Raw genomic sequence first — 55,884 nt, 5'->3', positions numbered from 1 at the left:
ACGCCCATGGAGTGGCCGATCACCACGCAGGAGGACACCCCCATCTGATCCAGGAGACCCCCGATGAAGTCCGCCTTCGCCGCGTTCGTCATGCCGTCTGCCGGTTTCCTGGTCCACCCGTAACCGGGCAGGTCGAGCATGATGACCCGCCCGTGGGCGGCGAGCTGGTTGCCGAGGCGCTGGAAGTAGCGGTGGGACATGCCGATGCCGTGAATGAGCACGAACACCTGCACGACCTGCGTCTCGGCCTGTCTCGACGCTGGGGCTTCCGTCCCGGCGTGCCGGTGCGGGATCAGGTGGGCGCGGGCCTGCCGGTCTCCGGTCGTGAAACTGACCTGCCCGCGCGTATGCGCGGGCAGTGGACCCAGCTGCGGCGCATACCGCTCAACGGGGGTGCCCCCCGCAGCCCCGAGGGCACTGAACAGCTCTTTGGGGCCCGGATGCGCTGTTGCTTCGGGGGTGGGCGGGTGTTCATCGATGAACCGGGTGATGGCCGCGCCGACGGCGGCGGCGCCTGCCCGGTGTGCGGCGTGAGCCTGTCCGGGAATTTCCACGAGGTGTCCCTGCCGGGAGGTGCCGGCGAGCCGGGCGCACCAGTCCCGGCGGGCGATGGGGTCCCGGGCGCCGCGGATGATCAGGACGGGCCGGGTCACCAGGGGCAGCCTCTGATCCAGACGGTATGTGAGCATGACGGGCAGTTCCGTGAAGTACCACGGCAGCCCGCAGCGCGCGTAGGCGCCGGCGGCCAGCACCGTGGTGAGCGGGTGTTCCATCACCGTGTCCAGGCCCAGGGACAGGGTGTGGGAAAAGGCAGATGCGTGCGAGGAATCGGTGACGGGGCCGATCAGGACCACCCGGGCGACCAGGTCGGGGCGCTGCAGGGCCAGTTCGGTGACGAACTGGGCTCCCATGGAATGTCCGATCAGGGTGCAGGAACGAAGCTGCGCCGCGTCCAGGGTCCGGGCGATGGCTGCCGCGTAATCCCCGACGCTGAGCGGGCGGCCGGGCTTCGGTGTTCCCCCGAAACCGGGAAGATCGAGCACGTGGGTTTCCGCCGAGGCGCCAAGTTCCTCCTGAAGCCTGCCGAAATAGCGGTGGGACATGCCCAGGCCGTGCACCATGACGAATACCGGCGCCCCACCGGTCACGCCTGCCGGCCGGAAGGAATGAAGACGGCACACCGGTGCGGCGTCGTCCCCGCCGGGCGGGACCTGGACGGTGCCAACCACGTCGGGTCGGAGAGCACCGGGCGCGGTTGCCCCCGAAGCCACGAGGGTGGGAGGCGTCGCAGCGGATCCGGCTCCCCGGTGCGCTGCGGACATCCTGTGCCGAAGAGCGGCACGAAGCCTGGTGATACCGGCACGCTTGCTGCCCAGGCGCCGGGAGCGGTTGTTGGAGGAGGCGGCGGAGGTCCCTGTGTTGGCGCTCACGGGCGCCGGAACCGGTTGACCATGGGGCAGTCGAACGGATCGCGGGCGGCAAGGCCGACCCGGTTGAGGTAGGTGACCACGGCGGCGTAGGAGGCGCCGACGCCGACCTCGGTGTAGGGCACTTTGAGGCGCTCGCAGTGTTCCTTGACGATGACCGCGGCCCGGCGCAGGTGGGGGCGGGGCATGTCGGGGAAGAGGTGGTGCTCGATCTGGAAATTCAGGCCACCGAAGGCGTTGTTCACGAAGGAGCCGCCGCGGATGTTGCGTGAGGTGATGACCTGCTTCTGGAAGAAGTCGAGCTTGCTGTCCTTGGGCACGATGGGCATGCCCTTGTGGTTGGGTGCGAACGAGGCGCCCATGTAGACGCCGAAGACGGCCATCTGCACGCCCAGGAACGCGAAGGCCATGCCGACGGGCAGGAACCAGAAGAGAATGCCGAGGTAGGCGGTGAACCGCACCGCGAGCAGTGACAGCTCAACCCAGCGGCCGTTGACGGTGCCGCGGCGGAAGAGGGTGACGAAGGAGCGGGCGTGGAGGTTCAGGCCCTCGAGGGTCAGCAGCGGGAAGAACAGGTAGCCCTGCCGGCGCGTGATCCAGGCCTGGATGCCCTTGGCCTTGGCCGCGTCTTCTTCGATGAAGGAGATCGTGTCGATCTCAATGTCCGGATCTTTGCCCCGCGTGTTCGGGTCGTTGTGGTGCCGGCTGTGCTTATCCATCCACCAGGCGTAACTGATGCCGACAACGCCGGCGGCAAGGATGCGCCCGGACCAGTCGTTGGCTCCTCGGGTTTTGAAGATCTGCCGGTGCGAGGCCTCGTGGGCGAGGAACGCGATCTGGGTCAGCACGACGCCGAGGACGGCGGCGATGAGAAGCTGGAACCACGTATCGCCCAGCAGCGCGAAACCTGTCCACGCGGCACCCATTGCAAGGCTCAGCAGAACGAATACCGCAACATAGAAACGGCGGCGGCGGTTCAGGAGTCCCTCTTTGCGAACCTGCTTGAGCAGGACCGAGTAGGAGGCGACAACGTCGTTCGGTTTTGAAATCCGGACGGCGCGGCGGACCGGCGTTTCGGGAGCAATCCCCGCGCCTGCCGGGGCGATGGTTGCGGTGATGTCACTCATGGGGTCCTTGAGGGTAGTGGTGCGTGCAGGTGGTGCGGGTGTTGATGCCGGCGCACCCGACCGGTGCCCGCAGAAGGAGCAGGTGGCCGTGGCCGGCGGGTTCAGACAGGTGATCCCCGCGAAGGAGCGCCTACTCCACTGCGGGGATCACCAGGGAGTGCTACGCGTTGTAGTGCTCGCGGCTTCCGGACTTCGCCAGTCCGCGGGCCACCATGTAGCCGATGGTCAGGAAGGTGATCAGCTCCATGCCCTGGTGGGCGTTGAACATGTCGATGCCGTCCTCCGCGTCACCATCGCCGACCACAAGGGCGGTGACTGCAACGGCGATGACCATGGCGATGTAGGCGAAGAACTCGGTGGTCTTCGTCGAGGCCTTCGTCTCGGTCGAGCGGCGGCTTTCAACTGCGTGGTTGCCGTGGTTTGTGCTTTCAAGGGTGCTGTTGGCCATGGAAAATCTCCTCAAGAAGTGTGGGCGGTGAACTCCGATGCTCAGAACGAGCCGGGTCACCAGTGGGATAGGGAGCATGAGGGCCGCGGTTTGCTCCACGCCATTGCTCTACACCGTAGACACTACGGTGTAGAGTTTCAAATAGCAAGGGGGCTTACTAGAAGGTGGATGCTCATGATTCCGGAAAACGGGACAACTGGTGCCGATCAAGGCGGCGAACCTGAAGGCCCGGCCGCACACCCGGGCTCAGGCGGCCGGGGGAAGGGACGGGGCCAGCTCAGCCGAGAAACCGTACTGACCGCTGCCCTTGAGCTGGTCGACGCCGAGGGCCTTGACGCGCTCTCGATGCGGGGCCTGGGTCACCGGCTCGGGAAGGACCCGATGGTGCTCTACCGGTACGCCGAAAACCGGGATGCGCTTCTCGACGGCCTGACCGAACTTCTGCTGGACCAGTGGGAAATCCCCGAGGCCGAGGACATGCCTTCGGCCTGGCAGAACCAGCTCCGTCAGGCCGCCCACCGCTTCCGCTCACTGGTGCTGTGCCACCCCAATGTTGTGCCGTTGCTGGTGACACGCCCGTTGTCCACCCCCATGGGCCTGCGGCCGCTGGGCGCGCTGCGCCCCCTTGAGCAAATCCTCGCCGTACTCAGCCGGGCCGGCTTCGAACCCTCCGGCGCGCTCCATGCTTACCGCGCCTACTACGGCTTCCTCATCGGCCACCTGATCAACGAACTTGAAGAATTCGTCGTCAACCCCGACGAGGACGAACCGGGGCTGCGCCTCGGTCTGCATCGGCTGCCAAAAAGGGACTTTCCCCACCTCCGCCGTCTCGCCTCGCTCCTGCTCGACTACGACGGAGAAACCGAACTCGATCAAGGCCTCACCATCCTCCTTCAAGGCCTCCAAGCCCAGCTGGACGGCCCCGCGCAAACCCCAAGGTGAGTCTTCCCAGGCTTGGAGCCCGGCCGGACCACCCGGCCGTGGTGGTTCCTTCCGCCGTGCACCGTCAGCACCACCACCGATCACGATCGGCCCGAAATTGCTGCCCGGCAGTACCGGCCCCGCTGCCCGAATTTAGGTCCGGGCGCAGACGCCGGGCGCCCGGCGCAGCCGCGGAGTGTGCAGCCGGCGTACCGCAACGAATCCGGGCGCATCGCCGTCCCTCCCCGTCCCGCAGCATTAGCACCACCAGCACGGACAACCAGCGCCCCCAGCACGAGGAATCTCCATTGAAGCTTGAAGTTGTCATCGTTCCCGTCACCGACGTCGAGCGGGTACGGTCCTTCTACGAACCCCTCGGCTTTCGGGTCGACCTGGACACCGCCGACAGCGGAGAGTGCCAAGTGATACACCTGACCCCACCGGGGTCGCAGACCTCGGTCCTTTCCGGCAAGAGCATCACCAACACGGCTCCGGGAGAAGAAGCGTAAGCTGCCGGCAGCTCTCATCGGGACTCACGCGTCGGTGAGAACTCGGCCCGGGCTCATCCAGATGATGCCGAAGGGAGCGCCTCCGTCCGGGAGGCCCCGGGGTCGAGGCGGTGGGTTGAATGGATGACCATGACGGGACGCTCTTTCAGACAGGAGGCAGGAGGCAGGAGGTAGGAGGCAGGGAGTGCCCGGGGCGGGCCTGGCGGGTGCCGGTCCCGCCCCGGGAGGGTGGGTTCTGCTGGCCGGTCAGAGGCCGGCGAGCAGGGTTTCCATTTCCTGGATTTCGGCTTCCTGGGTTTCGACGACGGTTTCGGCCAGGGCGATGGCTTCGGTGTTCTGGCCGTTGTCGATCTGCTCCCGCGCCATGTCGATCGCGCCTTTGTGGTGGGCGGTCATGGATTCAAAGAACATCCGCGAGGCTTCGTCGCCTTCGGTGGATTCAATCTCGGCCATCTGGTCCTCGCTCATCATGCCGTCCATGGATCCGGAATCCGCACCCATATCTCCCATGTCGTGGCCTTCGGCGCCGCCCTCGGGCTCCAGGGGTTCACCCCAGGCTTCGAGCCATCCGGTCATGGTTTCGATCTCGGGGCCCTGGGCGTCCTTGATGCGGGTGGCCAAGTCGGTGACTTCGGCGCTGATGCCATCCTTGGCGAGCATCATTTCGCTCATTTCGACCGCCTGCTGGTGGTGCGGGATCATCATTTGGGCGAACAGCACATCGGCCTCGTTGTGCTTGGTCGATGCTTCCTGCCCGGCCTGCGGGGAGGCGGAGATGCTCTGGTCCGGGCTGGGCGGCATGGTGGAGGTGGTGTTGGATCCGCCGGTCGCACCGCACCCGGCCAGAATGAGGGCGGCGACGGCCAGGGCGGACAGGGAGAGCGAACGCTTTGTGGTGTTCATGGTGAAAAGTCCTTCAATGCTCGTCTGTGCAACTGTGGGATTGCCCGCAGGGGCGGGCGTATGAACTCGGTGACGTGGGCCCTGGAGGGCCCGGGGGCCTGCCGCCGGAGGAAGGCGAGCGGGCGCGCCTTTAGGTGCGGCTGATACCGAGCGTGGTCAGGGAAGGAGCACGGGCCGGCAGTGAGGTCCAGGACAAAGCGGGCGGCCCGCGGCGCTGTATGGTCCAGGGAAGGACGGTTCCGCGCAGCAGGAGCAGGCGGGGTGCCGGTCATGGTGATCTCCCAAATCGTCGAGGTGTGAATTTGGTCCTGGCGCACCAGATGCGGAGGCGGATCCGCCGGGCTGCGCGGAGTAGAGACCTTTACGGCGTGGAACCCCTTCAAGGGGGCGGGACGGCCTTTTCAGGTATACCGAAAATATACCCCATGGGGGTATCTGTCAAGGAGTATTACCGGTTCGCGCGTCCCTGGGATCCGGTTACGCGGCGACCCGTCGGGCGATATATGGGCGGTGCTTACCCGCAGGCGGCCACTTCAACCGTCCGAAACCCAAGCCCTCCTGAGGCCTATCGTGGACCGGATCGTCGACGCCTCGCGGGCGCTCGGTCCGTGTTTGCTGTTGTCGAGCGGTGGGTGCACCTCGAGGTCCACGATGGCGACATCGGGTCTCCGGCCTCTAGTCAGGTAATTGTGCCGGGACCACAATGAAGGCACCCGCGGTGATGTCCGGGGAACATCACGGCCGCAAGTCCAATCTGTGGAGGTGTGCCGTGGCATCAGGGCCGCTCGCTCTGCTTCCCCGAGGGAACGCGCACTTGTCGTAAAGCTAGTGTGCTACCGCCAGAACCTTCACGGCCCCGTCAATAACCGTTTGGGGCTTCGACGAGCAGCTTCCATGTCCCCCTGCCTAGCTGGTACGCCGTCCCGCTGACAGACGCCGTGTGGGGATAGCCCTGACGGCGTGTTCAATGAAGTTGGGCAGCCCTAAGGGGCCCAACAGCGGAGTTCTTTCCCGCGAACCTCGCGTTCGGCGCAAACGCGGCCTACCGGTGATCGCGGATCAACTCGCCGGTGACATGGCGATACATTTCGTACGAACCGATGTCGGGATGGCTGGCCGCCGCCCAGGCGCTTAGCGCATCGCTATAGTCGCTGAGTGGTCCCCCCGGGTCACGAACGCGACGTCTCGCTTCGGCACGCACTTCATTGACGGCGGCCCGCACCTGCGCTGGGAGGACCGGTTCCTCCCGACGGCTTGCCGGGTCGGAAAGGTACTTATGCCAGGCCTTGCTGTGGGACCTCAGCGCTGCATTGAGCTGTTTGTCGTTCATGCCCTCGATTATCAGGGCATGGCGTGCAAAAGCGCATCAGCCACGCACTGACCCCAGACCTGAGGACCACACCGGAAGAAAGGCGACGCATGCACCCGATGCTGTGCACTTGTGTGACATGGTTCCGGCCTACCTGGGTTGATGATTCTGTCCTAGCGGTTACGAGCGCAGCGGCGTGGATGTACACCTCCGTTAGAGGTGGCGGATAAAGGCGGTGAATCGGTCAAAAGCAGGTGCCGCACAAACCGTTCCGTCACCGCGACACTATTTCCGGCCGGCAGGGAAACGCGAATCCCATGTGGAATTTGGCGCCGTTCAGTCGTGTATACCCTGCCCGAGAAAATGCCCGGTGAGGGTAGCCCAGGCGCTGCACCGGATGCAGGCGTCACATACAGGTCGAGGAGGCTACCTACGGTCGCGTAGGGCGGTCCCGGCTTGGCAGGATGGGCAGGTGAGTGAAATTCAGCCAGTCCATCCGGCCGACATCTCCTCCACGGAGGCCGTCGCCGTCGCGGTACCGCACCCATGGCGGCGCTACGTCGCCCTGGGGGATTCCTTCACCGAGGGCATCGGTGACCCAAGCGCCGATAGTATCGGTGGGAACCGGGGCTGGGCTGACCGGGTGGCCGAGGAGCTCGGCTGCGGCTGCAGCAGCTTTTCCTATGCGAACCTCGCGGTGCGCGGACGGCTGCTCCAGCAGATCATCGATCAGCAGGTTGGGCCCGCGCTGGCACTGAAGCCGGACCTCGTGAGCATTTCGGCCGGCGGCAACGACCTGCTGCGTCCCGGAGCGGATCCGGACCGGATGGCAGCCCGCCTCGATGCGGCTGTGCGGGACCTCGGCAGCGGCGGGGCGACGGTCGTGCTCTTCACCGGGCCGGACGTACGCGACACGGTCCTTGGGGGGATGCGCCTGAAGATGGCGGTCCTCAATGAAAACCTCCGCGTCATCGCCGCGCGGCACGACGCCGTGATCGCCGATATGTGGGCGCTGCGGCAGCTTTCCGATCCGGGAATGTGGGCCGAGGACCGCCTTCACTTCTCGCCCCTGGGGCACCACACGGTGGCAATGATGGTCCTCGATACGCTCGCCGTGAACCACACCCTGGAACCGATGCATGCCAAGCCGCTTCCGCCGAGGACCTGGCGCATGGCCCGTACCGAGGATGCTGTCTGGGCCCGCGAGTATTTGGTGCCGTGGGTGCTGCGGCGGCTGCACAACCGCTCCGCGGGCGACGGGATCACCCCCAAGCGCCCGGAGGCGACGACGATCTTCGGCCCCTGCATGCCCCCTGGTGCAGGGATTTAGAAGGGCAGGAGAGCGGAACTGCATCCACGCGGTGCACAGCGGAAAACGACTACCTGCCTCGAACAGCCCCTGTCCCTAACCACATTTCGCATCATTACCTAGCCCCATCCGCCCTCTACCGCGTCGACGGGGCCGACTCCGACGCCAATGTACGCTACCGACCCGGAAGGGCACCATGAACACCGTCAAGCCCGTCGCAAGCCCCGCGCGGAAGGAGATCCCATGTTAATGCAGGTCGCGGAGGGGGTGCTGGTCCACCAGAGCGAGCTCCTCCTGAACAACACCGTCGTCGTCCAGGGCCGGGCCGGCGTGCTGGTCATCGACGCCGGGATCACCGGCGGGGAGATGGCATGCCTCGCGAACGACCTTCGGGAGTTGGGCCAGCCCGTCGTGGCGGGCTTCTCGACGCATCCCGATTGGGATCACGTGCTTTGGGATGCCGCGCTCGGCGACGCGCCCCGGTATGGCACCGCCCGCTGCGCAGCCCTCATGCGAGACCTGCGCTTGAACGGGGACTGGAAGGCCCGCGTCGTCGGAGGGCTGCCGCCGGAGATCGCCCAGGACACGCCACTGGACCTCTTCGGGCTGATCACGGCCCTGCCCGCCGGGACCGCGCAGATCCCATGGTCGGGCCCCGAGGTTCGAATCATCGAGCACCCGGCGCATTCCCCGGGGCATGCGGCGCTGGTGATCGTAGAGCGCGGCGTTCTCGTGGCCGGCGACATGCTCTCCGACGTCTTCGTTCCGATGCTCGATGACTTCACCAGCACGAATGACCCGGTTGAGGAGTACCTGGTCGGACTGCGGATGCTGGAGGGCGTGGCGGACGAGGCGGTCGCCGTCATTCCGGGTCACGGCTCCATCGGCAAGGCCGGCCAGGTGCGCGCACGGATCGAATTGGATCGCGCGTACGTGCATGCCTTGCGCGACAGTTGTGATCCCAGCGACCCGCGCATCGGTCCCGCCGTTAGGCCCGGCTGGGAATGGGTGAGCGACATCCACGCCGGCCAAGCCCAGAGCGTCGCTCGGAGAAGCGAACGCGACGGGCACCCCAGCTAAAGGCCGCTTAGTGTGCTGAGCAGCACCTCGAGCACTTCGCTGAAGAGGATGCTCAACGCACCCAGCACAACACTGCTGAAAGCACACTTCCTGCGACGGGCTTTGCCGTCAACGGGCGCCTCGTTGCAGCCCGGAGGAGCTGTGCCGCGGGGCGCGATGACCGATGACCGGTGGCGGATCGAATGTCAATGTGCTCAGCCCGATGCGTTGCTTCGTCCTGCAAGAGAGGCGCCGCAGCCTATCGATGCGGGGTGCTGCCGATTGGGGTGAGGTCCTCCGGCGGGGAGGATCGGGGGTGTGGACAGTGTCCACACTTTGGGTCCCGGACTGGGCCGTACCGGTGCCGGACTGGGTCGGATTGCGGAGGTTTTCGGGGGAGTGGCGGATTTCCGGGGCCTGGAGTCCGGTTCGAGTCCCACTTCGGGCACATGTTTCCCCTAGTCAGGGGCCCTTTGGCTCCCTGACTGTGGACAGCCGGCCCAATTCTGCGGTCCGGGTGCTGGTTCTGGTGGCTGTTTTGGAGTTTTCTGGGGGCTGGGTGCCGCCTTTCTGTCGGGACGCCCGGTTTGGGCTCTCTTACTAGTTCATGGGGGAGCGGCTGTGTAGGTGCATGACTTCAGCGAAGTCCTCTGACCTGGCGGCTCAATGAAGGTTCCGCCCCGTGTGGTAATCAGCTTTTGTGACCTGTCCGCTTGTGGCTTTATCATCGGTCGGCCGCTGGACTGACCGCCCGACCTGGGCTATTCCGGCCCGCCCCTAGGCGGGCTCACCCTCGAACACCTTGGGCGATGGCTAAGCCGGCCTGGCATCGACTCGCTGCTACCCCGGTTGGTGCTGTGCAGTCCACAAGGACCGCTCGCGCTCGGCGAAGGCGCGGAAGGTCGTGGGAGGCCGCCCGGTGACGCCCTGCACGTCCCCGGTGAGGTACTTCGCGGCACCGACACGCGCCGTTGCGTGGATGATCGTGGTGGTGACCGCCATCGCCCGGTCCATACCGAGGTCTGCGCGCGCGTGACGGAAGAAACCGATGATGCCCGGATCGCGGTAGGAGATGGTTCTGCCGAGGACCTCGGACAGGATCCGCGCCACCTCTATGTAGGTGAGGGCTTCACTTCCTGTGGGAGTTAGGGCCTTGCTGTGGTGCTCGTGGGGAGCGGACAACACGATCGCGGCAACGGCCGCCACGTCGACGGCGTCGACGAAGGCCGTCCGGCCGGCGCCGGCGGGGACCAGGATCTGGCTCCGGTCACGGATGTCCTGTAGGAAGACTGTGCTCAGGTTCTGGTCGAAGTACGAAGGACGCAGGAAGGTCCACGACAGGCCCGAGCCTCGCAGCCAACGCTCGAGCCGGGCGTGTGGAAGGACCGAAATGCGGTCGGCGCCCTGCACCGACAGCAGTACGACGTGCTGCACACCGAGTTCCCGCGCGCGTTCGAGGGAGGGCACTATGTCCCGGACGACGTTGGAGATCCGCGGCGGCCGGATGAGGAACATGCTCTGGACGCCATCGAAGGCGCCCTGCCACGTTGCGGGATCCGTGAAGTCGAAGGCCACGGCATCGGGACCCGTACCGCCGCGGTTCGCGGAACGGACCGGTATCCCGAGGCCCTGAAGCCCGACAACCAGCGGGCGTCCGACGTTGCCGGTTGCGCCGGTAATCAGCACTGGAGTGGTCATGTGGCGAGCATAGACCCACCCGCCGCAGGAGGATCTCTGGCGGATCAAGCTGCCGGCAGCCGTCGGCTTCTTGGACCCTCGCTGCCGCTATGAAGGACCGGTATCGGTGTTCGTGCGAGAGGGCGCTTTCACCCAGCGCGGTGCTTGCCGCCAGGTGGTCCTTGGCGAGTGCTAGCTCGTACGCAGCGGAAGGTTCGGTCGTTATTGAAGGCCCAGTGGAGGGTTCCGGCGCGGCGCATGGCGTACAGGACGCCGATTGGCCGTCCGTCGGCGAGATCCCCCCGCAAGCCGGTCCCACCTCCCGGCGGTCCAGCATGAACCCGGCCAGTTGGAGGAGATGATGAACCGGTGATGCGATTGCTGCAGACCAGCGGCACCTGTCGCGGCTGCAGGGACTCAGGAGTAGTCGCAGGGCCGTGGCCTATTGGGCAGTCGGTCACTGGGAGATTCGTGACGTGATCTCACAAATTCTCGAATCACTGTCGATGTGGCCGGACCCCGCGTGTCGTATAAGTAGAGGGGTCGAGAACCGATCCCCGATGACCGAGAGGAACAGCTATGTCCCAGTACATGATCCTGATCTACGAAACCGAGACCTCGTACGCCGAGGCGCCGTCCGGGCTGATGGAGGAGATCAAGCGCGAGCACGATGCCTTCGCCAGCGGCGTGCCTGCTCTGGGTGCCAGCATGGTTTCCGGAGAGGCGCTGCACCCGACGACGACGGCCACCAGCGTCCGCGGCGGGTCCGAGGTGACCGATGGCCCGTTCGTCGAGACCAAGGAGGCCCTGGGCGGCTACTACCTTATCGACGCCCCGGATCTGGACACGGCACTGGCTGTCGCCAGGACGGTTCCGGCCCGCTTCGGCGGCGTCGAGGTCCGGCCCGTCATCGACTTCGGCAGCTGAGTTCAGGCCGGACGGGATGACCGGTCAGGACACGTCCACCGTTTCGGCCGTCGTCGCCGACGCGCACCGCCGCGAGTGGGCCTTCGTGCTCGCAGCGACGGTGCGCGTCACCCGCGACCTCGACCTCGCCGAGGAGTGCGTGCAGGACGCCTTCGCCTCCGCGCTCACGGACTGGCGCCGCACCGGTGTGCCGTCCCGCCCCGGGGCCTGGCTGACCACCGTGGCCCGACGCCGGGCGCTTAACGTGCTGCGCCACCGGCAGGTCGAGGCCAGGTATCTTCCCCTGCTGGTCGAGGACGAGGCCGAACCCGGTCCCGAAGACACCCTCGACGGCGGTGAGGCGGCATCGATCCCTGATGACCGGTTGCGTCTGGTGGTGACATGCTGCCATCCGGCGCTGGACCGTGCCGCCCAGGTCGCCCTGACGCTGCGGCTGCTGTGCGGCATGTCCACTGCCGAAGTGGGGCGGGCCTTCCTGGTCAGCGAGGCGGCGATGGCCGCCCGCATCACCCGGGCGAAGAAGAAGATCGCCGTTGCCCGTATCCCTTACCGGGTGCCTTCGGTAGCTGACCTGCCGGGCAGGGTCGACGCCGTGCTCCTGGTGGTACACAGCCTCTTCACCACCGGTCATACCGCCCCTGCCGGGGACGAACTGGTACGCCGCGACCTCGTAGAACGATCCTTCGAGCTGTGCCGCTTGCTGCGCAGGCTGTTGCCGCGCGACCCCTCCGTGGCAGGCCTGCTGGCCCTGCTCCTGCTCACCGATGCGCGCCGCGACACCCGCACGACACCCGAGGGACGACTGCTGCTGCTGGAGGAGCAGGACCGGATGCGCTGGGACCGCGCCGCCATCGCCGAGGGCGTGATCCTTGTCCGGGAGGCGTTGGGTGCCCGGCCGCCGTCGCGGTACGCGCTGCAGGCAGCGATCGCGGCCGTGCACGCGGAGTCGCCCAGCTGGCAGGAAACCGACTGGCGGGAAGTACTCGCCCTGTACGACGTGCTGGTGGAGCTGTGGCCCTCTCCGGTAGTGGCGCTCAACCGGGCCGTGGCCGTCGGATTCGCTCTCGGTCCTGCTGCCGGCCTGGCCGCCCTCGATGCCCTCTCCGGGGAACCGCAACTCGCGGGGTACGGCTACCTGCCGGCTGCGCGGGCGGATCTGCTCCGGCGGCTCGGGCGGAAGCGTGAGGCGCACTTGGCCTATGCCGAGGCGCTGCTGCTGACCGACAATACCGTCGAGCGTGCCTTCCTCGAGAACCGGCTGCACATGGTGGTGGAGGACGGGTGACACCAAATTTGTGCCCCCATAACTTTGGGAGGCGGCAGGCGTGGAATGAGTGAAACAATCACTCCCACCGCACCAACCCATCGAATCAGCTGCTTGCCACTCTGGTGCCCAAGAATGTCACTTTTGCCGCGCTTCAGCGGCTGCCGAACCCTGGTCCCGCTATCCGCACACTGAACCCATACGAATAATGGCGGATACCCCTGACGATGAGCGAGTAATAGGAACCAACAGTGCGCATACTCATTGGATCTAGCAGCCCGCAGAGCATTCATGCTCTCGTTACATCCAGCGACGCCGAGAAGGCTTCGTGGTCGACAGGCATCGCTCTCGTCCCCCAAACGCCCAGGCAAATCACGCTATCGACTGATGCAAACATGTTGGGCTCAGCATCGTGGCGCCTCGACAGTCTAAGCCTGATGAAAGACTTGGGCACAGCGGGACTTCCGCTGGAAGTTCCATCAGGCCCCACTGGCAAAACCAAGCAATTCCAAGGCCGCGCGTCCATCCGCGCTTGGGAGACTGCAGGCTCCCTGCACGTCGATCTCGAGCTGCCACATCTGGTGGCAGAAAATCAGGACCACGCGTCAGCCTCGTGGGAAGAAGTGGCCCCAGAAGCCCATATTCTGTTGGCGGATACACACGTCATGGGTAGAGCGGAGATGCTCATCTCGTTTCTGCGAGTTCGATACACCTGATCGAGACCCCGACGGCGGCGACTCAGCACAAGATTCTCCAGCTCCGCCTCTCGACAGTGGCACACGCAGGAACTTAAAGCGGATTCAAGGATAGTTCGGAAACGAATATGCGCCGTTGCCAGTAGACGCGCATGGATACATAAGCGCCGCTCTGTTGCTTTTTCAAGTGCAACATAAGTCTTCTTCAGTGCTTCGGTGATTTGTTTCAGCGTTCCTGGATCCCGGAGAGCGATGGCCTTTATGTCCCCATAGTCGTGAGCGCATGCACCCTCGAGGTCGCGGGGGAAAGTACGAGTCGACCGCGCTCGAGATTCTTATCTCGGACGAGCAGCGAGATGGTTGATCCGGGCCCGAAGCAGCATTCGACGGCGTCCTGCTCGCTAGCAGGGACGAGTGCCTGCTAGCTCACGCCTCCGACGGCACGATCTACAACATCCAATTCCCCGCTGGTACCCACTTCAATGAGTCAGGCGAACTCGCCATGGGGTTCGATGCGGTCCCGCTGGTTCAGCAGGTGTCCCTGGGTGGCGGATATAGCGAGGGGCCCGAGCTCACAGAATCCCTTCCGCCCCCGTGCAGAACGGGCGTCACCTTCATGGTCTACACGTCCTGAGGGCTCAGGACCACGCCCGTTGCAGGATCGGCGGATTCAACGCGGCAGTGAGGTTATCCCTCTGGCACGGATCCTGGTTTGAGACGTGAGCACCGCAGCTCTGCAAGAGGATCATCTCCCCAACGGCGGAGCTATCGAGCGGGGCCCGATCTTCTCATCAGTAGGATCAGGGAATGCTCATACGCCAGGTAACCGTGGACGATGTCGAAGGGGTACGTGGTATCAGCACGGCCTGCGGTCGCGATGTCTGGACTGCTGAGGCACTCCGATCAACACCAGGGCGAGTAATGGTGGTAGCAGAGCTGGACGGTCAGGCTGTCGGTGTAGCCAAGACCCACTTTCACGCACACCCTGACAACGAAGCTCCGGCCGGCCATTATTTGGGAGGCGTGATGGTCAGCCCCTCTCACCGGCGTCAGGGCATTGCATCGGCACTCACCCATGCGCGCCTGGAGTGGATATGGTCGCGCACCGACCAGGCCTACTACTTCGCCAACGAGCACAACACTGCCTCAATTCGGTTACACGAGACCTTCGGTTTTCGTCCTCTCGGTAGCTTCTCCACGATCCACGGCGTCACAGCTGACAACGGACAGTCAAGACTCATCCTTTTCGCAGCGTCCCGCTGAGAGATCCCTCAACGAACACTTATGGCTGCACCCTAGGCATCCCTACCTACTGCTGGCACCTAATCAGACCGATGGCCGTCAGCCGATGCTCCAGCGATGATTCTGGTGCTACCCGGTGAGCCAAGATCCAAGCAGCCTGCCCTGCTCCTCGGTCATCCAGAAGGTGACCTGCTGCTGCTGGCCGTCCGGGCCCTCGATGCCCAGGTTCACGGAGAAACCGACCTCACTGCCAATGGTCGGGCTAACGCCGAGTTCCCGCACCCGCGGCTCGGATGGAAGGTCGGGCCCCATAAGGATCGTGACCTTGACCGAACCCGCCGTCGCGGTCAGTGCTCCCGTGGTTGTGCCTGGGTTCGCCATCCAGCGGGTGCCTTCCTCCAGGCTGGACTTGTGCCCCTGACAGACAGGCACTTCACGATCCGAGTATGGCGCCAACGCGAAAGAGCGCGATGCAGTCTCTGGACAACGGAGTACTGAGCAAGCGGCCATGCCCGCGATCGTACTCCTGAATTTGGATAGGGAGTCCGGCACTCGAGAAGGGTTGAGGAGCGCGCGTAAGCGGATTTTTGAGCAGGTCACCCGACGATCAACGGAGGATGCCACGCCTATCCGATGTGGGGCCTCGGTGGCCGGATCGTCAGTTATCGGCTGGTTTGAATGGTCAGAAGCTCGCGGGCGTCGGCCGGCAGTGTACGCGCGTCACTTCCGTCGCGGTGCAGCAGTCCGCAGCCGTCGAGCTCGACCGTGATTATCGACCCGAGTTCATGCCCGCCCCGGCTCGGCCAGAGCGTCAAGAACATCATCGCCGACTCATCACAGGAGCGGGACACTGGCCCGGACGCGGCAATATCGGCCACCAACCGGGCGGTCGCCGTGTCGAGCGTTCCACCAGCAACGAATCGGCCTGTATGAAGCGTGCCTGTTGCCGGAGCGGCCACCGCCTCGTCCGGCTCCGACCCGTTCGACTCCGCCACGCCTGCCGGAGCGGACTCGACCGCATAACGGCACCAACGCATTCCATCTGTCTCGGCCAGCACCGTATCGGCTATCGGCGTGGGGGGAGCCGGTGACGCTCCGATGGCGCCCGAAGAGGAACCAGCCGATGGAATCGACAGCGGTATCCCCTGGGCGAAGGGAGCAGTCCATGCCGCCGCACATCCGCTGTCCAGGGCAGCGCGCGGTACAACCAGTGTTCGCTTCAAAGTCGTGGTGTCTCGTACGGACAGCCCGGCGAGGGCTTTGTGCACGCCGGGCTTCGTCTTTGCGCACCTGTCACGGGGGTAGTGCGCATGGACCGCCCGGCCGGCCGCATCGACGAGCCATAGCGGGGACACGAGTTCCATATCGGCCGTACACGGGCCAAGCCCGATTCAGTCATCCGGCTCGGCCAGGGCCGCTAAAAGTGGTGTCAGATCACCGGTGAGAGTGACAGCGGTGACGGCGCTCCACTGTCCTTCGTCATCCTCAACGTTGGCCATCTGATCGCAGCGAACGGCTGTGGTCGGGATGAAACCGGTCGGCACCCGGCCAGGGTCCGGCGCATCCGGAAGCTGTGACCCGGGTGGGTGGGTCGGGTCGGGAGGAACGGCCCAGCCGCCCAGATTCGGCGCGAGACAGTCGTATCCATCGACAATCTCGGCAGCGTCCCTGGGTTGAGCGTTGCCGCCGGGGGGCCCGCCGCACCCGCTCAGCAGCACTGACAAAAATGCGACGGCGAGCAGCACCTGGGTCAAAGCCAAGAACCCGTTCGTCGGATGCAGTGTACGCATGGCTTCACCTTGCAGGGGATGACCGGCCGCGTCGATAGTCGGGACACGTTCGTTATCGGAACGAAAGCCTGCACACACCGGAGCAAACAAGTTCTGCACAATTGCCGTCGGTTCGCCCGCCCGTGGGCGGATCCCCCATCACAACGTTCTCCGACCGACAGGTGCGGACTGCGCAGTTAGGGACGGACGTAGATTCGCGGGATGAACGACTTTGAACTCTCCGTCGGCGGCAAGGTTTTCCGCATCAGCGAGCAGGTTCATCGCCGGGTCCTACGAGCCAGGGGGAATCGGAGAGGGAGACTTCCGGATCACGCCCCAGCTCAACCTCGAGGCAAGGACCTCCCGTGAAAGGGTCTCTCAGCGGGCGCTTTCTCGGGCGGGCCATCGCGGCCGTGGAGCGAGCATCGTAGGCAAAGAAACCCACGACTATCTCCCTACGGCCATCAGTAGGATGAGGAACTGCGCTGATTGGGCCCGTCTCCGGGTCTTCTCAGGCGCTATGGTCTACTTCTAGCCCAGTTCGGTTGGGCTTTGAAGGCCATTCCGGGGGGACAGATAAAGTTCTGGCAACTTGCTCGAACGCTTCCGCAGCCACTGAAGACCATCCTGCGGCTGTGGGTTGTGGCCTTCGCGGCGGTGTTCCTCGGATTCATTGCCCTTGTGCTCTCTGGGTCGGAGGATGTGGCGCTCCGCGTTATCCCTTGGATGTTCGGCGGTCTTGGTGTGGTCGGTTTCCTGCTTGGGCTGGTGTTGCTCACCGACTTCCGCGGGTCAGCGCAGGCTTACGCGGACATGACGAAGAGGTACAAGCCCTTCGGTGTTGACTACTCACGGTCCCTGTTTTCACGGCCGGGCTTCCTCAGATTCTTTGGTGCGGCCTACATGCTGATCGGAGTTTGGTTCGTTGTCGTTTCGACTTTCTTAGCGACCGACGCCGCGGGTTGAGGCGATGAATATTCTCCGCTTCGTCTCACGGTCGTCACAGCCGCTGAAAGCGCTCTACATCCTCTTCATCGTCGTGTTCATCGCGGGCATGACCCTGGTCCTGCTGCGCGTCCCCAATGCCTCACTATTGATGTCCGGGGGGTGGTCCTACTCGGGCGGGACGGCTCGCGGCCCGCTCGCGCCGAGGTCGGTCAGGGACTGAGGTGTCTTGCCCACCAAGCCGGCGCTGATGATCGTGTCCCAGCCGGGCAAGGCGGCCAGCGTCAGCGCGGCACGGCGCAGCCACAGACGCGACCTTGAGGAGGGCAGGAACCACTGCGCGCTGCGGCGGCCGGCTTCCTGCTTGGCCTGGACGACCGGCTTCCAGGCCTGCTCGTATCGGATCAAGGCGTCCTCGACCAGGCCAGCGGCCATCAGCTGTTCGCCGAGGACGTAGGCGCCGGCAACCGCCAGTGAGGCGCCTTGGCCGGCGAGCAGGGAGACGGCCTGGCAGGAATCGCCGAGCAGGACGACGCGGCCGCGATGCCACCGTGGTACCTCAACTTGGGCGACCAGGTCGTAGTACAGATCGCGCGGCGGCGGACAGCTCTCCAGCGCGTGGGGTACGACCCAGTCGAGTGAGGAGTAGGAACGTTGCACCGCGGCGCGGGTGTCTGCCGGGATCGCCGCGACCGGGTCGCGGTGGACGGCGAACGCGGCGACCCGTCCGTCGCGCAACCCGTAGAACCCCATCCCACGATCGACCGTGTCGGTCAGGGCGTACCGGTCGCCGATGCGTCGCCGGATCAACGGGTCGTCGAAGACGTAGGCGGCTGTGTGGATGCCCAGATAGCGCAAGAACTGCTGTTCATCCCCGAAGACCATCTGACGGATTGTGGAGTGAATGCCGTCCGCGCCGACCAGCAGATCGACCTCCATGACAGTGCTGTCGGTCAGGACTACGTGGACGCTGTCTGGCAGGAGTTCCAGGGACGCGACTGTGCACCCGTAGCGCAGCTTAGCCCCCGGTGCGATCTGCTCACGCAGTACTCGTTCCAGATCGGGCCGCATCAGGGTCAGCAGCCGACCTCCGGCCAGTCGGGCTCCGCGCACGTAGTCGATACGTGCGCGGGGTCGTCCCGATGCATCGACGTAGGTCACCTCCTCGATCGGATAGGCGAGCTTGTGCAGCTGCGGAAGCAGACCCATCACCTCGGCCGCGTCATAGCCCAAACCGAAGAAGTCGAGCATGTACCCCTGCTCCCGGGGACGCGGCGTTCGTTCCACTACAGTGACCTCCCACCCGTGGGCGGTCAACCGCTGTGCCATCGCGAGACCGGCGATACCGGCTCCGCAGATCAGTGCTCTCATCGCCTCTCGATCCCCGCCTCCTCTTTGCCGTTGCCGGGGTCACCCAGCAGTCGGTGCAGCACGGGTCCGATCTCCCCCGTAATCATCGCCGGCTGTACAGCGCGGTGGAGCATCACACCGTCCAGCGTTGCTATCAGCACGGCGGCCGTCTCGGCAGGCGCCGGTGTGCCCTGCGCATCGAGCCAGGCCGTCAGGGCAAGGCGCACCTCGTCGAGGATGCGGCTGAGCTCCGCCCGCAACTGGGAGTCCCTAGTCGCCGCCAGGTAAGCCTCGACGAACAGGAGGGACCTCGAGTCCGTACCGTCGAAGTCCTCGAAGGACGCGAGCAGTTGCCCCACCGCCTTCTCCCCAGATTCTGCTCCTGAGAGTACAGGCGGGACCGCGGCCAGCACCTCCCTCATCACCCCGACAGCAGCCTGCCGGAGAAGCGACTGCACCGAGTCGAAGTGGTAGTGCACCAGCCCCGGGGCCACCCCGGCCTTCTGGGCCACGACCCGGGTGCTCACCCCACGCCAGCCGAGCAGGGGGATCAGCTCCGCGGCGGCCGCAAGCAACCGCCGACGGACCTCGACACCGCGCTCAGCCGACGTCGGCGAACTCATTCCTCCACCTTTGATTGGGCAACCACCTTGGGCATCTGCCCAAATAATAGCCTGCCCCCGCCTATAGCGGAAGATGGTGGTTCTGAAGCGGCCTCCAATTCACGGCTGTTCGACACCATCGGCCTCGAACCTGCTGTCCAACCAGTTGCATTCCTCCCTGGCAGTGCGAGCGTATTGAACTTAGTGCGGCTGTCGGGGAAGGCCTCTAGTGGGGAGACCCAGAGTGTGGACAGTGTCCACACTTTGCGTCTCGGACTGGGCCGTATCGGTGCCGGACTGGGCCGGATTGCGGATGTTCTCGGGGGAGTGGCGGATTCTCAGGGTCTGGAGTCCGGTTCGAGTCCCACTTCGGGCACATGTTTCCCCTAGTCAGGGGCCCTTTTGCTCTCTGACTGTGGACAGCCGGCCCAATTCTTCGGTCCGGGTGCCGGTTCTCGTGTCTGGGTTGGTGTTTGCTAGGGGCTGGGTGCCGCCTTTCTGTCGCGAAGCCCGGTTTAGGCTTTCTTACTCCTTCATGGGGGAGCGGCGGGGTAGCTACATGACTGTGGTGAGGCTTCTCCGACCTCACCCGTCGGCGGGGGGACGGGTCTCGCCAAATACCAGGATCGGTGCTGTCATGGAATCAGAAGCCCGGCTGGTTCTCCGAGGGGAGTGACGGTGAGCGGCACCAGTCCCGACCCGGTTTTTGCCCGGCAGGATCTGCGGAAGTCCCTGATCCTGATCGGCGGGTTCACCGCCGCCCTGTGCTGGTGGATCGGTCTGACCGGTTTCGTCAACAGCGGAGGCGGCGCCGCCGTATTTTTTGGCATTCCCGTTCTCTTGACCCTCGGAACGTTCCTGGCCGCGCGCAGGCGCAAACCCCGTGCCCCCAAACACCTCCAGAAACCCCGCCGCCGGCCGACAGTCATCCGCCTTCTACAAGGACCCAAAGAATCTTTGGCCATCATCGGAGTCTTCACGGCGGCACTGTGCTGGTGGATCGGTGTCGTGGGCTTCGTCAACGCCGACGGCGGCGCAGGAGTCTTCTTCACCATTCCGCTTCTGCTGACCCTCGGAACGCTCTGGGCCGCCCGCAACAGGCCCCCACGTATCACCCGCCGCCATTCCTAGCCGGTCGGCGTTTGTGTAGCGATTCCTCAACGGACGGTTTCGTGAGTGCGTTCACGGCGGCCGTGAAGCCATCATTGTGGACGCAAAGGTCGAAGAACTGGCATGAGACCAGAATGAGTATCGACCCGTTGGGTACCTGGCGGTAATGCCCCTTGTCAGTACCCGCGCCTGTCGATGACGAGCTGGTCATGGACCACCGCGAGCCCGGAGTGACACAGTCCAACCTGAAGTACCGGTGCGAGATTGTCGTGGGCATGAAGCTCCCATGCCCGTTCAGAACGGGTAACAGTCGATGGCCTCCCGCGGGGGAGCGCACTTCGGGTTGAGAATTGAAGTTATACGGCGGGAAGCGTGATCAACTTTGGTCTATGTCGGTGTACTCCGAAACCGTGATCGTCTTCAAGGATTTTTCGTAGACGTCAAGATCTACTGCTAGTGCGGTGCCCGTGGCTTGCAGGCGCTTGAATAGCCTCATCGCGAAAGAGATCAATTGGACGCCGGGCTCACTGAAGGTCAGTCCTGGGGTGAGCAGGTTGCTCGTGATAGAGGGAGGAGCTGTGGTTCATGTCAGTCCATTTCAGCCACCAGCACCGCTGCTCCGGGGCCGTGCAGTGTCCCGAGAGCTTCGAGGTAGGCCTTGACGAAAACAGGATGGTCGACCAGATCGAGGAAGAGATCGCGTTGCTGCAGAAAAGCGAGTGGGTGCGTCCGTGTTCGCGCTGCGGCTTCCATCACCTGATCATGGCGGCGGTCAACGACTGTGATGGGGATTCCTGATTCGTCGGTGCCTTCGGCATAGCGGGCCCATGTCGCGATGATTGCTGCTTCGTAGCGGACGCTTCGTCCAGCTGCCAGGTTTTCGCGGATGACCGGGACCAGCCATTTCGGAATGCGGTCGGAGCTCTCGGCGCACAACCGAGCAACGGTGTCGGCGACAGCTGCGTTGGAGAACCGTGAGATGAGCTTGTGCCGGTAGGCGTCAAGGTCCACCCCGGGCACGGGCCGAAGGGTCGGGGTGGCCTCCTGCTCCATGTAGGCCAGAAGGTACCGCGCGAAGGTGGGATCCTGGCAGACGTCATGGACGAGGCGGTAGCCGGCAAGGTAGCCGGGATAGCAGAGCGCCTGGTGGCCCACGTTGAGCAGGCGCAGCTTCATGAGCTCGTACGGCTCGACGTCCTCCACCAGTTGCACCCCTGCGTCTTCCCAGGCGGGACGGCCCTGGGCGAAGTGGTCCTCGAGGACCCACTGTTCAAAGTCCTCACACACCACCGGCCATGCGTCCTCCACACCGAAGTCCTCGGCGACTCGCTGTCGGTTCTCCTCTGTTGTCGCGGGCGTGATCCTGTCCACCATTGAATTTGGGAACGTGACATTATCCGCGATCCATCGTGCGAGGTCCGTGTCGCGGCGTTCCGCGAAGACGCTGAAGACTGCACGCACCGTGTCGCCGTTGCCCTGGATGTTGTCGCAGGACATGACGGTGAGACCCGGCAGCCCGCGTTGCCGGCGTCGGGCTAGCGCCTCGGTGACGAGGCCGAAGACCGATGCAGGTACGACGCCCGGCTCTAAATCGGCACGCAGGGCTGGATGGTCGGCGTCGACCTCGCCGGTCACGGGGTCAATGCAGTAGCCTCCCTCGGTAATGGTCATGGATACAATTCGGACACGAGGAGTTGCGAGGGTTTCAATGACAGCCTCAGGGTCATCCGGTGCAAAAAGGTAGTGCACGACCGAACCGATGACACGGGCGTTCTGGGTGCCGTCAGGAGCTTTCTCAACGAGCGTGTACAGACCGTTTTGGTTGTCCATGACCCGTTTCATGGCCAGGTCGTGGGGTAGGACGCCGACACCGCAGATCGCCCAGTCGTGGGCCTGCCCTTGGGACATGAGCCGGTCCAGGTACATGGCCTGGTGGGCGCGGTGGAACCCTCCCACGCCGAAATGCACGATACCGACGCTGAGCGCCGAGCGATCATACGTAGGTGCCGGCAGTTCAGCGGGGAGGGAAGACAGCGTTGCGGCTGAGAGCTGGGTCATTGCGCGCCTTTGCATAGTCGTCAGTGGTGTGGCTGATTGGATCAGGTGAGTTGCCAGTCGGACACGTCGAGGATGTGGTCCGCCCGGTGCCGTGTGGCGGCGATAAGTTCGGCGTTCGGCTCGTCCACGCGCCGAACCCATTCCTCCGCAGCTGCGGGTTCTTCGCCGAACAGGATGTGCTGTGCGAGAAGCTGGCGACGGCGAACGTCTGGGTCTACGTCGATGAACCAGATTTCGTCGAGCTGCTGCCGCGCTTCGCGCCAACCGGGCGCGTCGAGGAGAAGGTAGTTTCCCTCGCTGATCAGCAGTGATCAGCAGGGAGGCTGCCGGTGGAACTGGCAGGGCATTGGCTAGCGGTCGCTCGAGGTCCCGCTCGAAGGCTGGAGCGTAGACGACATGGTCGGGGCTCTTCCGGAGGCGGGACAGGAGGGCCGCGTAGCCGTGGGCGTCGAAGGTCTCAGGTGCCCCCTTGCGCTCGAGCAGTCCGAGTTGGGTGAGCGTCTGGTCCGCGAGATGGAAGCCATCCATGGGCACCTGCGCGAAGGCCCTCGGACTTAGCGCCTTGAGTGCGGCTGCGACGGTTGACTTGCCCGAACCGGATGCTCCGAAGATGCCCAGCCGGGTGCGGCGGCCAGCAGGCGATTGGGGGAGCAGGCGTTGGAGCTCACCGGCGTTGCCGACCCGGTTTACAACGGGCGTGGCGCCTCCGGCTCCGCCTTCGAGTCCGCCGGGATCATTCGCTGCTCGGATCATGCCAACAGTTTCCAGGGAACGCCTTCAACGGCTGCTACCTCGGACAGTAAGGGCGGGTTGGCGCCGGCCCGTGAGCAGGTGATTGCCGAGGCTGTAGCCGCGAATGACAGGAGCTGCTGTAGGGTCGGGCGATCAAGGGCTGCGAACAGGGACCGATTGTTTGTTCCCAGGACACCGCGCCACCCCAATCCGGCCAGGAGCGCGGCCATGAATGAATCTCCCGCGCCGACGGTGTCGAGGACATCAACAGGAGCGGCGCGTTCACTCACCTGCGCTGATGCGCTGGCGGCGAGGGAGCCCTGCCCACCGCGGGTAATGACGATGAGGCCGGTCCCAAGGCTTAACCACGCATCCATGACGTGTGTCAGTTCCGTTCCCGGGTACAGCCAGGCCAGATCTTCGTCGCTTGCCTTCACGATGTCGCTCAGGGCCACGAATCGTTCCACTGCATCGCGTGCCTCATCGCGGTTTGGTGTGACGGTGGGCCTGCAGTTCGGGTCGAAACTGATGGTGCTGGTGGGCCGGACCCGTTCGAGGAGCTCCAGAACGTCGTGGCAGCCCGGTGCCAGGACGGTTGCGATCGATCCCGTATGGAAGTGCGTGGGTGCCGCAATGCGTTCAGCGTCAGCCGGCGTGGAGAGGTCCCATGAGATGTCGAAGGAATAGGTGGCGGCCCCGTCGGTGCCGATGTGCGCACTGGCAGTGCTGGTGCGCACAGTCCCGGCGTTGACGACGTCGACCCCGTTGTCCATGAGGTGATGCTCGATTGCCTGACCGTGGCGGTCGTCGCCGAACGCGGTCACCAGGGTGGTGGGCATACCGAGCCGGGCCGTCCCGACTGCCACGTTCATCGGGCTTCCGCCGGGGTGTTCGACGGCGGTCTGCCGGGTGTCATCGTGGACGACGTCGACGAGTGATTCGCCGATGACTACCATGCCGGGCACCTCCGGGTTCTGTTCCATCAGCGGCCGGGGTAGACGATTGCCTTGAGCTGGCCTGGCTGCTTGCCGGCCTGAAGGGCAGCCTCTGCCTGGGACAGGCCGAAGCGTCCGGTGACCAAGACATCGAGGTCCACTTTCCCGTCCGCGACGAGTTGGATGCCGAGCGGCCACGTGTTGGCGTAGCGGAAGACGCCGGAGAGCCAGATCTCCCGGTTCTGGATGAAGGAGACGGGAAGTTCGACGTCGTCCGCGCCGAGGCCGACGAGGATCACTTTGCCTGCCGGGCGGACCGCGAGGATGCCGGAGCGGACGGCCTGCGGTGCGCCGGAGGCGTCGATGAAGGCGTCGACGTCGAGTCCGTCCACGCTGTCGGTTCGCGCGTCGAGGGCGTGGGTCGCGCCATGTTCGAGGGCGAACGCGAGACGGTCTTCAGCGATGTCCGAAACGTAGATCTCGGTGGCCCCAAAGGCACGGGCGGCTTGGGCGGCAATGATGCCGATGGGACCGGCGCCGGCGATCAGGACCCGGCTGCCGGGCTTGATCTCGGCCCGTTCGCAGGCCCACAGCCCCACCGAGAACGGTTCGATGAGGGCGGCCGCCTCGTCGCTGACGCTGTCCGGGATGTCGAAGGCGAAGTCGCTTTGGATAGTCACATATTCGGCGAAGGCGCCGTCGACCGGCGGGGTGGCGTAGAACTCGATGTCCGGGCAGAGGTTGTAGCGGCCGGCCTTGCACTGCTTGCAGATGCGGCAGGGGCGCTGAGGTTCGACGGCGACGCGCTGGCCGATGCGGGCGGGATCAACGGCATTGCCGACGGCGGCGATCCGGCCGGAGAGTTCGTGGCCGAGGATCAGCGGGTGGTCCACCACGTAAGGGCCGATTCGGCCGTGCTCGTAGTAGTGGACGTCGCTGCCGCAGACGCCCACGGCGGCGACCTGCACCAGGATCTGGTCGGCGCCGAGCTGTGGCAGGGGCAGGGTTTCCATGGCCATGTCGCCCTGGCTCTTGAGAATGTTGGCCCGCATGGTGGAGGGAAGGCCGGCGCCGTTGGCAGGTGAGTGTGTGGTTGTTGTTGTCATCGAAGTAATCCTTGAGAAGAGTTTGTGGAACCGGGGGGGCTATTTCACGGCGCCGAGGGAAAGGCCCTGGACGAGCTTGTCCTGGGCGGCGAAGCCTGCGAATAGTACCGGCAGGGAGATGACGACGGCGGCCGCGCAGACCTGGGCGAGGAAGAGGCCCTGCCCGGAGACGAAACCGGTCAGGAAGACCGGGGCGGTGCCTGCCACCACGCCGGTCAGGACACGGGCGAGGAGCAATTCGTTCCAACTGAAGATGAAGCAGATCAGGGCGGTGGCGGCGATGCCCGGCATGGCCACGGGCGCAATGACTTTGCGCAGGATAAGCAGGAGGTTGGCACCATCAATCTGTGCCGCTTCGAGCATTTCTTCCGGCACCTCGGCCAGGAAGGACCGCATCATCCAGACGGCGATGGGCAGGTTCATGGAGGTGTACATCAGGATCAGGAACCAGATGTTGTCCAAGGCTCCTACGGTCCGGGCGAACAGGTAGAGCGGAAGGATTGCCGCCACCACGGGCATCATTTTGGTGGAGAGAAAGAAGAACATCACGTCCGTCCACTTCTTCACCGGCCGGATGGAGAGCGCGTACGCGGCAGGGAAGGCCAGGACCAGCACGAGGACCGTGGACAGGATCGAGGCGGTGGCGGAGTTGATCAGTGACGGCCAGGGACTGACGCCTGAGGTTTCGCCGAAGAACTCCCGGTACGCGTCCAGGGTGAGGTTCGCGGCGATGGAGGGCGGGTTCGTTGCGGCGTCGGTCTCGGAGTGGAACGAGGTGAGGATCATCCACAGGACCGGAACTGCGAAGAGCAGGGCCAGCAGCCAGGCCGCGATACCGGCGGCGGTGTTGTTGCGGGTGGGGTCCAGGCGTGCCTTGCGGCGACGTGGAGCGCGGCCGGTGTTCAGCGCGGTGGGACCGGGAGGTGTGCTCTGCGGCGCAGAGGGGGTGATTGTGCTCATCGTGCTGCCTCCTTCTTGAAGAGTGAGAAAACGGTGCGGAGTGCGAAGGTGGCCACGATGATGGTGCCGATGACCACGACGACGCCAGCGGCGGATGCCAGGCCGTATTCGTTGGAGAAGTAGAACGTCTGGTAGATGGCGTAGGGCAGGTTGGCGGTGCCCAGTCCGCCTGCAGTGAGGGTGAAAACGGCGTCGAAGTTCTGCACGATGTAGATGGCGCCGAGCAGCCCGCCCAGCTCCAGGTACTGGCGCAGGTGTGGCAACGTGAGGTGGCGGAAGATCCCCCACGGTGTTGCGCCGTCCATCTGGGCAGCTTCCACGGTGTCCATGGGCCGGGACTGCAAACCGGCCAGCAGGATGAGCATCATGAACGGGGTCCACTGCCACACCAGGGAGAGGATCACCGCCATCATGGGTGCCTGCGAGAGCAGATCCAGTTGAGGCGCCGCGACGCCGCCGAAAAGGGACCAGATCCAGGTGAGGATGCCGTTGATCAGCCCGTACATGGGGTTGAGCAGGGCATGCTTCCAGATGAGCGCTGCGGCCACCGGTACCACCAGGAACGGGGCGATCAGCAAGGTCCGGGCCAGGCCGCGGCCCATGAACTTTTTGTCCAGCAGCAACGCCAGTCCCAGGCCGATGAGCAGGCTGATCAGCACTACGGAGACGGTGAGAAGGATGGTGGTGAAAATTGCCTGGCGGAGGTCAGGGTCGGTCAGGACGGTGGCGTAGTTTTCCACGCCGGCGAAGGCGGTCTTGTCCGGGCTGAGGCTGTTCCAGTTCATGAACGAGATGATCAGCGTCACCACGAACGGGAGCTGGGTGACCAGGATGAGGAAGATCAGGGCCGGGAGCAGCGGTGCCCGCCGTGCCCAGGCTAGGGCACGTTCGCGCGACCCGGCGTCTCGTGAGGGGGTGGCATTGCGTCCCGGGCGGGAGATGCGCGCCGTTGCGGTAGTCATGATGTTCTCCTGCGGTTCGGTTAGGGCTGCTTGTACTTATCGGCGACTTTTTGGGCGGCTTCCTGGCCTTTGGCCAGCGCTTCGGCCACGGAGCCCTGGCCGGCGATGGCGGAGCTGACGCCTTGGGAGACGTTGGTGCCCAGGGCGGCGAATTCGGGGATGCCCACAAACTGGATGCCGACGGCCGGACGTTCCTGGACGCCGGGGTTTTTCGGGTCGGCGTTCTCGATGGCGAAGCGTTCAGCTTCGAAGAACGGAGCGGCGTTCTGGAACTCGGGGTTTTCGTAGGTGGAGATGCGTTTGCCGGAGGGAACCTTGGCCCAGCCGAGCTCGGAGGCAACGAGTTCCTCGTAGTCCTTTGAGCTGGCCCAGGCAATAAATTCTTCGGCGGCGTCCTGCTTTTTGGACGCGGCCTGCATGGCCCAGGACCAGGTCCAGAGCCAGCCGGAGGACTTGGTTTCCTTCACCGGGGCCTGGGCGTAGCCGATCTTGCCCTCTACTGGGGAATCTTCGGCTTCCAGGGCGCCCGCGGCTGAGGTTGCGTCGTACCACATGGCGACCCTGCTCTGGCTCATGTTGTTCAGGCACTCGGTGAAGCCTGCCTGTGCGGCGCCCGCTTCACCGTGCTCGCGGACCAGCTTGGTGTAGAACTCCACCGCTTCAGTGAATTCCGGGGAGTTGACCTGGGCGTTCCAGTCCTTGTCGAACCAGGTTCCGCCGAAGGTGTTGACGACGGTGGTCAGGGGCGCGAAGACCTGGCCCCAGCCTGGTTGGCCGCGGAGGCAGATGCCTTTCATGCCCGGTTCCGCGCCGTCCACCTTCGCCGCTATCTCGGCGACCTCATCCCAGGTGGGCTTCTGCGGCATGGTCAGGCCCTTAGCCTCCAGAATGTCCTTGCGGTACATCAAGAAGGAGGACTCCCCGTAGAAGGGTTCGCCGTACAGCTTGCCGTCTTCGCCGGTGAGGGATGCTGTGTAGGCGGGCAGGATGTCGTCCTGGTCAAACTCCGGGTCATCTGCCACATCGTCCAGCGGGGCGAGCCAGCCGTTGGCGGAATAGAACGGGATCTCGTAGTTGGAGAGGGATGCAACGTCATACTGGCCGGCCTGGCTGGAAAACTCCTGGCTGATCTTGGCCCGGACGTCGTTCTCAGGCAGGATCGTGTAATTGACTTTGATCCCCGTCTCCTTGGTGAAGTTGTCAGCGGTAAGCCGCTGCAGGTCCTCCATCTGGGGGTTGTTCACCATCAGGACACTGATGCTGTTCGGATCTCCGGCGGAATTGCCACCGCCGGCACCTACACAGGCCGAGGCACTCAGAGCGATGCAGAGGGCTCCGGCGGACACGACGGCAGCGCGCGTTTTCGGGCGCATAAAGGACTCCTTTGTTCTTCAAGGGTGCACAGTCACCGCATGTCGACTGTCGTGTCGATGCCGGACCAGGGCGAGGCGACTAAGACCGGGAAATCCGGTGGGCCGCGCTCTTGTTCCTCAACATTAGGGCTGTGAGGTAAGGCACAACTAGCGCTCTGGTTGCCTGTTCCTGATACTAATTTTCCCGCCCTTCACTCCAAGGCAGCCGCTACCCTAAGGGAAGGCGCCAATGAGCTGTCCAGATTTCATAATCAACGCCACATGGAGAACCATCATGAATGTCGGGGAGTCCAACGACGGAGCGACTACCCGGCTGGCCGAAAGACTGCTGGGAATGCGCGCCAACCGCGAAGTTATTCCGCCGGACCCGAACCACTCCGTCAAGTGGCACGAACACGACTACCCCAGCCCTATTGCGCGGTGGAACTATCATCCTGAGTACGAGATCCACCTCATCCGTAAGGGCACCGGAAAGTTCATCGTCGGTGACTACATCGGAACGTTTGAGGCCGGACACGTCTCGCTTGTAGGTTCAGGCCTACCCCACGACTGGGTCAGCGACCTGGAACCGGGAGAGGTGCTGGAAAACCGGGACGTGGTCATCCAATTCGACGGAAAGTGGGTCGAGCACACCGCCGCCCTCGTCCCCGAATTGGCCGAAGTCATACCCCTGCTCGACCAGTCCGCCCGCGGTATTGAATTTCTGGGACAGGCGGCCCGGAGGGCGGCCCTTTCCATGGAAGCCATGGGCGCTTCCGCCGGACTTGAACGGCTGCAGCATCTCATGGAGCTCTTCTCTATTTTGATGCGTGCGCCACAGGAAGAACGGCGCTACCTCGCCGACGAATGGTTTAGGCCCCGGCTGGACGGCCAGGCCGCAGCCGTGGTTGACATCGTCCTCGAATACGTCTTCAGCCACCACGCCGGAAGCCTCAAAATGTCCGACGCAGCAGCCCTGGTCGGAATGACAGAACCAACATTCTCGAAGTACTTCAAGCGCTCCACGGGCCAAACCTTCAGCGACTTGACCCGCAAGCTGCGCCTTGCACACGCCCGTCGGCTCTTGGAGCGAAGCGACAAAGCCATCTCAGACATCTGCTACGAAGTCGGCTTCTCAAACCTCTCAAACTTCAACCGGCACTTCCTCAATGACGCCGGAGAAACACCAAGGAATTACCGCCAGCGCGTCCGAAATGAGCTGTAAAAAGCCTGGCCCAGATCCCCGACGGGTTATGAGCGGGACTTGCTGCTCGCTTTGGACCTACAGGGGGTTGCTGCGTCACATCAGATGTTCGTAAGCGGATCCCTCAGCGGGCGCATTCTCGGGCCGGTACAAGGCGGCAGCGAGGTGATTTTCTGGCAGAAACCACGGGTTCGTAGGTGAGCACCGCGACGACCATCGACGACGAATTCACTTCTCCCGCCGTGGAGCCGGAACAGCCACAGGGCTCCGAAAGCCACCGGTGTGATTGTCACCGTCGTGCGCAGGATGAGCCAGGGTCTCGTGGTTCTGCCCGGTCATCATGAGAACGGCGATGCCTGTGAAGCCGTGTGCGGCCAGGACAATGCTGATAGACGTGTCGGGCACCTCGGTGATTCCGGGAATCGGAGCGATGTGGGTGGGGCATGAAGTGCCATCACCACTAGTTCGGTCAGCGCCGTCGCCGAGCATGGGCGAGAAGGAACTGACTCCGACGCCATTAGATCTGCGGCGTAGTATGCGTCTATCCAAGCAATATCTGCCCGTTCAAGCCAGAGGAGACCATGATGTTGCAAATCAGCGAGATGGACGACCGGGTCACCTTGAACAGCCAACTTTCCAATGAAGTGGGGCCCGTCGTTCTCATCAACACCTTCCGGGTCGCGACAGAAGACGCTGACCAACTGCTAGACGCCTGGGCTGCCGATGCCGCCTACCTGAAGACCAAACCGGGCTTCATCTCCACCCAGCTGCACCGAGGCATCGCCGGAAGCGGAGTGTTCCTCAACTACGCCATCTGGGAGTCGGTTGAGGCCTTCCGCAACGCCTTCGGCGATCCGCACTTCCAAGCCAAATTTGCCCAGTACCCCGACTCAACAGTTGCCTCACCCCACCTCTTCCAAAAGGTGGCGGTGTCGGGAATCTGTGTAGACCGGTAGTCTCCAGGAACGAGAGGGAGGGTGCAGTCCTCCCACAGCCCGCGATCCAGGCCAGCTGTCCGCTAGACGGCGGAGTCGCTGTGCCTGGCGGGGGCGGACGACTGAACCTCCTCCTCGGTGACGGGGAGACATGGGAAGCGCACTGGGCCGCCGGCGTTGGCTACTTCCGGCCAAAAGCGCGCGAGCTGATTTAGCATCTGGAGCTCGACCGTGGCCGGTACCGTCAGCCAGGACATCTGAGCGCGGAGCGAGCTGGGAACATAGGTTCCCCAAGTTGCGCCGCGGCCTCGACGCTTTGCGTCGCGCGAGCACGCGCAGGGGCGGACGGGGTATTGACCGGGGCTCATCGGCGCTCGCTGGTGAGGACCGATGACCGATGGCGGATCGGACCTGAGTGCGGCCGGTCCGCTGAGTGCGCTTCGTCCTGCAAAGAAGCGCCGCAACATGCAAGTGCGGGCGGATATCGGGAAAGGCCTCAGGTGGGAAAGTGGGGTTGTGGACAGTGTCCACAATCTGGGTGTCGGACTGTGCCGTACCGGCCCCGATTCCGGTCGGATTGCGGATGTTTTTGGGGGAGTGGCCGATCTCCGGGGCGTGAAGTCCGGTTTCGAGTCCCACTTCGGGCACATATTTCCCCTAGTCAGGGGCTCTTTTGCTCTCTGGCTGTGGACAGCCGGCCCAATTCTGCGGTCCGGGTGCCGGTTCTGGCGGCTGTGGTGGAGTTTTTCTGCGGGCGGGGCGCCTTCTTTCTCTTGCGAAGCCCGGGTTGGGCTTTCTTACTACTTCATGGGGGAGTGGCGGTGTGGCTACATGACTTTGGTGAGGGTTTTCTGACCTGGTCATCCTCCGCCGTACCTGCATTAGCCCTAGCTGGCTCCGTCTAGTCAGGAGTCAAGCACGCCGAACCGGCCGTTTGTTCGGCGTGCGGGGGTTTCGTCCCGATTGCTACGGAGCCGGCCCGTCATTCCTTTGAGGTGGATGCCACTGATTGGCCCGTTCGTTCAGGGCGGCGAGGCGCGCCGTTTCCATGATCCGTGTTCTGCGTGTTTCCGGACGTTTCGCTTGGACAATCCATTCCAGGATTCCACGTTGGGTGGACCTCGGAAACCTGTCCCAGTTGGTGCGGGCCGGTGCATATCGTTGGAACTCCGCTTCAAGATCATCAGGGACAACAAGGTCTTCAACCTGATCAAGAAGATTCCAGGACCCGCTTTCGACCGCCTCCGCGATTACCTGCTCCCCGGCTTCGGTCATCAGGCCTTCCCGCCGGAGCTGCTCCACACGGAGTTTGTTCGGGCGTGACCACGCGCTTCCGGGCTTTCGGGGCGAAAAGTAGAGAAGTGTCCGCTCGTCGTCGAGCTTTTGAGGTTTGCTGTCGACCCATCCGACAGCCAGAGCCTCGGACACGGCCTCGTCGTAGCTGAGCGCGGGTCGACCGGTGGCCTTCTTCCACGAAACAAGCCACGCGGACTCCTCGGTCTGATGATGGGCAATGAGCCACTGGCGCCACTGCTGACGGGTCTCGGCGTGGATTTTGGGAGCGGACGCCGGGTCTGCCATGGTCACCTTATTTCAGTTGCCCGCGTTCGCGGCTGGTCGTTTGGGGACCGCCGGAAGAGCAACGGAACCCTGGACCAACACCGTCACGGATCGTGGCCGTCATGGTGATTGGGTTCATGAGCGTACTCTCCGCTTCCGTGTGGCGGTAGCACCCGTGCTATCAGTGGCCCCAGGGCCAGGATCGCGACGGCTGCTGCGGAGACCGCTCGACCGACGGCCGCCGCCACCGGGCCTACAACTTGGGCAGCGTCTTTACCGGTGACATCAGCTCAGTGCCCATCACGGTCGACACCGCTCCACATCAGGACCCTGAAGGACTCGCCCACGCCTACATGGCCCGCCATTGAGCCGGGGTCCGGCAGAGAAGCGACCCTCCGAGGATGCGGTTGGAAAAAAATCATGTGATCGGTCTTGTCATGTCGCTAACCTCGTTCGAAACACTCCACAGAACTGAAGGAGCACCTTGTCCCGGGCAAGTTTCCGCTGCTCCCGTGCGAGACTGATTGGCACTAAAAAACTCCCCATAAGAAGGGTGGCACCGAGAATCGACCGCGTTAAAGTGTCTCCAACCACTCCGGCCAACCCAGAGGCTAGGAGCGTCGGCGCCCAAAACCACGGTCAATTAGGCGCCGGTGAGGGAGCCGAAACTCCCACAGCTTCGGTGCGCTGCCGACACCCGCATGCGAACGAGCTCCTCAAACTACCTCTGCGGCGACAGCGCAAGGAACCGTTCGAGCTCGCCCGCAATCACGGCCGGGATGTCTCCTCGACGGCGCGACCGTCTCGAATGAAGCCTCAAGCCCCAGGCTGCGAAAAAGCGGGTTGCTGGACGGTTGGGGACAGCTGAGATCCAGTCGTAATCGGTTAAGAATCCCCAGGGATTGCTTTCCTGAAAGGCGTCTCGGAGCTCCAGCTGACCCGTGAAGTATGTGGCCCTGGTTAGGTCGTGGTTGTGCCTGCATGTTGAATCATGCGGCGGACGGTGGAGGGGGCGACCTGCGGTAGTTCCTCAAATCTTGGTTTCGCAAACCAATACCCTTGGAACAGGCGGATGCCAGCCGCTTCCAGGAAGAGGAACTCTGCCTCGGTTTCGACGCCCTCGGCGAGCACCGTGATGCCCAACTCCTCGGCGATGCCCACGATGCCGTTGACCACGGCCCGGCGAGCGGGGCTCGCATTAACTCCTCGCACGAGCTTCATGTCGATTTTGAGCAGGTCCGGCTGGAACTCGACCAGGAGCCCCAGCCCCGCGTGACCGGCACCGAAATCATCGATGGCGGTGGTGAAACCATGCCTGCGGTATTCGGTGACGATATTCGTGAGGTGCACGGTGTCCGTGAACTCCTCGTTCTCCGTGAACTCGAACATGATAGACGACGTCGGAAAGCCGCAACGCGCCGCGGCAAGCAGCGTCGCCCGCAGACATGCGGCCGGTTCATAAACCGCGTTCGGCATGAAGTTGATCGACAGCTTCAGATCCTCGCCCGCAGGAAACAGGCGCGATGCCAGCTCGATCGCCTTGACGCGGCAGTCCTGGTCAAAGCGGTAGCGCTCCTCCGGGGAAATTTTCGACAGGACCTCAGATGCACCCTCACCAGACTCGCCTCTGACCAGCGCTTCATAGCCCCATACGCGGTCGCCAAGCGCGTCATAAATGGGTTGGAAGGCCATGCTGAAATCAAATCCGGGTTTCAAAGATGCCGCGCAACCGTTGCATGCCATTCAGGTGCTCCCTCAGTGGTTTCGTCCACCATAGGACATACACTCCATGACGGGCCCAACCGTCACAGCAACTGTCAAAAATTGACCCGGCAACACGGTAGGACTGCTGGCCGTGCCGGCTCGACGGGTGACCTCGCTGGAAGTGCCCGCAGGTTGATCCCCCGCAGAGAGTAACGCCGGCGGAGACCCGATGCTGTGGCCAACGGTCAGACCGGTGTGCTCCGATTTCTTCCGGCAGTTCTCCGGCTGAGCCGATCCAGGTTCAGGGGCAGGAAACAGCAATCGTCTGGTGAACGGTCGTTCATCACTGCGGTGCTATTCGTCTCAGGCCCACCCGGTCCCACCGCACAGCGCGACGATCCCTGCTGGCCCGTCCTGAAGCCGGCCTCGATCCGGAGCGGCCCATCGGTGTATTTCTCCAGGGCGTCGCCCTGGACGGCCCTGATGCCTCCGATTTTTCGAGACCGAGCTGAAAGAACTGTCCCTACTCGTGGTGCCCTTCCGATTCTTCGTCGGTCTTATGCCGGGCCTGCTGCTGATGCTGCCTGAGCTTCGCTTCGGCGTCCCTCCGACGGTAGACAATGGCCTTCGCTTGTTCAGCAGTTGGATGGCGGTGTTCCCGCTCCCAGGCATGGTCGTTCACCCCGGTCCGCGGAGGGGCACCTTCATCACGTGCGCCGTCGTTCTCGCCCATACCATATGGTCCCATGAGGCCCCGGGCGGTGTACGGCACGGGGCCCGCCCAAACTTCAGACACCCCCGAGAGAACCTTACTGTCCGTGCGCACACGGCACACGCTCCAAAGCGAGGCCGACCATTCCAGTTAACGAGAGTGCCCGGCCGTTGCGGCGCCGGCGGCCTGGGCGACAGCGACCGGCAGCGCCCCGATGGTAGCCGGCTGGTCCACCACGAGCAGGGTCCTGCCGTGCTCGGTGACGACCGATGCCCGATGCCGGACCGGATCGGAAGGTACGCCCGTTCCTATACGTTCGCTTCTTCCTGCAAAGAAGCGCCGCCCCCTATCCATGCGAGGTGCGGCTGTCCGGCAAGGCCTGACTGTGTCAAGCCGTTTTGGCCCCGGCTGGACGGCTTGAAGTGGACCCGGTTAATGATTGTCGGACGAGAATCTCAATGCTTCATGGCTATGACCCCGTTACAGGATTGGCCACTAAACGCTGGTTGGTGCGCCGGAAGCTACTACCAATCCCTTGCGCCGGCAGAACAGTGATCGGCGCCGGCGGTGTCACTGTTCAGAACTTCTGTATCCCGAGGAAGAACCTCCAGCGACAATCCGACCGAGTTTGAGGTTCCTAAGGCGCGGGAACCACGAGCCTCGACACACCACGTTCGCGGGCTCATCCCTGTCGTTTCTCCCACTCCACCTTGTTCGACCCAGCAGGACGTTGGCTCCGGCTCCAATAGCCGGTAGCTCCTCGTGGTGACCCTCCTTAGCCTCCGCCCGCTGTCGCGTACAGTGTCTGCCGCGCCTGGTTCCTGAATTGGGCAGGTGAGGATCCAACCACGCGGCGAAAAGCGGTGCTGAATGCGCTCTCCGACAGGTAACCGGTAGCCTGGGCGAGTTCTGCGATGGAGGAGCTGTCATGGACAAGAGCGTCACGCGCGAGACTAATCCGCCATCGAATCAAGTACTCCAACGGCGGAACCCCCACCTGGTTCTTGAAAGCCCGGGCGAATACGGAACGTGACATATGGCTGATCTTGGCCAGTTCCGTGAGGGTCCACGGATGAGCTACGTCCGCATGCATGGCGCGAAGGGCGGCCCCGACACCATCTTCGTCCAAGGCACGCAGCCAGCCTGTGGGCCGGTCCGACTGGCTGGCATGGGCGCGCAGCATGTGCACGAGCAGGAGCTGGGCGAGGTGATTCATCGCCAGCGGTCCACCCGGGGCCGAGGCCTCGACCTCACTGGCCAACATTTCGATCAGATACGCAAGGTGCCTGCCGCGGGGATCAGCCGCGCGGACAATCACCAGCGGCGGCAGGAAATCGGTCAGGACGGATACATTCCTGTCATCGAACGCGAGATGACCGCCGCAAAGATATGTGTGTTGCTCGACCTCCGGGCCGATGCTCACGATGCCGGCCGTCGGGCCCTCCCACAGCGGCTTGGCAGGGCGCGGACGTGCCTCCGGCGAGCTCGCCATGACGTAGGGTGGCGGGTTGCCTAGAAGGTAGGTGTCGCCCTCCTCGAGGAGCACCGGTTCGTGTCCGTCGAGGGTCAGCCAGCATCTACCGCGGACGACACCGCCCACCTTCACGTGGGGGAAGGTGTCGAAACGCAAGGCCCATTTCCCCGCGGCCCGCAGGCTCGGCTCGAGGACCGTTCGCGGCCGCAAAAGACCGATCGCATCGGCGACTGGATCTCCAAACCCGAGCATCACATCCCTTTCGGACGATCTGTAAACAATACCGGACTATATATGTTGAATCGTACCTTACCCCACTGCAGTATTGATGTTGCACAACCCGACACAACCCCTATTGAAGGACGTATACATGGAACAGCTTGACGGCAAAACAGCGGTGATCACCGGAGGAAGCAGCGGCATCGGCCTGGCCACCGCCATGAAACTGGCAGATGAGGGTTCGTTCGCTTTCATCACCGGCCGCCGCGAGGCTGAACTGGAAGCCGCCGTGAAGACCATCGGGGCGGACCGGGCCACCGCCGTTGTCGGCGACGTCGCCAAGCCGGAGGATCTGGACCGGCTCTACGAAGCGGTCCGGGCGCGAGGGAAGGGTCTGGACGTGCTGGTGGCGAACGCCGCGGTCGCTTCGTTCGTGTCGCTGGAACAGACCACCGAGGAACACTTCGATCAGACCTTCGCGGTCAATGTTCGAGGCATGCTGTTCACCGTCCAGAAAGCGTTGCCGCTGCTGAACGACCATGCCTCGATCATCCTGGTCGGATCGACCGCCGCCGATCGCGGCATGGAAGCGTTCGGTGCATACTCGGCGTCGAAGGCCGCTGTCCGGTCCTTCGCACGGACGTGGTCCACCGAACTCAAGGACCGTGGCATCCGGGTGAACGTGGTGTCGCCGGCGTGGATCGAGACTCCTGGGGGTACCGCAGCGTTCGGCGATGAGGAGACCGCTCAAGCCATGAAGGAGCACGTCGCCGCGACAGTCCCGAAGGGCCGCATGGGTCAGCCGGAGGAGGCCGCCGCCGTCGTGTCATTCCTGGCCTCGGACCAGAGCAGCTACGTCGTCGGCTCGAACATCTACGTCGACGGAGGCACGAACCAAATCTAAGAAGGCACCGCGTTCGCGCATGGGTGATGCGCCCAGAGGCGCCGAGGTGTAGTGCTCCAACGCCTCGGCGCCTCCCGGACGGGATTCAATCCAATGCTGCCGTGCTTGAATGAACGCCGTCGTATCCGCAGTGAGCGAGATAGTTGGGCTGATCACCGGGAACTACATTCCCCGTCAGGTGTTGCGGTGGCGTGTTTATGTTTCGGGCATTCCGCTGACTCAGCCCTTCCAGTGGGTGCGGAATGCGGATCGCGGCGCGTGTTCCTGAAATGCTGGGCGGTGCTATCCGCCGGCGGGAGGGGGGACCTCACCGTCATGACCTGGGAGCGATACTGCACCGTGTTATGGACGCGCTGCACCAGCTCAGCGGCGATGGAATCGAGGCGACGGTCCTGGATCTGCGCTGGCTGAATCCCTTGGACGAAGACGCCATCATGGACGCCGGTTGACGCCGGGGAGGTACGGGCGGATGGGTCTCAGGAGGCCAGTGGCAGATTGCGCAGCGCCAGGTCGGCGACGTCTTTGAGGTCGGAGCGTGGGGCCCCGCTGGCTGCCTGCACGGCGATGCCATTGACGACGGTCATGAGGTACCTCGCAAGGAGATGCGGGTCGGCCTGTGGGGGCAGGTCTCCGAGAGCCACCGCTTGTTCGAACCGCCGCCGGAGGCCGGTGTAGCCGTCCTCACGCCAGGCGATGAGGGCATCCCGTGCCACGACCCCGGCCTTTCCCGCCGCGAGGGAGCCTTGGACGCTCAAGCATCCGGCGGGCGAATTGGGCAGGGTGGTTGCCTCGACGGCGCCCATCACGAACGCGCGCGCTACCTCTTCCGCGGTGTCGCGTTCGAGTGCGCGGGTCACATAGGCGGCGGGGCCGGCCGCGTACCGTGTCATTGCCATGCGGAAGAGCGATTCCTTGTTGCCAAACGCCGCGTACATGCTCGAGCGTGTGATGCCGAGCGCGTCGGTGAGGTCGGTGAGGCTGGTGCCCTCATAGCCCTGCGCCCAGAAAACCCGCATCGCCCGATCGAGTGCCTCGTCGGTGTCGAACTCTCTCGGCCGTCCCCCTAGATTTACGGTCTGCATGGCGTCACCTTCCTGCTGGATACCATGACACGTGGTTGTCGCTATGAACTTTAGTCGGTGAACCAAAGCCCGCCGGTAGAACGGCCGGCTGCGTTGGCTTGCGCGCGGGGGCGCTGAGGGAGAGCGTCGGGGCGGCGGTGCGGACAGTCGGCCCACCTGGGGAGGGATCGGTTCCGTGCCGGCGCCTGGGAGCGGGCAGGGGCCCGGATCCGACCCTGCCCGCATGCGGCTTCGCAGCCCTTGGCGTGGGACGCCGTTAGCTGGCGAGTTGCTTCTGCAGAGCCTCCGCGTCGTGAAGGGCGGACATGTGCAGGAACTTGCCGTCCCGGACGGTGTAGATGGCGTACTCGATGATCTCGATCTTCCTGCCGGTCGGTGCGGCTCCGAGCCATTCCTTGGCTGGGGTTCCGGTATTGATAAGGCGTACGGCGAGGCTGTCACCATGGATGGCCAGCTCCTGGGTCTGCCAATGGAAGTCAGGGACCGCGTCGGTGATGCTGTGCAGCTGTGCGACCAGCGCCTCACGGGTGCTTGGCTCGCTGTGCATGACGATGGAGTCGTGGACGAATTCATCCATCCGGTCGAACTCGTGGGCGTTCAATGCCTCGATGTAGCGCTCGTAAAAGTCCCGCAGGTTGAAATCAGACATGGTGGGGTTTCCCTTTTCTCCTCGGCCACGGCGGCCAGGAATCGTCAAATAATCACGAAGACCTCCGCTAGAGGGGTCTAGCGGATGATCCTTGCTACTAGGTGTAACTGCGCAGTAGGAGGTTCTATTCCGATCGGTCCACATCCGACCGAGCGATGGCCTCATTGTGCCTGGGCTGCTGCGACGGTGTTGGCGGAAGCCTGGCTTCATGGTTCCGGCTGGGCGTGGGGTGCCCTTTCGGACCATGCCATGTCGAGCGCTTCTTTCATCACCGAAGCGTCCTGCAGACCCGCGAGAGCGTACCTTCCGTCGATGACGAAGAACGGCACGCTGCGGATCCCGTAGGAGCCGGCGGCAGCCTGGTCGGAGCGCACCGCCTCGAGGTGTTCTTCGGCCTGCAGGGCACGCACGGCATCGTCACGATCGAGTCCGATCCCCTCGGCGATCTGCCCGAGCTGTTCAAGATCGGAGAGGTTGCGGCCGTGAGTGAAGTATGCGGCGAAGACTGCTTCCTGCGCTTCCGGTTGCTTGCCGTGTGTCTTGCTGTAGTGGATGAGCTGGTGGGCGCGTGAGGTGTTCGTGAGCAGGGCGGTGTCAAAGTTCACATCGAGTCCAAGACCCCGGCCCCGCTCGGTGATCTGCTCCAGCAGGGTTGCGGCCTGGTCTGGGGTCATGCCCCTGTTGGCCACGTTGAAGTCCAGGACGGACTGGGTCTGACCGGGGGGCAGTTCGGGCGCGAGTTCGAAGCTGTGAAACTCCACTTCAATCGAACGGTGCCCCGTGTGCGAGGCGCCGGTGAAGGACTGCACCGCTTCTTCCAGGCGCCGCTTGCCCATGTAGCACCAGGGGCACATGATGTCGGCCCACACGTCGATTTTCATGCTGGGAGCGCTTCCCTGTTGCGGGGAGGTGCTGGGGGTAATGCCTGCCGGGCTCATGATTGCTTGTTCTCCTGAACGTTGGAGGGGTACATGGTGGTGACTGCCGGATCAGCCGCCGGGGCGGCGCGCGAGCTGCAGGTTGCGGATGAGCTCCTCGCGGCTCTGGCCGTCGACGTGGTGTTGCCACATCGGGGTGCCCGGGGCACTGCGCCACGATTCCTTCAAGGGACTGTTCTCGACAGCATCGAAGCCAAGGTCGTTGTAGAAGTCCGTGACGAAATCGACGGCCTCGGGGTAGTCACTGGAGACAACCAGGTCCCTGCCAAAACGACAGGTGGCAAGGCCGAAGATGGCCCTTAGTGGTGCATACATCATGCGCGCAGCACTGTCCTGGAGGGCGCTCAGATGGTGTCTGGGAGGCGGCCGCCCGCGGTTCCGCGGACGGCGCTGGCGAGCAGGTCGGCAGCACGCTGCCGTGACACCGGGATAACCGGTGCTGCCCGAAGCCAGGCGAACAGCTGATCCAAGGTCATGCGTTCGGCGGGCCATTCCGGCATGTACGGGAGGACGTAAATCGGAGTGCCTGGTTCGGCGCGCCAGCTGTCGGCCAGCCTGCCGTCGTCCAGCGCATCGTAGCCAAGCGTGTCCAGCAGGTCCACGACGCGTGCTTTCGCTGCTGCGTCCTCACCGCTGATCGGCAGGGTGCTCCGCTCCGGGTCGCCCTTCGGACGAGCACCGTTGCCGAGACTTGCGAAGGCGATGTTGTTGAACGCCTTCACCACAAACGATGACGCTAGATGGGCCTGGACCAACTCACTGGCAGTTGAGGCATTCTCATCAAGAACCGCAATCTGCCCGTCGCGTTGCGGATAGTAGTTGGTCGCGTCGATTACAATCTTTCCTGCCAAAGTGTCAGCAGGCAACTGCTTGTAAACGGGAAGGGGGAAGGCCAAGATCACGATCTCAGCCTCACGGGCGACATCGGTGACCGAACCCGCACGGGCGAGAGGCCCCAGATCCTCGACCAGATCCTTCAGGGTCTCAGGTCCCCTGGAGTTACTGATCATGACGTCCAGTCCGGCCGCGACGGCAAGACGCGCAAACGTTTCACCCATCGAACCCGAACCGATAATGCCCAATGGAGATGTCATATTAATGTCTTTCTAACAGAAGGAATCAGTTGAACCGGACAGGCAAACAGGGGAAGCCGGAGCCACGCTCGTCGTATGCCATCAACCAGTCCAACAGTCATTCGATAGGTTTTATTCCGATCGATCCACAACATGCGGATCAAGCGCCGACCTAAGGCCTGAGCAGTAACCCCTAAGGGCGTTCACGCCCGAAGGGGGTGATGCGTACAGCTCAGCTAGCACGCTTTCCCGCTCGGGTCCGATCGCCGATAACGGAGGTGAGGAGTCCTACGCCCTTCTTGCCACCGAGAAGAACGGGGCAGGGGAGTCCACCTATACGCTCGCCGTCACCGCCCGCGGCATCATCGCGTCCGCCCAGTCGGTGAGTACCGTCGAGCCCGATGGCATCCTGCAGGACAATCTGGCAGGACTCGCAGCTCAGGCGCTCAAGCCGGCCAGCCCCTAGGTACCTAGTGCCCGGGGAAAGCTAAACGGGCTCTTCGGGCGGGAGCAGCGCCGACTGACCCGTGCTGCACCAAGATCACAGCGACCTGCGAAGGCCGCGGCAGGAGGGCCGTCCTCCTTGGCGGATCTGAATTTGGGACTGTCAATGATCATCCTGGCGATCACGCTCGTCATCCGGCGCCGTCAGCCGTGCAGCGTCAGGGACAGCCAGGACTCCACGCGAGCATGAAGGGGTCAGCCGCACTTCCAGCACTCGGCCCTTTCGCTGGACCCCTATGGGTGCGGAGGAGCAGGAATATGTCCGCATGCGGATCGGTCGACGGAAATGGCGAACAATTTCCCATTAGCGCTCCAGCGGAGGTGTGCAGCTCGGGTCATACGGTCGGTACTCCAGATGGGCGACAGTATCCGGTCAGGAGTCAACCCGCTCGATAGGGCAGGAACTCGACAATCTGCGTGCGACGTGTCCGTACACCGTTCCGGTGGGGGCCGCTGACACTGGCTCCGTCTCCGTTGAGTAGTTCGGAGCTGCGTCGGGTCCTGTGGACAGTCCCTCCGCGAAGGACCAGGTGTTCGACCACCCTGAGAGCCTCAGCAATGCCGTCATCGTCGAAGTCGCCGCCAAAGGTCCACCAGCCGAGGTAAGGCGATTGAACGACGACCACGAAGCCGGTGGTCACGTTGAGGCTAAACGGGACCGCGCCTACCCGGTGGGGCCGGACGGCGATGATGTGGGAGAACTCCCCCTGAACCGTAGACACAGTCACCGCGCCAGTATCACCTACCAGAGCGATCACGCGCGCGGTGAGGACGTCCCCAGGAGTTGGCGCGAGTAGTTGTCGGGCCTGATATGCCTCGAGTACCGCGATCGCTTCCGCAACACCGTCTCCCCAATCAAGCTCTCGCCGCAGGGGATAGAGCAAGTTGGTGTGCTTTCGGACGTCAACCACGATCCATTGCTCTCCGACCACAGACAGGGCGCCGATAGTGAGTGCAGGCAGGCTGCCAGAGCGCGTGGCGATTGTGCCGATCTGGACGCCGGTGCCGAAGAGTTCCCGAGCGCGGTCAACAATCTGGCCGAATGCCGCATGATGGGCCTCCGGTATCCCGGGCCCAGGGAAAGCGCCAGCAACCACTTCGCTCGACTGCTGACGCCGGAAAAACTTGAACTTCACCTCGCCTCCCCATGGTTAGCCTCGAATGTACCGCTGGGCCGACCATACTGCAGGACGGCCGGCGTCCCGCTGAGCGACTCCTCACCGGAACGCCAATCCGCACTTTGCTGAACTCTTGATCAGACATGTCCATGCAAAGACCCTCCGGTGCAACTGCACCGGTGAACGACGCCTCGAGCACCGGCTGACCCGCCTAGGTGGTTCACGGGAGAGACGCACTAGACATCACCGACGAGCTAACGCCAAAGGGCGTCGCTCTCAGCCTCGGCGCGAGTGTCTACGATCCAGCCCATCCCATCGGACGGCTGCTCGTCAACTTTCTCGGCATGGTCGCTGAATTCGCTGGGCTCGCCCGTTTTGGAGGGGCCGATGCTTTCGAGCTGCGCGATGTCTTCACGCCGCTTGCGACCAGTACGGCTAATGGATCACACGACGGAGGACTGAAGGCATGACTGCATACATCGTGTTCCAGCGAGACACTACCAACGATCAGCAGGCCCTCGACCGATACTCGGAACGCGCCGACAGCACGCTTGCCGGCCGCGATGTGCAGGTCCTCGTTGACTACGGTACGCATGAAGTGCTCGAGGGCCTCCGATCGAAGGCGTTGTCGTCCTGCAGTTCCTAGACGCGGCGGCGGCGAGGGACTGGTGTTTCGGCGAGCAGTACCAGGAAGTGGTGCAGGACCGGTTCCGGGGCGCGACCTAACGGGCCGTGCTCGTCGACGGTGTCGACGCGGGAGCGTGAGCTGCCGGGGCCACGGCGGCCCAGGAGAAACAGCGGCGCACGACCTTCGAGAAAGGATCCCCGCACGCGGTCTGCCGCGTAGACCTAACGCTTCCTCGTCGCCTGAACCAGAACTGCGGGCACCAGGAAGACCATGCGCGGAAGCGGCGCCCGTAAAGGGCTCGATGGCTCTCCCGTGAACACGCCAAAGGCCGTGGCGTTGGAGGTGGCGCGTGGTACGGGCTCGCGGAATCGGCGCGGCGGGCGGAGCTGCTTCGTCCGTGTCACGGCGTGGCGATTGTCGGGAAGCGCATGCTCAGCCCGTGAACGGCTTCCTCGCCCTGGGACGCGGTCACATCCGGGAGGCAGGGCCGTCGGGTATGGGACCCACGCCCCTGGCTGTGACGTGGGCGCTGGCCTTCGACCAGTGTGGTGGGGGTGTTGGCGACGGTTGGCCAGCATTCCCGCGTGCCACGGTTACTGGATGTAACCCTCGACCTCCGGAATGGGTCGCGCGGCTACTTCCTGGGGGTCGTCCTTGAACTCTCGTTTGGCGCGGCGCTGCCGGAGTAGGTCCCAGCACTGGTCCAGTTCCGCTTCAAGGCTTTGAAGCCGAATGGCTGACGAAGGTTCCGCTGCTCCGCCGACCGGCGAGCTGGAACGGATCTTGTGCTCCTCCTGTACGAGGTTGTTGATCCGCTCGATGATGTTCTCATCACTCATGGTGGTCCTTCCCGGTTGGAAACGATGCCGAATCTGGTTTGTCTCGACGCGGCGTCTCCGATTTTCCGGTACGAACGTCAGGTACGCCACCATTCTGACGTACCAATGTGCCGGCCGCCTGGTCCACGCCATGTGCAGGTGGGCCTGACGTCCAACGAGCCCCGCAGGCGACCCCTGATTCTTCCACTCATATGTTGCTGGTTCCGCGCAGTGATATCGGCAGTGATTACGCCCGTTTGTCCTTCGGATGCGGGCTTTGAAATCGGAAGTCGGGAGCAGGGCAGCGGGGGAGGCGGTGAGGGTACTGGAATGCCACAGGGGCCCGTTCTTGTCCTGCTCACAGTGACAGGCGCCGGCCTGCTGCAGCCCAACGGCGAGTAGCGCAGCCGCCGGGTACTACTTGAGGTCGTCCTCGAGAGCCTTGGCGTCAAGATGTTGACCCGGTTGTGGAGTGCGAAAGATTGGCTCCTGTGAGCGGTTGAGTTGCCTTCCGGCAGCGAGTTCGGCGTCTGGATCAACCGTCTCGGCGTCAAAAAGAACGTCGACGTCGATGTCAAGATCGCGGTCCGAGGGCTCACCTGCCCTGTGCTGATCGGGGCTGTGGTGTTTCGGTGTGAAGGAGATCATGGGACATTTTGACACCTTTGCTGCGCTCCCAGCGACCCCTCCGCAGCGCCGAACCGGCTCCCTTTCAGGCTTACGCCGTGCCGGCGTCTTTCTGCTGATTCCTGCTAAGGCCGGATCGGACGGCGAGCCGGACCCCTCGGTACAGGAGAGTCTCGAGTGCGACGAGGGCGGCTGCTGCAACGGATACCAGGACCAGGGCGGCCAGCGGAGGGATCAGGGCTGCGACAGGAATCAGGGACAGGAGGACAGCGGCGCCGCCGAGCCGCAACCTGTTCCAGCCCCCGCCGATCCGCCGCCAGAACCCAGCACTGCCCAGCAAGTACAGGGCCGAGCCGGCGAAGAGGGCGACGGCGCCCAGGGCGCCGAAGGGCCCTGTCTCGTAGACGTGCGCCAGGACGTCCTCCACCCCGAGCGCTGACAGGACAATCCCGGCGACCATAGGCAGGTGCAGGTAGGTGTAGGCATCGACGGCGGCTGACGCCCGTTCGGCCCCGCGCAGCGCGGCGAACCGGTGCTCCGCGGCGATGGCTGTGACGTCGAAGTGAAGCCACCAGAGGCAGATGGACAGGCCCACCCCGAAGACGGCGCCGACGAGGATCGGGGTGCTGACGGGCTCCTGCGAGGCGCCGACGCCGATCGCCACGATCGATTCCCCGAGCGCCAGGATGACGACGAGGCCGTACCGCTCCGTCCAGTGCGCCGCCGAGTGCACCCGCCAGTTCCCGTGCTGGGAGGTGAGGTAGGTGATGGCGGCGTCGACGGCGACTCCGGCGAGCCAGAACCAGGTCTGCGCCGGTCCTCCGACGACGGCTCCGGTCACGATGAGTGCCGAACCGAGCACCACTCCAACGGCGGTCTTCGCGATCTGCCGGCGCAGGGGCCCGTCATCGCCGGCCGCATAGGCGTACAGGGTCAGGTGCAGGGCGCGGACGGCGACGTAGGCCAGCGCCAGCACCAGGGGCCCGTCGAGGCCCCCGGCGAGGTCATGGAACGCCTCGGGGATGGCCAAGGCGGCGATGAACATGACGACCATGACAACTGATAACCCGAGCCGCATGATGCCCTCATCGACATGGGTCTGGTTGGCCAGCCAGGAGAACGACGCCCAGGACCACCAGAGCAGGGTCAGGATAATCATTCCCTGCAGGACGCCCATGAACGAATGCTCGTGTGCCATGAAACCCGTGACCCGGGTAAAGGCGAAGACGAAGACCAGGTCAAAGAAGAGCTCGAAGGTGGTGACCCGGTGGGATTCATCAGAGACCCTTGCGGCGGGAAGCGGCTTTCGTGATAGTGCCATGGCTCCAAGAATAGGTGTCGGAGCGGAGTTGATTCCTCTATTACCCCCGGCCCGCACCCGCGCCTGTCCCGGCCCGCCCTTCGGTGTGCACTGCGGTCCCTCCGTTGATGACGCTGTCCTGCGGCCGAGAACCGTCGGCGAGGCTTGCCGGGCCATGTGTCCGATGCGACTATCGGTGAGTCGAGGTGTACTAGCGGTATTCAGGGTTGGGATGCGACTTGGAACGATCGTGATCCCTCCACTCCTCGGGGAGATTCCCCCAGGCAGGAATACCGTTATTGCGCCGCAGCATGTCCGCCATGTGAAGCAGATTCCAAGTCATGAAGGTCGTATTGCGGTTCGTGAAGTTGTTCTCCGGTCCGCCCGAGTCTGGGTCGAGGTAGCTGGGTCCTGGACCGGCTTCCCCGATCCATCCCGCATCGGCGGCAGGCGGGATGGAGAAGCCGATGTGCTGGAGGCTGTAGAGGATGTTCATTGCACAGTGCTTAACGCCGTCCTAGTTTCCGGTCAGCAGTGCCCCGGCCGCTTCGAGTGCCCGCGTGGTAGCGATGCCGGGGCGGTGCATGCGCTGAAGGACAGGTTCGGCGCGGTGAACTGATTGGATCCCTGGGTGTGTGAGAGCCGGGAAAGTGACTGCCATGCGTCTTTACCTATCGTCATGTCAGTTGGGCAGCCATCCTGAGGGTGCTTTCGGACCTGGTGCGGGGTGACAGGCGCGGCTGGGTCATCCTCAATGCCTTCGACGGGATCGAGGATGAGGTGTGGCACCGGGAGGCCGAACGGCAGATAGCGGACCTCCAGGCTCTGAAACTCACCGCCCGGCAGTTCGATCTCCGTGAGCACGACGGAGGAACACTCGCTGCGCGCCTCGGTGATCCTGAGTTCCTTTGGGTTCGCGGCGGGAACGTCTTCATGCTGCGCGCCACCATGGCGCGATCAGGCATGGATGAGCTCATCGTGAATCGTCTCGACCGCCCCGTCGTGCCCCACCTTCAGTCCCCGGAACATCCCGAAAGTGAGGCCCTCACCCGGGTGGCCGCCGGATATGACCGGACGAATCAGCCGTACTTGCCGCTTCGAGATGGCCAGGCACTGGTGGTCAACGGCAGCACGACCTCGCCCATCTGAACCCATGGCGGGACATGAAGCTCCTCGCCTAGGCAGTCATGTGACGCTGTCGCGCTGAGGAATCCTCAGCGGGCGCTTTCGGGCGGGGCCGCCGCGGCGCCATCCGCAAGCTGGTGACTGAGTCAGACGGCTTCGAGTGACGCTTAGGCCGAAATCACTGGAGCGGCCCGAAGCCGGTCTGACCGCTGAGGCATCCCACACCAGACACTTTCGCGGGCGGGTTTATTGCAGCAGAGAAGTGATCCGCCGCCCCCGGGCGGCACCGCGAAAGGGAATCGTGAGTGAGCATCCACCCCACTATCCCACTGCAAAAAGCCCGCCATCCTGCGCAAAGTTCACCCGGAAATTTAGAACGGCCACTTTCGGGGCCAATTCACATGGTGACCATAAATGAACATTCTGTGGCGTATCCCTTAGCGCGCCTGGACCGGATAATGGGGCGATGACGACCTATTTCGGCACAAATGAGTTTGAGGGAGCGACCTTTGTCAGGGCAAGTTTCAAGGGCGCCACTCTGCGATTCTCCGATGTCAGCGGTGTGTCGATGCGCGGCGTCGACGTGGACGGACTCGACATCGACAGCCACGACCTATTTTTCGGCAGCCTCTTGATCAACGGGGTCGACGTGGTGCCGCTCGTGGATGCCGAGCTCAACCGACAGTTCCCGGGCCGCGAACTGCAGAAGTCACAGACCCCTGAAGGCCTGCGCGAGGGGTGGAGGGCTGTGCAATCCGCGTGGCAGGAGACGGTGACGGGTACGCCGTCGGACCTGGTGGACGCGCACGTAGAGGACGAGTGGTCTTTGTCTCAAACCCTCCGGCACCTCATCCTGGCGACCGATGCCTGGCTCGGCGGCGGAATCCTGCGGAAGGAGCAGCCGTTCCACGAGATCGGGCAGATTTTTACCGGGGCGGGCGAGATGGGCTTCGACATGTCGATCTTCCGCGTGGACCCGCCTGCGTATGAGGAGATCCTTACGGTTCGGGCAGAGCGACAACGGCAGGTCTCCGATTTCCTGGCCACCGCCACGGCGGATTTGCTTGCGGAGGAACGCGAGGACCCGTGGGGCGGCGCCGACTGGCGTCCCAGCGTCGGCGACTGCATTCGCGTGATCCTGGAGGAGGAGTGGGCGCATCTGCGCTACATCCAACGGGATCTCGCCCTTATTTGATAGAGCCAAAGGCAGCCAGCAAGGCGGCGTAATAAGACCCTCAGCAACCACAGCAACTATCAGCGAAACCAACCGTCATGCAGAGAGAAAGATGGAATGACCATAAACAAGAGCTCCCGATCAGGGTCCATCCCTGTCCATTTCGAAACACCTCGTCTTCGCGTCCGCCCGTTTGTTGCGGCGGACGCTGGGGCCTTCACCGCTTATCGATCCCATCCCGACGTCGAGCGGTACCAAAGCTGGAGCAATTACACCATCGAACAGGGCCGAGCCCTCATCGACTCAATGCACGACGCCCTGCCGGGCGTACCGGGGCAGTGGTACCAGTTCGCCCTCGAGGAGCGCAAGGGCGGCGCCCTTATTGGCGACCTCGCATTGAAGGTGGATGACGCCGAACCGAGTATGGCCGAATTGGGGTTCACCCTCGCGCCCGAGTATTGGGGGAACGGCTATGGCCTTGAGGCAGTTCAGGGATTGCTCGGCTACGCTTTCGGGACACTGCACCTCCGCCGCCTCACCGCAGTCACCGACGCCCTTAACTATCCCGCGGCCCTGCTTCTCGACCGGGTGGGGATGCGGAGGGAGGCGTATTTCCACGAGAACATCTTCTTCAAGGGAGCATGGGGAAGCGAGTACGCTTTCGCGATACTGGACCGGGAATGGGCAGCTGGGTGCGGAGTCCAACTGGATCCGCTGATGACCCGATCAGGGCTTGAGGCCGGGAAGAAGCCCCGGCCCGAAGGTTAGCTTTATTGGAGATCAGTCGCAGGTTACCGCAGCTGGCGCCAATCTCAAGCTAAACATCGTGAAAGTGCGATGGGAGCTGCAGCGGGTGGATGCGCCCGCACTCCTGGCCTTCGCCGGGCACGGGCCGAGGGCCAAAGGGCAATAGACGCCAATCGCCAAGCCCCGGCAGCGGGTAGGTGGTTCCGGTGAGTTCTTCTGATGCTTTCCACAGCGGTGCGGCGGTGGCGGTATCGCCGGCGGCCAGGCTGCGGTCAACCAGCCGGGGTGGGCCGGCCATCTCGCGCCGTCCGCCTGGCCCGGCGTAGCTGCCGCCGGAGGTTGACTCGCATCCCGGCGGGGTGAGGCTCTCGGCGGGGTAGCTGCATGACTGTGGTGAGAATTTTTTTGAGCTGGCTATCCTCCTGGCCGAGCAGCTCAGGCGAAGCTGTCACCGAGAGTTGACGGCCGATGAGCACCATCACTACGAGCGGACGTAGGCTGCGGCGACCTCTGGTTCGCTCGCTGGCGGCTATAGAGACACAGAAAGCGGCCGCGTGGGACCCCGGGGGCCGACCCTTCGACCCCGTCATATGGCAATCAGCCCCGGCCAGCTCAACCGGCCCGCCCCACTGCTCCATACGGCCGTCGATACCACCGCGTTGCTCCTTTTCGCGGCCCTCCTGACCGCACGGGGGGGCGTCATGCTGCCCGTCATGGACACGCCAGCCGCCTGAAGCGCGAATGCCATTGCCTGAAGCGCTGAATCGGCTCAGCTCTCCTGATTGCGCAGGTACGTCAACACAGCCGCAACCCGGCGGTTCTGATCGTCGTTGGGCGGCAAGTCAAGCTTCATCATGACGTTACCAATATGCTTGACGACCGCTGCCTCAGAAACAAACAGACGCCGCGCGATAGCACCGTTGGAGTGGCCTTCGGCCATGACGGCCAGCACCTCCCGCTCGCGGGGAGTAAGCCTGGCCAACGGGTCGCGGTGCCGCCTGATCATCTGACTGATAACCGCCGGGTCAACCGCCGTACCGCCGGCATGAACGCGGCGCAGCGTGTCCGCGAAGTCCGCGACGTCGCTGACCCTGTCCTTGAGCAGGTAACCAATTCCGGCTCCACCGGCGCTGTCGAGCAGTTCGGCGACGTAACTCTGCTCGACATACTGACTCAGGACCACCACCGGAAGGGAAGGGTTTTCTTCACGCAGGCGCACCGCCGCGACGAGCCCCTCAGAGCGGAACGTCGGCGGCATGCGCACATCGGTGACCACGAGGTCCGGCGCGGCGTCGCGTCCAGCGGCGATCAACTTCTCGCCCGTATCCACCGCCGCGGCGACGACGAACCCGTTACGTTCGAGCAGCACCTGCAGACCCTCGCGCAATAACGCGTTGTCCTCAGCGATGACCACCCGCACCGGTTCCAATGCGGCCGGGCCGGTGGTAGCGGAATCAGTCATCCGGGTGGCCCTTCCCAACTGCTGGGACGGTGATGATGATCGTGATGGCCGTCGGTCCACCCAGAGGCGAGTCGATCTCCAGGTCTCCATCCAGGGCGGCGATGCGGTCGGAGATGCCGTTGAGTCCGCCGTTGTCCCGGTGGGCAGTGCCTGCTCCACCGCCACCATCGTCTCGGACCCGGACCTCCACGAGTCCGGGCACTGGCCGCTGGAGCCGGACCTGGGCCTGCCCGGCGTTGGAATGCTTGATGACGTTGGTGAGGAGTTCGGCGACGCAGAAGTACAGGTTGGTCTCAATCTCCGTGGGCAAGCGGCCGGTCAGCCGGTCCTCGACAGCGATGGGGAGGGTAAGTGTGTCGGCCAGTTCGCGGATCGCTGCGCCGAGGCCATGATCGGTGAGGACCTGGGGATGGATGTTCCGGACGAAGCTGCGCAAGGCACCCAGGGTCTGTTTGGCCTGGTCCTGGGCGCGGGCCACGTCAGAGCGGCCGGGGGCATCATCGGGCATGGCGGCCAGGGCGAGCCCGAGCGTCATGCTGACCGACAACAGCTGCGGCTGCACGCCATCGTGCAGGTCCCGCTCGATACGGCGGCGTTCGATGTCGAAGGCACGCACCAGGCGCGCCCGCGACTGCGCGGTCACCGTCAGGTCACGCTGGAGGCGCTGCTCCGGCCGGGTCAACACCTGGAGGACCACCAAGGCATGAGCCCTGGAGAAAGCCGGTGAGGTGACAACGAGCGCGGTGAGCACAGCGACTCCGATGACCGATGCCAACACCGACTGCGGTACGGTGCTCACCGTGAACGGCCCAATCACGATCGCCTCCCGGTCTCCCATTGCCGTCAGCAGCGGGCTGATCAGGGCGACAAGGGATACCAGGACGACCAGCGCAGCGAAGACCGCGATGGCCCCGCCGATCGTGAGCATCATCACGGTGTAGGCCAACGGGCGGATGAGCGTCCGCGGCTCACGGAGCCGGACACCCGGAGGCCCCCCAGCGGATCGGTCGAGCAGAGCGGTCGCTCCGCTCCAGTCGGCCCGGGCAAGAACGACCGAGATAAGCGGGAGTCCCACACCCAGCAGCGCCAGACCCGCGGTGACCAGGCCCGCAGCGGTATCGGTGCCGCGCACAGGGCCGCTGAGCGCAATCCCGATCGGTGTGCCCAGCACCACGACAACGGAAATGACCACCAGGGCCCGGATGCAGACGGCCGCAGAGTAGAGCACCGCTCTCCAGCGCCTGATGACCGGCAGGGCCTCATGTGCTGACTCCGCGTTGATCACCTGACCAGTGTAGAGACGAACCGGCCCCGAAGAAGGTAGGGCCAGCCATACCCTGGATCGACGGGGTGGCCCCACTGCGCACCCCGGGGGTCCTGCGGTGTGATTGATGCATGACCACAACCGACCCGAACAGCACCGTGCTGCATCTCAACGATGTGACACGCACCTACCAGTCAGGCAAATCCACCCTCACGGCGCTCGACCGGGTCACGATCGGCCTTCGTCGAGGTTCCTGGACAGCGGTCATGGGGCCATCGGGGTCAGGCAAATCCACCCTCCTGAACAGTGCTGCCGGGCTGGACATCCCTGACTCAGGACAGATCCTCCTCAACGGCGACGATATCGCGAGCCTCAGCGATGACGTGCTGACCCGGATGCGGCGCACCGAGATCGGATTCATCTTCCAGCAGTTCAACCTCGTCGCGGCCCTCAGCGCAGCGCAGAACGTCGCCCTGCCGCTGCGTCTGGCCGGACGCCGTGACGCCGACAGGGCTGCTACCGAAGCCCTCAACTCCGTCGGTCTGGGCAAGCACGCCCGCCATAAGCCACGCGAACTCTCCGGCGGGCAGCAACAACGCGTCGCCATTGCCCGCGCCCTGGCCACCCGGCCGAGCATCCTGTTCGCTGACGAGCCCACCGGAGCCCTGGACAGTGCCTCCGCAGCCACGGTGCTGGATCTCCTTCGCGCCCTGGTCGATGAGCAGGCCCAGACAATCCTGATGGTCACCCATGATCCGTCGGCCGCCGCCCGCGCCGACCACGTGGCGTTCCTGCGCGATGGACGCCTCGTCACAACTTTGAACGGCGCCGACGCGAACCAGATCGCCGCCACCCTCGCCGAGCTCGAGACGCTGGCCGGTACGGGAGTGCAGGGATGATCGGCCTGGCCCTGCGCACCTTTGCCGACCGCTGGCAGCTCTTCGTCGGCACCCTCCTGGCCGTGACCGCCGGGGTCGCTATCGTCCATGCCGGACTGACGATCATCCTCGGCGTCGAGAACGCCGACGCACCCACGAGCTTGACCCCCGAACAAGCAGAAGCATTCCGCCAGGCCGGCACCGATGCCAGCCAGCTGACCGGGATAGCGTTGATGATCGGCATCTTCCTCACCATCTTCGTTGTCGGCTCGACCTTCGGTTTTGCCGTTGACCAGCGCCGGGGTGATCTCGCCATCCTCAGACTCGGCGGCGTGACCAGGCGCCAGATCCGCAGGCTCCTGCTCGGTGAAGCCTTCCTCGCCGCGCTGCTTGGTGCGTTGGCCGGGGCCCTGCTCGGAACAGTACTGACCACCGTGCAGCGAACCCTTCTGTCCGGGCTCGGTTTCTTCCCCGAAGGCCTCGCCACCCCCAGCCAACCCGCAGTCCTGGTGGTCGACCTGATCGCCGCCCTCACGGTCTGCCTCGCCGGCGCCCGGGGTGCAGCCAAGAGCGCCACCAAAGTCAGTCCCCTGGATGCGCTGCGCCGCAGCAGCGGTGAACGGCGTGTCATGACCCTTGGTCGATGGATCGCGGCCATCACTGCCTTGGCGCTGACCGCCCTCCAGACCTACTTCGCCGCGACGGCCGGCGGATTGGTCCTCCCACTGCTGCTCGGCCTTGGCATCATCATGACCGGCTCGGTCGCAATGAGCCGGCTCTCGCCCCTGCTCGTGCCCGCCGCGGCTCTGGCGCTCACACCCTGGTCGCGCCGCTCCCCGGTCGCGGGCCTGGCAGTGGCGAACCTGCGCGACGCTGTGCGCCGCACCGCCTCAGGCGCGGCGCCGATGATTGTGCTCGTCAGTCTCGTCATGGGCCTCCAAGGAATTGTGAACACCCAAACCGAATCCGGCGCCGCCACGCTGATCTTCGACGCCGACCTGATCGCAACCGGCGAGAACATCGACCTGAACGCACTGGAGAACATCAACGGAATTTCCCTCGCCTCACCCGAGACGGTCGTGCCACTGTCCGTGCAGCTCACCACGGGCGGCGCCACCACCACCGGCCCCGGAACCGTCGTCGCCGTCGACCCCGACGCGTTCAACGCCACCCACCTGCAACAGCCGGACAGCGGTCGTGTGGCCGACTTCGGCCCCGACAGCCTCATTTTCGGTCCCGGCCTGGAATCGACCATCGATGGCGTATACGACCAGATCACCCTCGAGATTGACGGCCGGACCCTTGTCCTGAGCGAGGCCGCCAGGATGTCCGCAACCCCCACCGGAACCGACGGCTACTACATCGACCGCTCACTGCTGCCCACCGACCTGCTCCAGGGGCCCACCACCGTCCTGGTCCAGCTCGCTCCCGGCGTCGAGACGGCCATGGTCGAATCCGCACTCACCGCCGCAGGTGGGTCCACGGTGCAGACACCGGCGGAGTTCACGGAAGAACAGAACAGAGCCAACGCCGCGGGAAACCGTGCCGTGATGGTCATGATAGTCGGGCTCGGCAGCCTCTACGCCCTCATCAGCGTTCTCAGCACGCTCGCCATCTCCATCAGTCAACGCCGCAGCGAACTGGCGACACTGCGGCTCAGTGGCCTCACCCGGCGCCAGATCCAGCACAGCACCGTCATCGAAGCCCTGGCCGTCACCACCATCGGCCTCATCCTCGGCGCCGTCGCTGCCGTGCTCTCCCTCGTGGGACTGTGGACATCGACCTACCGCCTCTACGGCGAGCCGGTCATCGCGATCCCCTGGACGCTCCTGGGCGCCATCACCCTGCTCGTTGCCACGCTCACCACCATCACCGCCCTTCTGGCAACACGAGCAGCCATGAAGGATCCGGCCATCCGGGCCCTCGGAGCACACGAATGAGCCGTGAAGTATCAGCCCGGCTCCGAACGTCGGTCCAGAGGACGCACCGGTTGTCCCTCAGGTCGCCGCCTGATCCGAACTGACCGCAGCCGGGGACCCCTTCATCCCGTTCCCCGGAATCACACCGATGGCAAGGATCTGGCCGATCCGCTTCTCGAAGCTCCGCCCGGGGTAAGGCCGCCGCTCAAATGCCCAGCTGATGCCCGTGACCTTGGCCCATGCCCTGATCAGCGCACCCAGTGCCCTCACCGGTGCGGGCTCTCTCGGAGCCCTCACCGTCCTGACCGGGCTCCTGTTGACCGGCGCCGCCCTCGTCCTGAAACGCCGCAGCCTCTAACCCACCAACCAACCCTCCAACCCTCCAAGCAACCCCACAACCAACGAGCCCTCGAACCTGGATGGTTTGCACATGACCCACCATCCTCGTGTCCAAGGACAGAAACCCGGCCGCACCATCGTGCTCTGGGCGGTACTCACCGCAGCACTGGCCGCCAGCATTCTGGCCACCAACGTAATTGCGATGCCGCTGCTCTCGGGCCCCGCCGCAGCCATCGCCCTTATCTGCGCGGCACTCCTTATCCAGGGGCACCGGCGCCGCAGGCGCGCAGCATCAGGAACAACCCTTTACACCGCATCGGAGCACTGACATGAAACACACCCCCAAATCCGCGGTTATCACCACCGCACTGGCCGCGTCGTTCGCGTTCACCGCCTGCGCCTCCTCGGCTACCACCAAGGACGCCCCCGAGGAAGCACCGAAGGTGCTGACCAGCATCGCTGAACGGCTCGTCGAGGAAGGCTACCCGGGCGCGATCATCACCCGCACCCTCCCGGATGGCACCGCTGAAACCGCCACCGCCGGCACCGCGGACCTCGCCGCCGACGCACCGGTCCCCGCTGATGGTGAAGTGCGTATTGGAAGCGCCAGCAAAACATTCACCGCGGTGGTGGCCCTGCAGCTGGTGGAAGAAGGACTCCTGGAGCTGGACCGGAGCGTCGACACCTACCTCCCCGGCCTCATCAAGGGAGAGGGGATCGACCCGAAGGCCATCACCGTGCGGCAGCTGCTCCAACACACCAGCGGCCTGCCCGAGTACACCACCGAACTCATCGTCAACGAAGCGTCCGCCGAAGGCGACATCTACCG

Annotated in this window: 56 protein-coding genes and 1 pseudogene (1 of these 57 only partly in view); 25 read left to right on the top strand and 32 right to left on the bottom strand. The window is 64.2% G+C overall.

Going from position 1 to position 55,884, the window contains the following annotated elements:
- The 3 genes from AC4D14_RS17590 to AC4D14_RS17580 form a co-directional block, all read right to left on the bottom strand.
- Positions 1–1,430, bottom strand: the 5' portion of a protein-coding gene (locus AC4D14_RS17590; RefSeq protein WP_490903970.1) for an alpha/beta fold hydrolase. 469 nt of this gene lie to the left of the window's left edge; the window shows 1,430 of its 1,899 coding nt (coding positions 1–1,430); the start codon lies at positions 1,428–1,430; its stop codon lies beyond the left edge, outside the window.
- A complete protein-coding gene (locus AC4D14_RS17585) occupies positions 1,427–2,554 on the bottom strand; it encodes a fatty acid desaturase family protein (RefSeq protein ID WP_490903969.1) in 1,128 nt (375 codons plus the stop codon). Before AC4D14_RS17585 ends, AC4D14_RS17590 begins: the two co-directional genes overlap by 4 nt.
- Positions 2,555–2,714: 160 nt before the next feature.
- Positions 2,715–3,002 (bottom strand): hypothetical protein, encoded by a 288-nt coding sequence (locus tag AC4D14_RS17580; RefSeq protein WP_490903967.1) that lies wholly within the window; start codon positions 3,000–3,002, stop codon positions 2,715–2,717.
- Between the two features lie 174 nt (positions 3,003–3,176).
- Here AC4D14_RS17580 and AC4D14_RS17575 point away from each other — a divergent pair, with 174 nt between their 5' ends.
- Positions 3,177–3,944, top strand: coding sequence for a TetR/AcrR family transcriptional regulator C-terminal domain-containing protein (locus AC4D14_RS17575; RefSeq protein ID WP_490903965.1), 768 nt, complete (start codon positions 3,177–3,179; stop codon positions 3,942–3,944).
- Positions 3,945–4,231: 287 nt separating this feature from the next.
- Positions 4,232–4,432, top strand: a complete 201-nt coding sequence (locus tag AC4D14_RS17570) for a VOC family protein (protein ID WP_490903964.1) — start codon at positions 4,232–4,234, stop codon at positions 4,430–4,432.
- A 246-nt stretch (positions 4,433–4,678) separates the two neighbouring features.
- Here AC4D14_RS17570 and AC4D14_RS17565 read toward each other — a convergent pair whose 3' ends face one another.
- Positions 4,679–5,335: a DUF305 domain-containing protein gene (locus tag AC4D14_RS17565; protein WP_490903963.1), complete on the bottom strand. Its 657-nt coding sequence runs from the start codon at positions 5,333–5,335 to the stop codon at positions 4,679–4,681.
- A 1,042-nt stretch (positions 5,336–6,377) separates the two neighbouring features.
- Complete coding sequence (locus AC4D14_RS17560) at positions 6,378–6,665, bottom strand: hypothetical protein (protein ID WP_490903962.1); 288 nt, start codon at positions 6,663–6,665, stop codon at positions 6,378–6,380.
- 460 nt (positions 6,666–7,125) lie between these two features.
- Between AC4D14_RS17560 and AC4D14_RS17555 the strand changes: the two genes are divergently transcribed.
- The gene (locus AC4D14_RS17555) at positions 7,126–7,974 is read left to right on the top strand and encodes an SGNH/GDSL hydrolase family protein (protein WP_490904043.1); all 849 of its coding nucleotides are present in this window, start codon (positions 7,126–7,128) and stop codon (positions 7,972–7,974) included.
- A 222-nt stretch (positions 7,975–8,196) separates the two neighbouring features.
- Positions 8,197–9,033, top strand: a complete 837-nt coding sequence (locus AC4D14_RS17550; protein WP_490903961.1) for an MBL fold metallo-hydrolase — start codon at positions 8,197–8,199, stop codon at positions 9,031–9,033.
- Positions 9,034–9,852: 819 nt separating this feature from the next.
- On the opposite strand, the gene AC4D14_RS17545 is transcribed toward AC4D14_RS17550, so the two are convergent.
- Complete coding sequence (locus AC4D14_RS17545) at positions 9,853–10,710, bottom strand: NmrA family NAD(P)-binding protein (protein ID WP_490903960.1); 858 nt, start codon at positions 10,708–10,710, stop codon at positions 9,853–9,855.
- Between the two features lie 558 nt (positions 10,711–11,268).
- Here AC4D14_RS17545 and AC4D14_RS17540 point away from each other — a divergent pair.
- The 3 genes from AC4D14_RS17540 (at position 11,269) to AC4D14_RS17530 (ending at position 14,838) form a co-directional block, all read left to right on the top strand.
- On the top strand, positions 11,269–11,616 hold the full coding sequence (locus AC4D14_RS17540) for a YciI family protein (protein WP_490903959.1): 348 nt from the start codon (positions 11,269–11,271) through the stop codon (positions 11,614–11,616).
- A 16-nt stretch (positions 11,617–11,632) separates the two neighbouring features.
- Positions 11,633–12,901, top strand: a complete 1,269-nt coding sequence (locus AC4D14_RS17535) for an RNA polymerase sigma factor (RefSeq protein ID WP_490903958.1) — start codon at positions 11,633–11,635, stop codon at positions 12,899–12,901.
- Between the two features lie 1,481 nt (positions 12,902–14,382).
- Positions 14,383–14,838, top strand: a complete 456-nt coding sequence (locus AC4D14_RS17530; RefSeq protein WP_490903957.1) for a GNAT family N-acetyltransferase — start codon at positions 14,383–14,385, stop codon at positions 14,836–14,838.
- Positions 14,839–14,946: 108 nt separating this feature from the next.
- Here the strand turns inward: AC4D14_RS17530 and AC4D14_RS17525 are convergent, their stop codons facing one another.
- Positions 14,947–15,198 carry a hypothetical protein gene (locus AC4D14_RS17525; RefSeq protein ID WP_490903956.1) on the bottom strand — a complete coding sequence of 84 codons (252 nt, stop codon included), beginning with the start codon at positions 15,196–15,198 and terminating at the stop codon, positions 14,947–14,949.
- Positions 15,199–16,208: 1,010 nt separating this feature from the next.
- Entirely contained in the window at positions 16,209–16,607 is a 399-nt protein-coding gene (locus tag AC4D14_RS17520; protein WP_490903955.1) for a hypothetical protein, read from the bottom strand.
- A 531-nt stretch (positions 16,608–17,138) separates the two neighbouring features.
- On the opposite strand from AC4D14_RS17520, the gene AC4D14_RS17515 reads away from it, so the two are divergent.
- Positions 17,139–17,552 carry a hypothetical protein gene (locus tag AC4D14_RS17515; protein WP_490903954.1) on the top strand — a complete coding sequence of 138 codons (414 nt, stop codon included), beginning with the start codon at positions 17,139–17,141 and terminating at the stop codon, positions 17,550–17,552.
- 4 nt (positions 17,553–17,556) lie between these two features.
- A complete protein-coding gene (locus AC4D14_RS17510; protein WP_490903953.1) occupies positions 17,557–17,754 on the top strand; it encodes a hypothetical protein in 198 nt (65 codons plus the stop codon).
- Here the strand turns inward: AC4D14_RS17510 and AC4D14_RS17505 are convergent.
- Together AC4D14_RS17505 and AC4D14_RS17500 are read right to left on the bottom strand one after the other, a co-directional pair.
- Positions 17,700–18,902, bottom strand: a complete 1,203-nt coding sequence (locus AC4D14_RS17505) for an FAD-dependent monooxygenase (RefSeq protein ID WP_490903952.1) — start codon at positions 18,900–18,902, stop codon at positions 17,700–17,702. The two genes, AC4D14_RS17510 and AC4D14_RS17505, sit on opposite strands and share 55 nt — an antisense overlap.
- Complete coding sequence (locus AC4D14_RS17500; protein ID WP_490903951.1) at positions 18,899–19,504, bottom strand: TetR/AcrR family transcriptional regulator; 606 nt, start codon at positions 19,502–19,504, stop codon at positions 18,899–18,901. The genes AC4D14_RS17505 and AC4D14_RS17500 overlap by 4 nt, the downstream gene beginning before the upstream one ends.
- 657 nt (positions 19,505–20,161) lie before the next feature.
- On the opposite strand from AC4D14_RS17500, the gene AC4D14_RS17495 reads away from it, so the two are divergent.
- Positions 20,162–20,614: a hypothetical protein gene (locus AC4D14_RS17495; protein WP_490903950.1), complete on the top strand. Its 453-nt coding sequence runs from the start codon at positions 20,162–20,164 to the stop codon at positions 20,612–20,614.
- Positions 20,615–21,181: 567 nt separating this feature from the next.
- Here the strand turns inward: AC4D14_RS17495 and AC4D14_RS17490 are convergent.
- Positions 21,182–22,651: a mannitol dehydrogenase family protein gene (locus AC4D14_RS17490; protein ID WP_490903949.1), complete on the bottom strand. Its 1,470-nt coding sequence runs from the start codon at positions 22,649–22,651 to the stop codon at positions 21,182–21,184.
- A gap of 50 nt (positions 22,652–22,701) precedes the next feature.
- Here AC4D14_RS17490 and AC4D14_RS17485 point away from each other — a divergent pair, with 50 nt between their 5' ends.
- A complete protein-coding gene (locus AC4D14_RS17485) occupies positions 22,702–22,962 on the top strand; it encodes a hypothetical protein (RefSeq protein WP_490903948.1) in 261 nt (86 codons plus the stop codon).
- Between the two features lie 438 nt (positions 22,963–23,400).
- Here the strand turns inward: AC4D14_RS17485 and AC4D14_RS17480 are convergent, their stop codons facing one another.
- The 5 genes from AC4D14_RS17480 to AC4D14_RS17460 are packed head-to-tail and all read right to left on the bottom strand — an operon-like array spanning position 23,401 to position 28,719.
- Positions 23,401–24,366, bottom strand: a complete 966-nt coding sequence (locus tag AC4D14_RS17480) for a carbohydrate kinase family protein (protein ID WP_490903947.1) — start codon at positions 24,364–24,366, stop codon at positions 23,401–23,403.
- A complete protein-coding gene (locus AC4D14_RS17475) occupies positions 24,366–25,424 on the bottom strand; it encodes an NAD(P)-dependent alcohol dehydrogenase (RefSeq protein ID WP_490903946.1) in 1,059 nt (352 codons plus the stop codon). The genes AC4D14_RS17480 and AC4D14_RS17475 overlap by 1 nt, the downstream gene beginning before the upstream one ends.
- Positions 25,425–25,463: 39 nt before the next feature.
- Positions 25,464–26,384, bottom strand: a complete 921-nt coding sequence (locus AC4D14_RS17470) for a carbohydrate ABC transporter permease (protein ID WP_490903945.1) — start codon at positions 26,382–26,384, stop codon at positions 25,464–25,466.
- Positions 26,381–27,346, bottom strand: coding sequence for a carbohydrate ABC transporter permease (locus tag AC4D14_RS17465; protein ID WP_490903944.1), 966 nt, complete (start codon positions 27,344–27,346; stop codon positions 26,381–26,383). The genes AC4D14_RS17470 and AC4D14_RS17465 overlap by 4 nt, the downstream gene beginning before the upstream one ends.
- Positions 27,347–27,366: 20 nt before the next feature.
- The gene (locus tag AC4D14_RS17460) at positions 27,367–28,719 is read right to left on the bottom strand and encodes an ABC transporter substrate-binding protein (protein ID WP_490903943.1); all 1,353 of its coding nucleotides are present in this window, start codon (positions 28,717–28,719) and stop codon (positions 27,367–27,369) included.
- Between the two features lie 274 nt (positions 28,720–28,993).
- Here AC4D14_RS17460 and AC4D14_RS17455 point away from each other — a divergent pair, with 274 nt between their 5' ends.
- Positions 28,994–29,923, top strand: coding sequence for an AraC family transcriptional regulator (locus AC4D14_RS17455; RefSeq protein ID WP_490903942.1), 930 nt, complete (start codon positions 28,994–28,996; stop codon positions 29,921–29,923).
- Between the two features lie 560 nt (positions 29,924–30,483).
- Positions 30,484–30,858, top strand: a complete 375-nt coding sequence (locus AC4D14_RS17450; RefSeq protein WP_221411692.1) for an antibiotic biosynthesis monooxygenase family protein — start codon at positions 30,484–30,486, stop codon at positions 30,856–30,858.
- A gap of 945 nt (positions 30,859–31,803) precedes the next feature.
- On the opposite strand, the gene AC4D14_RS17445 is transcribed toward AC4D14_RS17450, so the two are convergent.
- From AC4D14_RS17445 to AC4D14_RS17430, 4 genes are all read right to left on the bottom strand, one after another.
- A complete protein-coding gene (locus AC4D14_RS17445) occupies positions 31,804–32,418 on the bottom strand; it encodes a YdeI/OmpD-associated family protein (RefSeq protein WP_490903941.1) in 615 nt (204 codons plus the stop codon).
- A gap of 939 nt (positions 32,419–33,357) precedes the next feature.
- Positions 33,358–34,089, bottom strand: coding sequence for an EAL domain-containing protein (locus AC4D14_RS17440; RefSeq protein WP_490903939.1), 732 nt, complete (start codon positions 34,087–34,089; stop codon positions 33,358–33,360).
- 535 nt (positions 34,090–34,624) lie between these two features.
- On the bottom strand, positions 34,625–34,834 hold the full coding sequence (locus tag AC4D14_RS17435; RefSeq protein WP_490903938.1) for a hypothetical protein: 210 nt from the start codon (positions 34,832–34,834) through the stop codon (positions 34,625–34,627).
- A 754-nt stretch (positions 34,835–35,588) separates the two neighbouring features.
- Positions 35,589–36,539, bottom strand: coding sequence for an AraC family transcriptional regulator (locus AC4D14_RS17430; protein ID WP_490904042.1), 951 nt, complete (start codon positions 36,537–36,539; stop codon positions 35,589–35,591).
- 118 nt (positions 36,540–36,657) lie between these two features.
- Here AC4D14_RS17430 and AC4D14_RS17425 point away from each other — a divergent pair, with 118 nt between their 5' ends.
- Together AC4D14_RS17425 and AC4D14_RS17420 are read left to right on the top strand one after the other, a co-directional pair.
- On the top strand, positions 36,658–37,410 hold the full coding sequence (locus tag AC4D14_RS17425; RefSeq protein WP_490903937.1) for an SDR family NAD(P)-dependent oxidoreductase: 753 nt from the start codon (positions 36,658–36,660) through the stop codon (positions 37,408–37,410).
- 242 nt (positions 37,411–37,652) lie between these two features.
- A complete protein-coding gene (locus AC4D14_RS17420; RefSeq protein WP_490903936.1) occupies positions 37,653–37,859 on the top strand; it encodes a transketolase C-terminal domain-containing protein in 207 nt (68 codons plus the stop codon).
- Between the two features lie 27 nt (positions 37,860–37,886).
- On the opposite strand, the gene AC4D14_RS17415 is transcribed toward AC4D14_RS17420, so the two are convergent.
- The 6 genes from AC4D14_RS17415 to AC4D14_RS17390 all read right to left on the bottom strand — a co-directional run bounded on the left by AC4D14_RS17415 (position 37,887) and on the right by AC4D14_RS17390 (position 42,792).
- Positions 37,887–38,492 (bottom strand): TetR/AcrR family transcriptional regulator, encoded by a 606-nt coding sequence (locus AC4D14_RS17415; protein WP_490903935.1) that lies wholly within the window; start codon positions 38,490–38,492, stop codon positions 37,887–37,889.
- Between the two features lie 256 nt (positions 38,493–38,748).
- Positions 38,749–39,141 carry an ester cyclase gene (locus tag AC4D14_RS17410; RefSeq protein WP_490903934.1) on the bottom strand — a complete coding sequence of 131 codons (393 nt, stop codon included), beginning with the start codon at positions 39,139–39,141 and terminating at the stop codon, positions 38,749–38,751.
- A gap of 206 nt (positions 39,142–39,347) precedes the next feature.
- Positions 39,348–40,022: a DsbA family oxidoreductase gene (locus AC4D14_RS17405; RefSeq protein WP_490903933.1), complete on the bottom strand. Its 675-nt coding sequence runs from the start codon at positions 40,020–40,022 to the stop codon at positions 39,348–39,350.
- A gap of 108 nt (positions 40,023–40,130) precedes the next feature.
- On the bottom strand, positions 40,131–40,397 hold the full coding sequence (locus AC4D14_RS17400; RefSeq protein WP_490903932.1) for a hypothetical protein: 267 nt from the start codon (positions 40,395–40,397) through the stop codon (positions 40,131–40,133).
- Between the two features lie 26 nt (positions 40,398–40,423).
- Complete coding sequence (locus tag AC4D14_RS17395; protein ID WP_490903931.1) at positions 40,424–41,161, bottom strand: NADPH-dependent F420 reductase; 738 nt, start codon at positions 41,159–41,161, stop codon at positions 40,424–40,426.
- A gap of 875 nt (positions 41,162–42,036) precedes the next feature.
- On the bottom strand, positions 42,037–42,792 hold the full coding sequence (locus AC4D14_RS17390) for a hypothetical protein (RefSeq protein WP_490903930.1): 756 nt from the start codon (positions 42,790–42,792) through the stop codon (positions 42,037–42,039).
- A gap of 448 nt (positions 42,793–43,240) precedes the next feature.
- On the opposite strand from AC4D14_RS17390, the gene AC4D14_RS17385 reads away from it, so the two are divergent.
- Entirely contained in the window at positions 43,241–43,420 is a 180-nt protein-coding gene (locus AC4D14_RS17385) for a DUF1330 domain-containing protein (protein WP_490903928.1), read from the top strand.
- A 575-nt stretch (positions 43,421–43,995) separates the two neighbouring features.
- Here the strand turns inward: AC4D14_RS17385 and AC4D14_RS17380 are convergent.
- From AC4D14_RS17380 to AC4D14_RS17365, 4 genes and pseudogenes are all read right to left on the bottom strand, one after another.
- Positions 43,996–44,241, bottom strand: coding sequence for a DUF2630 family protein (locus AC4D14_RS17380; RefSeq protein WP_490903927.1), 246 nt, complete (start codon positions 44,239–44,241; stop codon positions 43,996–43,998).
- Positions 44,242–44,637: 396 nt separating this feature from the next.
- Positions 44,638–44,868: a hypothetical protein gene (locus AC4D14_RS17375; RefSeq protein ID WP_490903926.1), complete on the bottom strand. Its 231-nt coding sequence runs from the start codon at positions 44,866–44,868 to the stop codon at positions 44,638–44,640.
- 70 nt (positions 44,869–44,938) lie between these two features.
- Positions 44,939–46,168, bottom strand: coding sequence for a low temperature requirement protein A (locus AC4D14_RS17370; RefSeq protein ID WP_490903925.1), 1,230 nt, complete (start codon positions 46,166–46,168; stop codon positions 44,939–44,941).
- Positions 46,169–46,358: 190 nt separating this feature from the next.
- Positions 46,359–46,697 (bottom strand): annotated as a pseudogene (locus AC4D14_RS17365) (flavodoxin family protein); the annotation flags it as partial.
- 155 nt (positions 46,698–46,852) lie between these two features.
- Between AC4D14_RS17365 and AC4D14_RS17360 the strand changes: the two are divergent.
- The 4 genes from AC4D14_RS17360 (at position 46,853) to AC4D14_RS17345 (ending at position 49,927) form a co-directional block, all read left to right on the top strand.
- The gene (locus AC4D14_RS17360; RefSeq protein ID WP_490903924.1) at positions 46,853–47,296 is read left to right on the top strand and encodes a hypothetical protein; all 444 of its coding nucleotides are present in this window, start codon (positions 46,853–46,855) and stop codon (positions 47,294–47,296) included.
- A 442-nt stretch (positions 47,297–47,738) separates the two neighbouring features.
- Positions 47,739–48,467 (top strand): DinB family protein, encoded by a 729-nt coding sequence (locus AC4D14_RS17355; RefSeq protein WP_490903923.1) that lies wholly within the window; start codon positions 47,739–47,741, stop codon positions 48,465–48,467.
- A gap of 96 nt (positions 48,468–48,563) precedes the next feature.
- Complete coding sequence (locus tag AC4D14_RS17350) at positions 48,564–49,214, top strand: GNAT family N-acetyltransferase (RefSeq protein ID WP_490903922.1); 651 nt, start codon at positions 48,564–48,566, stop codon at positions 49,212–49,214.
- Between the two features lie 569 nt (positions 49,215–49,783).
- Positions 49,784–49,927 carry a hypothetical protein gene (locus AC4D14_RS17345; protein WP_490903921.1) on the top strand — a complete coding sequence of 48 codons (144 nt, stop codon included), beginning with the start codon at positions 49,784–49,786 and terminating at the stop codon, positions 49,925–49,927.
- Between the two features lie 35 nt (positions 49,928–49,962).
- Here AC4D14_RS17345 and AC4D14_RS17340 read toward each other — a convergent pair whose 3' ends face one another.
- Positions 49,963–50,655 (bottom strand): response regulator transcription factor, encoded by a 693-nt coding sequence (locus AC4D14_RS17340; protein WP_490903920.1) that lies wholly within the window; start codon positions 50,653–50,655, stop codon positions 49,963–49,965.
- The gene (locus tag AC4D14_RS17335; protein WP_490903919.1) at positions 50,648–51,940 is read right to left on the bottom strand and encodes a sensor histidine kinase; all 1,293 of its coding nucleotides are present in this window, start codon (positions 51,938–51,940) and stop codon (positions 50,648–50,650) included. Before AC4D14_RS17335 ends, AC4D14_RS17340 begins: the two co-directional genes overlap by 8 nt.
- 110 nt (positions 51,941–52,050) lie before the next feature.
- On the opposite strand from AC4D14_RS17335, the gene AC4D14_RS17330 reads away from it, so the two are divergent.
- From AC4D14_RS17330 to AC4D14_RS17310, 5 genes are all read left to right on the top strand, one after another.
- Positions 52,051–52,818 (top strand): ABC transporter ATP-binding protein, encoded by a 768-nt coding sequence (locus AC4D14_RS17330; protein WP_490903918.1) that lies wholly within the window; start codon positions 52,051–52,053, stop codon positions 52,816–52,818.
- On the top strand, positions 52,815–54,737 hold the full coding sequence (locus AC4D14_RS17325; RefSeq protein ID WP_490903917.1) for an FtsX-like permease family protein: 1,923 nt from the start codon (positions 52,815–52,817) through the stop codon (positions 54,735–54,737). The genes AC4D14_RS17330 and AC4D14_RS17325 overlap by 4 nt, the downstream gene beginning before the upstream one ends.
- A 199-nt stretch (positions 54,738–54,936) precedes the next feature.
- Positions 54,937–55,074 (top strand): hypothetical protein, encoded by a 138-nt coding sequence (locus AC4D14_RS17320; protein WP_490903916.1) that lies wholly within the window; start codon positions 54,937–54,939, stop codon positions 55,072–55,074.
- A gap of 72 nt (positions 55,075–55,146) precedes the next feature.
- Positions 55,147–55,383, top strand: a complete 237-nt coding sequence (locus AC4D14_RS17315; protein WP_490903915.1) for a hypothetical protein — start codon at positions 55,147–55,149, stop codon at positions 55,381–55,383.
- Position 55,384: 1 nt separating this feature from the next.
- Positions 55,385–55,884, top strand: a 500-nt coding sequence (locus AC4D14_RS17310; protein WP_490903914.1) for a serine hydrolase domain-containing protein, incomplete at its 3' end; no start/stop codon positions are given.

The sequence above is a fragment of the Arthrobacter sp. TJ-254 genome, from assembly GCF_058269175.1.
Note: the sequence above shows the minus strand (reverse complement) of the source record. Positions and strands in the feature narration are given on the sequence as shown.

Bases quoted from the DNA above. Each gene is read 5' to 3' on its own strand.
- AC4D14_RS17435 (WP_490903938.1), bottom strand. From the start codon at position 34,834: ATGGGCGAGAACGACGGCGCACGTGATGAAGGTGCCCCTCCGCGGACC.
- AC4D14_RS17475 (WP_490903946.1), bottom strand. From the start codon at position 25,424: ATGACAACAACAACCACACACTCACCTGCCAACGGCGCCGGCCTTCCC.
- AC4D14_RS17425 (WP_490903937.1), top strand. From the start codon at position 36,658: ATGGAACAGCTTGACGGCAAAACAGCGGTGATCACCGGAGGAAGCAGC.
- AC4D14_RS17585 (WP_490903969.1), bottom strand. From the start codon at position 2,554: ATGAGTGACATCACCGCAACCATCGCCCCGGCAGGCGCGGGGATTGCT.
- AC4D14_RS17550 (WP_490903961.1), top strand. From the start codon at position 8,197: ATGTTAATGCAGGTCGCGGAGGGGGTGCTGGTCCACCAGAGCGAGCTC.
- AC4D14_RS17565 (WP_490903963.1), bottom strand. From the start codon at position 5,335: ATGAACACCACAAAGCGTTCGCTCTCCCTGTCCGCCCTGGCCGTCGCC.
- AC4D14_RS17445 (WP_490903941.1), bottom strand. From the start codon at position 32,418: ATGGCAGACCCGGCGTCCGCTCCCAAAATCCACGCCGAGACCCGTCAG.
- AC4D14_RS17330 (WP_490903918.1), top strand. From the start codon at position 52,051: ATGACCACAACCGACCCGAACAGCACCGTGCTGCATCTCAACGATGTG.
- AC4D14_RS17370 (WP_490903925.1), bottom strand. From the start codon at position 46,168: ATGGCACTATCACGAAAGCCGCTTCCCGCCGCAAGGGTCTCTGATGAA.
- AC4D14_RS17525 (WP_490903956.1), bottom strand. From the start codon at position 15,198: ATGGCGAACCCAGGCACAACCACGGGAGCACTGACCGCGACGGCGGGT.
- AC4D14_RS17510 (WP_490903953.1), top strand. From the start codon at position 17,557: ATGAATATTCTCCGCTTCGTCTCACGGTCGTCACAGCCGCTGAAAGCG.
- AC4D14_RS17315 (WP_490903915.1), top strand. From the start codon at position 55,147: ATGACCCACCATCCTCGTGTCCAAGGACAGAAACCCGGCCGCACCATC.
- AC4D14_RS17470 (WP_490903945.1), bottom strand. From the start codon at position 26,384: ATGAGCACAATCACCCCCTCTGCGCCGCAGAGCACACCTCCCGGTCCC.
- AC4D14_RS17465 (WP_490903944.1), bottom strand. From the start codon at position 27,346: ATGACTACCGCAACGGCGCGCATCTCCCGCCCGGGACGCAATGCCACC.
- AC4D14_RS17430 (WP_490904042.1), bottom strand. From the start codon at position 36,539: ATGCTCGGGTTTGGAGATCCAGTCGCCGATGCGATCGGTCTTTTGCGG.
- AC4D14_RS17505 (WP_490903952.1), bottom strand. From the start codon at position 18,902: ATGAGAGCACTGATCTGCGGAGCCGGTATCGCCGGTCTCGCGATGGCA.
- AC4D14_RS17405 (WP_490903933.1), bottom strand. From the start codon at position 40,022: ATGAAAATCGACGTGTGGGCCGACATCATGTGCCCCTGGTGCTACATG.
- AC4D14_RS17410 (WP_490903934.1), bottom strand. From the start codon at position 39,141: ATGTCTGATTTCAACCTGCGGGACTTTTACGAGCGCTACATCGAGGCA.
- AC4D14_RS17355 (WP_490903923.1), top strand. From the start codon at position 47,739: ATGACGACCTATTTCGGCACAAATGAGTTTGAGGGAGCGACCTTTGTC.
- AC4D14_RS17575 (WP_490903965.1), top strand. From the start codon at position 3,177: ATGATTCCGGAAAACGGGACAACTGGTGCCGATCAAGGCGGCGAACCT.
- AC4D14_RS17530 (WP_490903957.1), top strand. From the start codon at position 14,383: ATGCTCATACGCCAGGTAACCGTGGACGATGTCGAAGGGGTACGTGGT.
- AC4D14_RS17350 (WP_490903922.1), top strand. From the start codon at position 48,564: ATGACCATAAACAAGAGCTCCCGATCAGGGTCCATCCCTGTCCATTTC.
- AC4D14_RS17375 (WP_490903926.1), bottom strand. From the start codon at position 44,868: ATGATCTCCTTCACACCGAAACACCACAGCCCCGATCAGCACAGGGCA.
- AC4D14_RS17540 (WP_490903959.1), top strand. From the start codon at position 11,269: ATGTCCCAGTACATGATCCTGATCTACGAAACCGAGACCTCGTACGCC.
- AC4D14_RS17460 (WP_490903943.1), bottom strand. From the start codon at position 28,719: ATGCGCCCGAAAACGCGCGCTGCCGTCGTGTCCGCCGGAGCCCTCTGC.
- AC4D14_RS17380 (WP_490903927.1), bottom strand. From the start codon at position 44,241: ATGAGTGATGAGAACATCATCGAGCGGATCAACAACCTCGTACAGGAG.
- AC4D14_RS17345 (WP_490903921.1), top strand. From the start codon at position 49,784: ATGGCAATCAGCCCCGGCCAGCTCAACCGGCCCGCCCCACTGCTCCAT.
- AC4D14_RS17400 (WP_490903932.1), bottom strand. From the start codon at position 40,397: ATGATGTATGCACCACTAAGGGCCATCTTCGGCCTTGCCACCTGTCGT.
- AC4D14_RS17560 (WP_490903962.1), bottom strand. From the start codon at position 6,665: ATGAACGACAAACAGCTCAATGCAGCGCTGAGGTCCCACAGCAAGGCC.
- AC4D14_RS17325 (WP_490903917.1), top strand. From the start codon at position 52,815: ATGATCGGCCTGGCCCTGCGCACCTTTGCCGACCGCTGGCAGCTCTTC.
- AC4D14_RS17385 (WP_490903928.1), top strand. From the start codon at position 43,241: ATGACTGCATACATCGTGTTCCAGCGAGACACTACCAACGATCAGCAG.
- AC4D14_RS17420 (WP_490903936.1), top strand. From the start codon at position 37,653: ATGCGGATCGCGGCGCGTGTTCCTGAAATGCTGGGCGGTGCTATCCGC.
- AC4D14_RS17480 (WP_490903947.1), bottom strand. From the start codon at position 24,366: ATGGAACAGAACCCGGAGGTGCCCGGCATGGTAGTCATCGGCGAATCA.
- AC4D14_RS17455 (WP_490903942.1), top strand. From the start codon at position 28,994: ATGAATGTCGGGGAGTCCAACGACGGAGCGACTACCCGGCTGGCCGAA.
- AC4D14_RS17440 (WP_490903939.1), bottom strand. From the start codon at position 34,089: ATGGCCTTCCAACCCATTTATGACGCGCTTGGCGACCGCGTATGGGGC.
- AC4D14_RS17520 (WP_490903955.1), bottom strand. From the start codon at position 16,607: ATGCGTACACTGCATCCGACGAACGGGTTCTTGGCTTTGACCCAGGTG.
- AC4D14_RS17580 (WP_490903967.1), bottom strand. From the start codon at position 3,002: ATGGCCAACAGCACCCTTGAAAGCACAAACCACGGCAACCACGCAGTT.
- AC4D14_RS17320 (WP_490903916.1), top strand. From the start codon at position 54,937: ATGCCCGTGACCTTGGCCCATGCCCTGATCAGCGCACCCAGTGCCCTC.
- AC4D14_RS17545 (WP_490903960.1), bottom strand. From the start codon at position 10,710: ATGACCACTCCAGTGCTGATTACCGGCGCAACCGGCAACGTCGGACGC.
- AC4D14_RS17450 (WP_221411692.1), top strand. From the start codon at position 30,484: ATGATGTTGCAAATCAGCGAGATGGACGACCGGGTCACCTTGAACAGC.
- AC4D14_RS17535 (WP_490903958.1), top strand. From the start codon at position 11,633: ATGACCGGTCAGGACACGTCCACCGTTTCGGCCGTCGTCGCCGACGCG.
- AC4D14_RS17500 (WP_490903951.1), bottom strand. From the start codon at position 19,504: ATGAGTTCGCCGACGTCGGCTGAGCGCGGTGTCGAGGTCCGTCGGCGG.
- AC4D14_RS17490 (WP_490903949.1), bottom strand. From the start codon at position 22,651: ATGACCCAGCTCTCAGCCGCAACGCTGTCTTCCCTCCCCGCTGAACTG.
- AC4D14_RS17340 (WP_490903920.1), bottom strand. From the start codon at position 50,655: ATGACTGATTCCGCTACCACCGGCCCGGCCGCATTGGAACCGGTGCGG.
- AC4D14_RS17415 (WP_490903935.1), bottom strand. From the start codon at position 38,492: ATGCAGACCGTAAATCTAGGGGGACGGCCGAGAGAGTTCGACACCGAC.